Source organism: Parabacteroides sp. PH5-46, assembly GCF_029892785.1.
In the GTDB taxonomy this organism is placed as follows: domain Bacteria; phylum Bacteroidota; class Bacteroidia; order Bacteroidales; family Tannerellaceae; genus DFXE01.
In genome coordinates, this window is the sequence record NZ_JARXXA010000003.1 from 173,014 (window position 1) to 230,684 (window position 57,671).

The window sequence follows — 57,671 nt, forward strand, 5'->3', positions numbered from 1 at the left end:
AGTCACCCGGCAGCATAAACTTATAAACAGACTCAAATAACTGAGGTTCATTTTCCTTTACCCAGGCCAGCTTGGCAGCTGTAAAGTTACCGGGCGAATTCAGCAGATGCGACAGGCATTTCTCAGAGCCGATCGCCTGAAAGGCTCGTTCGCCATAAGGAACAGCCCGGCTATCACACCAGATAATAGAAGGACGTAATACTTCCATTGCCTTGTTCACCAGAACCAATCCGTGCATCTGGTACGAAATACCAATTGCACCGATATCTTCCCCTTGTATATTTACTTTCCTGATAGCGCTTTGAATCGCTAATTTCAGGTACTCCCACCAGTCGTCCGGATTTTGTTCCGCCCATCCGGGTTTAACAGCTTTAATAGGAGCTTCCTCTTTCGGATAGAAGTCCGAACTGATCGTTAGACCACTTTCTTGGTCTACAATAGAAGCCTTTACTGAAGAACTTCCGATATCACACCCTAACAGATACATGCTAATTTGTTTTTAGGTTTTATTTAATTTAGATCGCAATTTGTTGTATTTCACTTTATCAAACCGGTAATAACGTGCTGAACGATGGGCTACTCCCTGTTCTGTTTCATCGGTTTGTACTATATAAGAGAGAGAGTTCATTTTCTTGTGAAAATTTCTCACATCCAGCTCTTTATCGTATATGACTTCATAGGTTTTTCTCAACTGTAAAGCGGTAAATAAAGAAGGGAGATGACTGAATATAATAGCCGGTTCAATCTCTGTCCAGACGCGTATCTCCCTTATAGCGGCACGAATGATCTCGAGATGGTCGAAAGGCAGTTCCGGTAATTGGTTTACCGGTATCCATTGAACAACGCCAAACTTAGCATCTGGTTTTGTTTTGCGAACCTTGCATAAGGCCAGATAAGCGATGGTTACAATTCGGTCTATCTTCATGTTTGAAGACTTTTCGAGCCATTCTACATCTTTTTTGTTGGCTGTACGTAAGGGTGAACCAAATGCCTGAAATTGTTTGAGGGGGACACGTTTTAGTCCGGAAGTCTCACTTAATACCCTATGGGCAGCCTCGTCCAGATCTTCCGATTCATAAATCAAGCTTCCGGGTAACTTGAATTCCGTTTTCCCGGTTCCGGCATCTTTTCGTTCTACCAGTAATACATTCAACTGCTCATTGTCTATACCCAAAAGGACACAGTCTACAGAAACGTGAGGATACAACGTTTCCTTTTTCTCTCCATTCGAATTCATGGTATTTCAAGAATTAAGTTCTGTGCAAATATAAGAATTATTCAATATAAACAATAGGAAAGTCTATTTTTTTACGGATTATAACATTCTAACAATCTGATTATTCATTATCTTACTTTATACAATATGATGTTGCATCTATAATGTATGCCAGACAATATAAGAAAGATTAACAAAAGCAGAGGTGAAAGATATACGAAACAGGCTGTAGATTCTCGTTAGGGAAGGTTTTGTATTTGTTCTGTAGTATATAAAAAAGGATTCAATAAAGAGTAAAACAAACTCTTTATTGAATCCTGTCGTATATGAAGCTTAATTAATGGTGTTTGCCGTTCTGCGAACCGTGTGAATGACCCTTTTTGCCATGTGATTCATGATTGCTTCCATTGTGATGTGTGCCATCATGCTTTTTACCCGAATGTTCGAAATACGGGCAGGCTTCATGTGTGCCATCTTCGCAGATATCGCAATTTTCGTGATTTCCTGCAGCACATTGTTCTGCTACACATGCTTTATAAGCAGCAACATCTTCAAAGCCTAAGGCTGCGGCTCTTGTTTCAATATCCTCCTTTTCCAATGTGTCGATGTCATCCTGATTTTCATTGTTGCATGAAACGAATGCTACTGCAAGTAAAACTACTGCTAACGAATAAAATAACTTTTTCATATCTCTTTCTGATTTTATAGATTTGTAATCTGTTTTTTTCTCTGAAATGCTTTCATAGTAGTAACCGCACGAGATAGGTTTTACCCTACCACAGATTACAAAATTATTTCAAGAAATACAGTCGGAGTAAAGGGAGTCGCTTTCGTGAAGATGTTTGTTGCACTGTTCTGATCGGAAACCTGATAATTGTATTTTATATTCTTTGTGTCGAATAGATTCAATAGTGATACGCCTGCTTGCAGCCTTACTTTCTTTATTTGTGTCCGGTATGTAGCGCTTATATCAAAACGACTATACGATGCATCAGAAGAGTCCGTATGCTTGTGTTTAGAGCCATGCTGTTGTCCTTGCCCGTTGCCTTGCCCATGCCCGTGTCCTCCGGTAGAGATATAGGCAAAGCCGCTACCGTAAACGTAACTCAACGAAAAATAGAATGGGTCGAATGCCCCGATACCTCCTACTTTTATCTCATGCGATAGCTCGTTTTGAGGTTTGCTAAGCCTGTTAATAGAATACGAGCCATACAATGTATGGTTTCTGATCTGCTTTTTGAGAAACAGGTCTGCTCCTATAATCGTATTGTCTATTTTATAGAGTGTATTCTCCAAAAAATACTGGCTGTTGTTTGTCTTTTTATAATATCCTTCCAGGCTGACCAACAAACTGTTTTTACTATATGCAATACCTACAGTGGTGTGCATCGCCTTTGTAAAGGTACTGTCTGCCATAGTCCACACCGTCTGAAATCCGGATTCGTCATACTGGTATGCGGTACGGGTAAGGAATTGGTTGTAAAGCCCCCAGGAAGCGGTTGCTGCCACTTCTTCCGATATCTTGTAAGTGCCTGACAAACGGGGCTGCACATATACTTTTTTATTCAGAGGCATATCTACCCGTACACCTGCGTTTAAAGACAGTTTGCCTAATAATATGTTATCGTTTATATATAAGGTTGGTTTTTCCAGTTCCCCGCGCAAGTCATTCAGGCTTACCCGGTATTGTTGCCATTCTCCGCCAAGCTGTATTTTGTTCCGGCTCCCGATATAAAAGTCGTGACTGAGTTTTACTGAAAATTCCTGTACCTCATTATCCAAGTAGCTGACATCGTCTGGCGTAGGCTTTTTATTCCCAACGATTGCCAGGTTGTCTAACAGAGAGGTAAACTGTGAGAATGCAGCTACCACTTTTGTAGCCGACCCATTTTCCCATACGCGCTTATAGGAAGCCGCTCCGCCATATTGCCTGTTCTTTTCAGAAGCGTTTATGTCAAACTCGTCCGTTTGCCTCACTGAGAATTTAAAGCGATCGTCAGCCCCATACAGACTGATATAATAGGTATCATCCTTAGATGTCTTTCCTGATAGCTTGATATTGGCATCTCTGAAATGGTAGTCCGGTTTGATATATACGTTTGAAAGGCTTTGCGGATTATTGCCATTGCCGGAAAAATCAACTTTTTCGTTGCTATATAGGTTGTAGAAAGTCTGACGGTAAGCGGCAGAGATAGTCAGTTTCTTTGCCAGGGGAGCTGAAGCAAAGAGATTCATGGTATAATTACTGACTGTTGCTTTTACTGATGGAGCATCGAAATTACCGTCCATACCGCCAAGAAGCCTGTTAATCAGTTGATTGACAGGCTTTTATTTTTTTACTGTGTTGCGCTTGTGTTGCAAATTTACATTTGTCCCATTCCTTCCCCCCGTTGTGCAACACAATAAAATATTAGCAAAACAAGATGATTTAGGAAATTATTTCAGTTCTTCTTGATAATATCGTTCTAAATATCGGCGTGTAAAATGCCTCATATCTTTACTAAACATATATAACTCTTCTGATTTACCGAACATTTCCCTGTACATTGGATGTCCAAGTATCTCTAATGAGTGCTCAAAGGTTTTAAGGGATTTTCCTTTTTCTGCTTTGGATTTTGAAGATTTAAGAACTTTATAAGTTTCAAGTCCGACCTCATATATCCAAGGAAAATCTTCCTTAAATAAGCTGATCATCATCAAAAAACTTAAAGCAGGATTTTCTTCTTTCATTTCCATATGCATTATTTCATCTAACATCATTGGATGAAACTTCCTTCGCCTTCTTCTTTCAGGGTCGTATAATCTGTTCTCAATTAAAGAAGGTAATGCTTCTATCTTAGTTTTTAATTCTTCCGTTAATTTAGAAGACTGTAATCCTTTGTCTATGCCAGCAACTGCTAATCGCAAGTCGGAAATTGCTTCAACAATATCAGCCAAAGATCGCTCTTCTGCGTCTCCACTTTCTTTCAAAACCTTTAAGTCTAAGGATACGGATATAGGGTTTTGAACTTCATTACCTTCTGTTTCAATAGATTTTACTTGCGATGATATCTCCTCTTTTGCAGCTGCAACACTATCTAAGTTGTGAAGATCAAACTGTATTACCCTTGTCGCTGCGACATCAAAAGGAATAATATCTCCTTTTCTTATCATTTGGACAAGTGGTTTTCTCATTGCATGTCTAATTGCCAATTCATAAAATACATTTGGGTTATGGTCTGTCAGATCAGCGATAACGAGCTCAGCATCTACTATGTATTCTATAATTTGAGTTGTAATAATTCCCGGTTCAGAGATTTTATCAGCCCTAATAACTTCATATCCTAATTGCGATACTGGTTCTGTAATGATGTGTTTTAGTATTTGATCCGAACGGGTTCTGGTTTCAGAACCTTCCTCTCCAATGGGAGATATCACAAAACAAATTTTCTTATCTTCTTTTTTAGTCATCATATATCAGATTATTAACTTAAATTTTTTCAAACCATTCAGGATTGATAGTTACCTCTTCAATTAATTCTGTTTTAACCCCAAGACTAAATTCTTTCAATTTCTCACACAGCAAATCACCATCTATTAAATCTATTGGAGGCGCACCATCTCTTGATGCTTCTTTTATTGCTTCACGTGTGAATTTTCCAGTAGTTATAAACAATCCTTTATCAGCTCTTCCTTGCATTGCTCCTCTAAAATCTCTGATATAACTTGATGCTACTGAATCCTTAAATCTTTTACATTGAAAGAAAACATGAAAGCTTAGAAATCCATTTAGTCTGACAATGCCTTTACCATCAAGACCTCCATCCCCTGATTTTCCAGTAACTTCAACCTGAACAAATCCACTTTCTCTTAATATTCTTTGACAAAGCCTCTCGAATGCCGATGGTTCAATACTTTGAACAACCTTTAAAAGATTTTCTTTCCAATTTAATTCATCAGTTTCGTCTTCAACAACCGTATCTAATTTATCTAATGGAATAACCTCTTTTTCATCCCTCTTATCATCAGTCCTTACCTTTTTTACAATCTCATTTGATTTGAAGGCATCTGGATTTATATCATTATCAATCAATACCCAGATTCCTCTTGACGAATTTTCTATCAACCCATACTTCTTAAGATAGGTTCTTGCCCAAGCAAGTCTATAATCAACTTTGCTTTGCATTCCATCTTCTTTATGAGGAATACTTAATGTTTCTTCATCAAGATTAGCAATCTCATATACTTTCTCATTAATTTCCTCAATAGATCCGGAGCCACCTAATAGCTTCAAGGCTTTTAATGTTGGAACTAATAGTTTATCATAAGTAGGGACTCTGCCATTTGTTTTCTTCCTTCCCATATTGTTCTAATAATTTAAATCGCTGCAATTTACGAATAATTTATGGTATTTAGAGGAAACAGCATAATCCTCATGAGCAATTACTGGTAATTACACAAAAACTACTTATTTTTGTAGACTCAATTTGATATTATATGAATCGGTATCGCAAAATGTATAATGAGAATTTGTTGGGGACATCTGATGTTTCCATCCTTAAATTCTATTATGCTAGCTTTAAGGTACAGCAGCAGAAAGGCAAAGCTCTTGATGTAAATATCTTTCTGGATGATTGTGCGAAAATTTCCGAAGATAGCAACCTTATATTAAAGGTTTCCAGCGTTATTCCGTTCTTCAATTTGCTTTTTGGAACAGGAAGAGAACAAAAGCATATAGCTGAAATAATCAGAACTAAACGTGAAGAGGTCGAAAACTTATTCATTCAGGATGATATTTCAGATGAAGCTATAAAATCTATACTATATGGTATATCTCCTCTTACACAAGCCAATGACTTAACAAAAGAAGATACGATACAAGTAATAAAAGATAAAATCCTCAAATGCTATTCCATAAGAGGTCGCAAACAATTGGGTGACCGCATTTTTGGCTATTTACTGGCTTCGGAGCTCATTCCAGCCTATACTCCCGAAGACCGATTGCAAGCATGGCAAACTCTTATCGGAGAGAAAATCGTTCCGTCTGACACGAAATTACACGCCAATCCCTCGCTGAACCGAAGCAATGTTGATACTAAAACACTTCTGAAACATTTGGATACCATCCGGGAATTCTATTCAGAAATTGGACTTGCAAAGGCGGTTTTCATTATTGAAAAGGATATGAAAAGCCTATCAGTCAAAGTCTGATATTTTCGCCTTATTACTATTCATTTCCCCTTGTTTTACTCTCTGCCATAACAGGCTGACTTGTCCCATTCTGTGAAGCCTTGTCCCGTATTGTCCCGGAGACGCAAGTTGCTTATTCCCAGAGAAATTACATTATATATTTGTCTTTCGAAATTTCTAAAATTATTAGTAAAATGAGAAAGACATTCAAGAAATTCTGGTTAAAATCAGAAAATGAGGAAGCTGTTGAGAACAGCATTCCTGAAGAACAAGCGTCGCCTGTTGACAAGGCGATGAGTAACCTAATCAAGATGAAAGAGGCTACCAAACTTCTAAAAGCCTCTGCGCCCACCGTCCGTAAATACGCCCGGCTCGGTTATTACAAAGAATACCGTTTTGGGGAGAAGCTCGTCTTCTATGATAAAGAGGAGATTTTAAACTTTATCCTAAATAGATGTAGAACGACAGAAGAATCTTGATCCCGATGAAAGAGAAAACAGATTCTTCCGTCCGCCAATCCAAAAATGAGCGGATTGAGGCATACTTGCAGGAGAAATACGATTTCCGCTTCAATGTGATAAAATCCAAACCGGAGTATCGCATGAAGAACGACAATAATCCGTTTCACCCTGTTACCAAGTTTGCCCTCAATTCATTCAAACGACGGATTGATACGGAGCTGGGCATTTCTACATCGGCAGAGAATATCCGCACCATTCTCGAAAGCGACTTTTCGCCAAAGGTGCATCCGGTTAAAGACTATTTCCGGCAATTGCTACGTATAGAGCCTGCCATAAACCAATATATCCTCCAATTAGCGCAGACTGTAACCACCGCCAATCCTGAAAAATGGAACGAATACCTCACAAAATGGTTAGTGGGCGTGGGTGCCAATGCTCTGGAAGATGTGGGCTGTCAGAACCATACTTGTTTGGTATTGACTGGAGAACAGGGGCGGTTTAAGACAACATGGTTAGACCATCTTTGTCCGCAGTCGCTAAAGAGCTATCTGTTTACCGGAAAGATAGATCCACAAAATAAAGATGTATTGACGATGATTGCCGAATACCTGTTTATCAATATCGATGACCAGTTAAAAGCCCTGAATAAGCGGGATGAAAACGAATTAAAGAATCTGATAACGACTCCGGCTGTTAAATACCGTCGTCCGTATGATGTGTATATTGAAGAATATCCGCATTTAGTCAGTTTCATGGCATCGGTTAACGGCAACGACTTTCTAACTGATCCGACTGGCAGTCGTAGGTTCTTGCCATTCGAGGTTATCAGTATCGACATCAAAACAGCGGAGCAAATCAATATGGATAATGTATTCTCCGAAGTGATGTGGCTTTTGGATAATGGCTATCGCTATTGGTTTGTCGAGGAAGAAATTACGGAGCTGCACAGGCTTAGCCAACAATTCCACGTACAGACTACCGAATATGAAATGCTACTGAAAGGGTTCGAGAAGCCGGAAGCCGATGAAGAATGTTATATGACTACCTCGGAAGTATTAAGCTACTTACAGGCATACACTTTGGTAAAACTGTCCGAGAAGCGAATGGGCGAAGCTTTGCGTAAAGCTGAATTTGAACGGCTCTCCAAGCGATTGACGAAAGGAGCTAATCCGGTTCAATGCTACCGGATAAAGAAAATCAAGCCAAATCCATTCTTCGACCGTGATTTATAGAAATATAGATATGGATTATTCTTCTTACTACCTTACTACAATCATATATAATCCAGTGAAAGAAAAAGGATTAAGTCGTAGTAAGAAGCAAAATTCGCATCTTACTCTCATCCTACTACCTTACTACAGAGTAGTAGTTACTACAAAATATAATCATACTACATAAAGATAATTGATTATCAGTTCAATACATAGATTCATTTGTGTAGTAAGTAAAACAGCTAAAAAATAAGAAAATGAAAAATTCAAATTATATAAGTATAAAGCAATATCTTGAAAATAAAGGAATCAGTCCGGTAAAAGACCGGGGATATTACGGAATGTATCTCTCCCCTTTGAGGAATGACAGCAATCCTAGTTTCAAAGTTGATTATGATAAAGATTTATGGTACGACTTCGGTACTAATGAGGGCGGTTCGATTGTTGACCTCGTGATGAAGTTGGAAAATTGTTCGCTGGCAGAAGCACTCCGACAATTGGAAAATTCTTTTTCCTTTCATCGGAATGACACTTTGCCTATTTTTCCTAAACTAGAAAGCCGAGAATCGGCACTAACCATTACGGATATAAAACCGCTTGCTCACCCTGCTTTGCTTGATTACCTGAAAGAACGCAGTATAAATACCGACATAGCGAAACAATATTGTTCGGAAATTCATTATTCCATTGCGGACAAACCTTATTTCGCTGTCGGTTTTCGGAATGATGCCGGAGGATGGGAGCTTCGGAACAGGTATTTCAAAGGAAGTACTACTCCAAAGAATATAACAACCATAAACAACGGTAACAATGCAGTTATGCTATTCGAGGGTTTCATAGACTTTCTTTCTTATCTTTCATTAAAACAGAATGCTTCACCTGTAATTGATTCGGCAATATTAAACTCAATCGCCAATCTTCCGAAAGCGATTCCGTTTCTTCAAACCCATCAAACAATACACGCCTTTTTGGATAACGATGAAGCCGGAAAGCGGGCTGTTCAGTGTTTAAGCCCAGTATGTAAAGAAGTAATCGACCAGTCTGTTTTCTATCGAGACCATAAAGACCTGAACGATTACTGGCGGGATAAATCCAACCTACAAAAACAGCCTGAAAAGAATAGAGCCGCCGTCCAGATTAAGCGGCAACTACCAACAAGAAAGAAAGGGCGCAGCTTATAAGCTAACCTAATGCGCGAAGTGCATTGCAAGACGTCAGTTTGTTACCACAAACTGCGCTTGCCGCCTGAACCGCTTTCGCTGGCGGGGAAACTGCAATCGCTTCGCTCTCGACAGTTTTTTGAATCAAATAATAAAAGAAAAGATGAAAAGTACTTATATAAAATTCCGATGTACGGAATCAGAGAAAGAGAGAATAGAGGGTATGGCTGAAAGGTCGGGAGTAACCCTTTCCGAGTATTGCCGGCAACAATGTCTGACTGGCCGGATACTTGCCAGCCCGAAGCTAAGCCCAGAAGAGATTTCATACTTCCGGGAACTGAAAGAACATAATAATGCCATTGCCCGGCTCGCCAATCTTATAAGAAACAAAGACCCGCAATTAGTAATCGCCATTGCGGAATATCTGGAACAGTCCCGACAATTGTATAACCGATTCTTTTAAGCGTATGATTGGGAAAGGGAAAGCAATAGCACACGGAGGCAATGCGATTGATTACGCCTTGCGTGAAGGGAAGCTGGATAAGATAGTCGGCAGAAATATGATTGAGAATGATACACCTGCCAGCATTCTCCGGGAGTTTGAAATGGTTAATCAGCATAACTACCGATGCAAAAACAAGTATATGCGCTATGAGATAGGTATATCTCCACAGGATATAGATAAACTAAAGCCGGGAGATATGATTAAAATAGCCCGGATGTTTGCCAATAAAATGGGATTACAGAATCATCAATGGATAGCCTGTACCCATAAAGATACCGGGAAACCGCATATCCACCTGATTGCAAACCGTATCGGAGTTGATGGCAAAGTATTCGATACAACCTTTGTGAGCAATCGTTCGGCAAAAATTGCAGAAGAGATAAGCCGTGAAATGGGATTGACGATTGCCAAAGATGTTCAGAAACAAAAGGAGCATCAAGAAGCTCATACAGACCCCGCACGACAACAGACGAAAGAGAAGCTCCAACAAATTGCTTATTATGAGTTGTTTAAGAATACCAGCTTAGAGGGCTTTTTATATGGATTGGAAAAAGAAGGAGTCGGTATTGAGCCTGCTAAGAATAAACAAGGTAAAACCTATGGAATCCGATTCACTTACGAGGGACAGACGTTCAAAGCATCGGAAATCGGACGGGAGTTCGGATTCCGCTCGCTTGCGGGGAACTTTTCTTCTTCACTGGAAGAGAATCGTCCGCAACGACTTCAACAGAACTATAACCAAGATGAGAGCAATCAACAATCCTATTCAGGAGTAAGTTCCAGTATAGCTTCGCTATTAGCAGATCTGTTTACTCCAAATAGACACAATCCCGAAGAAGACAATACATTGAAACATAAAAAGAAGAAACCAAAAAAACGATATTATGGACGACAATTCTAACAAATCAACCAAGCGAAGAAATAAATTTGCTGGAAAAGAAGATATTTCCCGAGAAACAGCAGATAGCATTCTGTCCGCTCAAATAGATCAGCTTCGGGAGATATCCCGAACGAACGATAAAACTACAAATCAAGTTAGGGAGAGTATAAATATCTTATATGAGAAGAAAATTCCAATTGATACGTCAAAGTTCGAGCAGCTAAACCGGAACTTCATTAATGAAATGGAAAACAAGCTTCGGAAAGTAAAACAACCATCCAAAGGTTTGAAATGGTATATTGCGATGTGGGTAATAACGCTGATCTCTGCATTTCTTGCTGGATACTTTATTCATGAATATCGGGAGTGGAAAGAGAAAGCGGTGTTTTGGTATCAGATGTATGAAGAAGTTAAACCTAAGTAATAGATAAAAACAAGCTTCCGGCTATACTTTGACTCTTATTTAGGCTTTCTGCACTTTTGAATAGTTTTTCTTTTCTCTGTTCTGCCTAATTTTGCCCTATAAAATTGAAGATATGATAACAGATAGAGAAACTAATTTTGTGTATTTCAGTTCCTTAATAAAGGAAAAAAAACGATACTATTCGTTTTGGAAAAGATTGGAGAATATACTGATAGACAAAAGAATCGGATATGGTTTTATTGAGAATACTCGTGATATTTGGTGTAGAGACTACATGCCCATTCAAACAGGTATAAGTGATTTTGTTCAATTTGACTATTTCCCAGATTACTATCTTTCACCCAAATACATTGATAAACTAACTATTCCATCTGACATTAGAGTCAATGAAAGGATGAATGTTAAAAAGGTGAATTTAGTCATTGACGGAGGTAATGTCGTAAAATCTGCTTCTCATGTCATTTTAACAGAGAAAGTGCTAAAAGATAATCCCCAATTCAAGAGAGAGTCAATCATTGCTATGCTTAAGAGAGAGTTGAATGTTAAGAATGTTTGTCTGATGCCACAAGTGCCATACGATATGACGGGACATGCAGATGGAATGGTTCGATTCTTAAACGACACAGATTTGCTGGTTGCTGATTATTCTTATGAGAGTAAAAGTTGGCAAAGCAAGATGAATAAAGCACTTGAAAATACTGGGCTAAATATTATCAGGTTTCCATCAGAATTTGTAGATGAAAAAAATGAGAATGGAGATTATACAGCCAAAGGAGTCTATATCAACTTTGTACAAATTGGAGAGTATATATTGCTTCCCCAGTTTGGTTTAAATATGGATGAGGTCGCGTTTGACTATGCAAAAAAAATATTCTCTCATTGTAAGGTTATCCCTGTAAACTCCAATGAAATAGCCATAGATGGAGGTGTTCTTAATTGCATCACATGGAATGTAAGAGTAAAGGAGGAAATTTCTTTCTGCAAATTGCCTCTAAAGCGACCGGATCATACAGAACAAGAATATTTTGTATTTAACAAACTCGACTTTTATTTGTCAACTTTTGATTACCTGCTTATAGCAAAGGGATTTGAATCTATTTGGAATAATTCTTCTGGGATGATGGTTGGCGATGGAGATTTCAAAAATGCAATATATCGCTTTCTCGAACAATATCTTGAACGAAATTTCATACCCCAATATTATGTTGACAGAGTGATTGATTTAATCTTAGAGTATATGGAAAGTATAGGTCAGTATGGCTTTCCTATCTGTGAAAACTAATGTATAACCTCAAATAAAGTAAAGGAATGAAAGAATTAGTTATTTTTGTAGTAGTATTGGTCGTTTTATTCTGGATTGGAGTAAAGCTACAACGGTGGATAAGCGGAGCAAGTAAAATTTCAAAAAATCAGAAGAAAATATTGGAAGAAATGAAGCGGCAGAATAAGACTGAAGATAGAAAATAGTTTGCTGATTGCTAGCATTTTATTACTAATTCAAATTCTAATGAACAAATTTTTAATGTGCTAAATATCAGCGACATGAAAATGTTTTCTAAATTTGTTCAACGGCGATTGGGTAAAATCGTTTAGTGGATGTTTTTTGTAAAATATTTATAACTAAAAAAATGACATTATGATTCGCTATTTTGATGAGATCAAAAATCTTATAGATAAAAATGGGACCTTTGTAGGTGATACTGAAACTAAAAAAACTTCAATACAGGCAGTTGAGGCATTAGCTAAATCTCTATTGGGTTCTACTTTATATATCCGAGGAAATAAATATATTATTAGAATGCTAGAAATATATTATGGTGGAATTGGAGATGATGCTCATGACTGGTATAGGACTAATTTTATCTATAAAAAATCAAAATATAGAGAACAAACTACCGTTCAAAACAGCAAAGGATTTCGTATTTATTTAAGTTCTAACAACATAGATGATACATACACTCGATTTGATATTGTTGCTGGTCATGAAGGCGTTCCCGTAAGTTTTCTAATTAGGAGTGTCTGGGATTCTAACTTTGATATTATTGGAGAAAAAAACGGAAGTCCCAATACTATTTTGAAGGCAATGGGGTTAAATGCAGAAGATCACAATAAAATTGTAGAAATTGATGATCCTAATAGTGAGATCAATATACAAAATACCTCTAATGAGATAATGAATCAAAGAAAGTTGACAGTGAAACAACAGCCAAGAATTAATTTGAAATCTGGCTTTGAAGAAGGAAATGGTGTTTTATGGAATTTTTTGTTAGAGTAACTTCTTGGTTATCGGCAGCAGAATTTCGGTCAGTAAACCTTCTTCCAGAGTATCTGTTACACTATTTAGATATCGTTCTAAAATCAAACCATCACTCAAGTTATAACCATCGGGGATTTGGTGAAGAATAGCATTATAGAAAGAATCAAGTTCTTCATAAGGACCTTTGTGAATATAAACAGCATATTTTTCTTTGGGGAAATACATAGATTTTATTTCATCGGTCACTTTCATCTTAGGTAGATGATTGACGGTTAATCCTGCGTAAAATCGACATTTATTGTCAATGGTAATATCACGATCATCATAACAAACGCCCCAGTATTCTTCTTTTTCAGGAAGCCAGTCGTTTTGTTGAGCATATTGACGAAGTCTTTCCCAACTTTCTTCTTCAAAAAAATCGGTAGTATAATCATCATAACTACCGTTGTATAGAAAAAAGATAATTGGCGTCTCCGGCAATTCTATGAGGGTGTAGTCGACTTTGTCAAACTCAACATATGTATTCAATTCAAATCTTTCAGCTTTATATTTTGTTGGCGATTGTAAATTTCTCTTCTTGAAGGCGTTATAAAAAGCTGTATCATTTGCCCATCCTAAGCGTTCTGCTATTTCCTTGTTAGAATAACGGTTTTCTTTTAGTAGCAACACTCCATATTCCATACGAATACGATCTATATATTCACCAGCAGTTTCTCCTATGTATTCCTTGAAGACTAACTGAAAATTGCGTTTAGACAAACAAGCAATATCCATCAGTTTGGCAATGGATGTCGCATTATTGAATGTGTTTTCCGGTTCTTTCGACCAATCTCTCTGAATTTGTGAGTTTATATAATGAAGAACGGCATCTATTTGAGCTTTGTAATTCATAAAAAGGCAAATAAGAGTCTTTTATTCTCCAATTTCTTTCTTGATAAAATTCTCTAAGACTCTTTTATCGGGTAACTGGACTAAGTATTTGGAAACAAACAGCTGATTATCCATACCAGAGGTTGCATATTTCGCCAAAGCTTCGCCTTTGCTTCCGCAGAGGATAAGTCCGATAGGGGGATTATCTCCGTCCGACATTTCATTGTCTTTATAATAATTCAGATAGACATTCATTTGCCCAGCATCGGCATGATCGAATTTGCCTATTTTCAAATCAATCAGAATATGGCTTTTCAGAATGCGATGATAGAAAACCAAGTCAATACGATAATGGGTATTGTCGAATGTGATTCGCTTCTGGCGAGCTTCAAAACAGAACCCGGTGCCAAGTTCTATCAGAAATTTCTGTAAATGGTCTAAAATAGCTTGTTCTAACTCTGATTCGCTATATTCTGACCGTTCTTCCAATCCAAGAAATTCCAAGAAGTACGGATCGCGAATAACATCTATACTTTGAGCCGGTTTCTGATTCTTGAACTTACTGATGATGGCTTCTTTGTTTTTAGATAAGCCGGTTCGAACGTATAAAGCTGTATTGATCGCGCGTTCCAGTTCCCGTACGCTCCAGTTGTTCTTTATTGTTTCAACTTCATAGAATAGGCGTTCAAGAGGATCGTCAAATCTAATCAATTCTATAAAATGAGAGTAGGATAATCTTGACAGGAGCAATTCTGGCGACAATTCGAGGTTGTCATCCAATTCGACAGACACTGTCTGTTGAATCTCTATATTGCTATTTGACAATGATTTGATGTCTTGATTTTGAAATATAACAGACAGTGTCTGTTGAATCTTAGGATATGTTTTATAAAAGGTTCTACACGTTCTTAATGCCATAGGAGAGAACCCTTTGAGCCCTTTTGCTTTTATAGATTTAGACATTGCTTCAATTAGCTTGTCGCCATACTTTGCCCGATCTTCACCATATTGTTCGTATTCTACAATATAACATCCAACAAGCCAATTGCGTATGGTTAGGTTTTGGTTGATAGCTCTCTTTGCATTTTCTTGTAATGCGCTATGCGTTTGATAAACATTATCAATTAGTTGGTCGAAATTTTGATGTTTTACTATCATTGGAATCTGAATTATGGTATAAAGGTAATGAATTCCTGTAGATTACGATCGCTTATTCAGACTGTTTCTCAAAGCTTTCAATCTGTTTGCCGCTTGCATGTTGTCTACCTTGATATATCGCATAAACGCCGCAGGACTTTTATGCCCGGATATTCGCATAAGTTCCTCAGCAGGAAAACCGGAGAGATACATATTGGTACAGAATGACCTCCGGCAAGTATGCGAAGACATCATTTCCCATTTCTCATGAACCTCTTTGATTCGGAGATTCCCTTTCTTGCGAACAATCTCTACCTTTTGTTTTAGTTTGGCTTTCTTACCAAGTTCTTTCAGGCGTTCGTTAAACTTATAGCTGGGTATTTTTGGCAGGTCATAATCATATTTTTCCAAAATCTCTGGCACATAGTCAATCATCGGAATAATAACCGCTTTGTGAACTTTACGTTGTTTTAGGTTGATAGTTTCGTTGGCAACATCAATATGTTCCGGACTAAGTGTGGATAGGTCACTGTATCGCAATCCAGTGAAACACCCTACGATAAATACATCCCGAATCTCTTCCAGTTCTTTGTCGTCCGAAAGACAGAGCTTATAAATCTTAGCAAGTTCATTCTCGTTTAAGTAAATAGCATCGGTTTCTTCTTCAACGACCTTGAAATGAGTAAGGTCAACTGCAGGGATAGTTCCTTTGGCTATTTGGTAATTAACGAATCCCTTCAATAGCCGGATAACCTTTCCAGCAGAGTTCGTCAGTAAGCCGATTGTGCCGTCTGGCTTCTCCGCCTTGTAGAAAAGATAATCCATAAATTCATTATAGAATTTCAGATTGAGATTTCGGAACGTAACAGGTTGTGATGAATGTTCCTTGAAATTGGTGAGATGCTTTTTTAACGATTTATAGTCTTTTATTTGGTCGGCAGAAACCTTGCCTTTTTTCTCTTCAATGTAAAGCTCCAATGTATCGAACATGTTTACCCGATTAGAGCGTTGTTCGTACTCCCGGTTCTTTTCCAGTTCAAGCAACACAAAATCCACAATAGGGTCTATACCGTTGTCTTTAGCGTAGGTTAATATCTCACCCAGCTTCGATGTGATTTTCGTCAAAGCAGAATCAATCTCTTCAAATTCGGGACAAGCACGTTTTATCCAACGCTTTTTATCATCCCAATGGTCGGGCTTGATATTATATCCGGTAGATATAAGTGTACGCTTTGTGCGATTGTAATTGTAGCGCACATACAAAGGAGTCTTTCCGTCGCCGGAGACATAATTTGGTTTGATGTAGGGATAATATAAATTTGCCATACCGCTAAATTTATTGTGTTGCATTTGTGTTGCAAATCTATAAAAACTATCCGAAATAGTCAAAAAATATTAGAAATAAAATTTTGCAATATATTGATAATCAGCAATTATTAGAAACTATTGGAAATTGTGGAAAAATGAATAGAGTCCCGTCCATACCGCTTATCTCGGCAACGGCACCGATACGTCCCCCCTGGCTGGGGCCGTAGCCGCCTTTCATAATGCGTATGTCTTTTACCATATAGGGATTGACTGAGCCTATATGGTCGTTATAGTTCTTAATTCCGAACAGGGTATATCCATCGTATGTGATTTTACTTTCCCCCATACTACTGCCCCATGTGATCAGGTCTTCCGAGGGTTCGCCCGATGCCCTTACACCGGGCATCATCCGCATCTGGTTGAATACGGAATTATCGATGCTTCCGGGGATGTATTTGGCAATCTGATGGTTAATACGTATTTCGCCGGGACTGCCGCCCGACTGGATAAGCATGGTAGCGGGAGCAGGGCTGACGATTACTTCATCCATCATATAAACAGCAGGTTGTAAGCGAATTTCGTTTCCTCCGGGAAACAAGATGGTATCCTGTGCTTGATAGCCCAAATGCTGCACTTGCACACGCAAGCTACCCGTTCTGTCTGTTTTGAAAGAAAAACGGCCTGTCTCGTCTGTCGAAACGGTTTGTCCGGGAGTCCTAATATAGGCGTAAGGTAGGCTTTCTCCGTTATCCGCATCTCTTATTGTCCCAGAAAAGGTATGGTACTGCTTAACTTCAGTAAGCGGTGGCTGTTCCTTCTTTTCAGTGTATGAAGCAATAACGAAAACCCCGTTTATATTTTCATAACGAAAGGGTTTATCTTTCAGTAAATAGTCAAGCGCACTTTGCGGATTGCCGAATTTTCTATTGATTGTTACTTTGTATTGTGAAAGAGCCTTGTCATTAAAGGATATTTCTATGGGCAAACTTCGCAGTACATCGTTCAGAGGCTTATTATTAACGACCAAATGCAGCTCTTGTGAAAAAGCTGCAATCGTGCCTGTCAGGGTTATGATGAGTATCGTTATAAATCTCTTCAATTACTTTATCTTAAATTCGATTCCGAACGGAGTACCTACTATTTTAAGTACGTCATGCGGATCAATTGCTTTTGTGAAATTACCTGAATATGAGTAATCCGGAATAGAGTGGGGTAGTACCTCAATGTTGTACTGCCTTTCAATTTCCTGAATTACTTCCTGCAAAGGTACGCCGACAAAAACAAATTTGTCCTGTTTCCAGTTGATCGATTCCTGTGCATCGCCAATCTCTCTTGCCATCAGTTTCCCATTACTCCATAATGCTTGCATATTGGGGGTAAGTGTAAGCGATTCCGATTGATCCGAAACATTCACTTTCCCGCTAAGACAGGTTACATTGAACTTGCCGGCACGGGAAAATACATTGAAACTTGTTCCAAGTACGCTAACGGTATACCCTTCGGAACGCACATCAAAGGTACTTCCTTTTTCAACTTCAAAATAGGCCTCTCCCTTCAGTTTCACATCACGGGATATGAACCACCAAAGAGGTTTGTAGCTGATTTCACTTTCAGCATTCAGCTCTACTTTCGAGCCATCGGGCAAAACCACAGCCAGATGCGTACCTCTTTCCGCTATTTCGCTTTGGGTATAGAAAAATGCGATACTGGGCAATATAAGAGCTACTACAGCAATAGATGCGGCAACATAAAACCAAACAGGCCTTTTTCGGGGAGCTATTTGAAGCACCTTAGGGCTATCTTCCAGTTTCTCGAAAGCAGTAGCCCATACTTCTTCTTTGCTTTTACTCCATTCAGGGGTTATTTTTATATTATCTGTTTTCATATCTTACTTGAATTATAACAGTTTAGCCCTTAGGAATTGTAAAGCAGCACTCATACGTTTTTCTACAGTTTTGATGCTTATATCCAGACATTCAGAAATTTCATGGTATTTCAGTTCATCGTTTCGGTTCATCAGGAAAACAACCCTTTGTGTTTCAGGCATCTTTTCCAATGCTTTAGCATAAGAAGAAGCCAGTTCTTCAACGTTTAATTCTTCTTCTGGTGATAAAGGGCTTTCATTTTGGATCGTCAGGCTTTTTTCATAATCCATACGGGTTGAGCTTTTTCTGTAATTGCTTATAACCATATCGTTGGCCATTTTGTAAAGCAATGGCTTTATGCTAAAACTGTCCAGGTTTTCTCGCTTCTCCCATACCTTCATAAAGATATCCTGCGCCATATCCGATGCTGTATCCGTATCGCCGCAACGATAAAAGATAAAGCTCCGGATCGTATCGAAGTAATTGTCGAATAACTGTTTGAACGCTGCTTTGTTTATCATCCTGTCGGACTTTATTTACTATTATACCGCATGAAGATACAAATACCCTATGTGATTTAATGTAAAAGGGGTCAGTCAGGCTGTTTTTCTACCAAAACTTTGTCTATACGTGCTCCGTCCATGTCTACGATTTCAAAGTCGAAGCTGAGCCAGGAGAACTTTTCGCCTGTCTGGGGGATATGCTCTAGTATGTCCAAGATTAGTCCGCTGAGTGTGTTGTATTCGTATTCGCTGTAGAGGTCTTCCATGTCAAAATGCTCCAGGAAGTCATAGAAGGGGTACTGACCGTCCAGTAGTACGCTACCGTCTTCTCTTTCTACCAGCTCCAGGTCGTCGCCTATTTCCGGCATTTGTCCTACCAGGGCTTCCATGATGTCTTTCAGGGTTACGATTCCTTCTATTCCTCCAAACTCGTCGGAGATGATTCCGTACTTTTCGCGTGCATTCTTAAATTGCTCCAATGCGCTGTATACACTTAGATTTTCCGGCAGATAATTGGCATGCCGCAGGATGTTTTTCAGTGAGAAATCAGGGGTGTCTATTGTCAGGAACAGGTCTTTCAGGCTTACCACTCCCTGGATGTTGTCTAAGGTTTCCGATACAACGGGATATATGTTGTACAGATTTTGCTGTACCACGCTTTTGATGGTTTTTACATCATCGTTGATATCCAGCCAAATCATATCGCTGCGGTGTGTCATAATAGAGCCTACGTTCCTGTCTCCCAGGTTGAATACCCTGTCTACAATATCTTGTTCTACTTCTTGCACTTCGCCTACATCGTAACCTTCTTTTACGATGGCTTTTATTTCTTCTTCCGTTATTTTGCTTTCTTCTATGGCATCGATACCCAGTATTCTGACAATCAGAGAGGTGCTCTTAGATAGTAGCCACACAAAGGGGGTGGCAATACATGACAGGAAGTTCATTGGGCGGGCGATGATTTTCGATATATTTTCTGCCATATTCATACCAATACGCTTGGGTACAAGTTCTCCCAATACAAGCGTAAAGTAGGTTACGATAATTACAATCGTAGTCTTTGCTATGGTGATAGAATAAGGAGCCATGGAGGGTATTACATTCCGGATCACTTCTGCAAAGTCAGCAGCAAATGCCTCTCCCGAATACAAACCGGTAAGGATACCGATCAAGGTTATACCAATCTGGATAGTAGATAAAAACTTGTCGGGCTCATTAGACAGATCTAAAGCCGTTTGAGCCGATTTATTCCCCTTTTTAGCATCAATTTCCAACCTGGATTTACGTGCCGAGACTAACGCAATCTCCGACATAGAAAAAACACCATTCAATAAAATAAGTCCAATAATAATCAGAATTTCCATTCGTACTAATAGCCTTTGATTAAGTAAGGAACAAATATAATGAATAATAGTTCATAAAAAAGCGAACCGTGCGAACAATCCCTGTCCACACGGCTCTAACCAAAAACATTAATATGTAAAAAAAGTATATGTTATCGTTAATCTTTAACGATTAATCTTGTACGCAACGGATGGAATAACCATCTGCACGACGGCCTGTATTCACAAGCAGCTTGGTTGAAGAGAAATGTAAACGCACACCGTTTACACCACCAGTTTCTGACGACCAATAGTAGCTGGCCACGCTTTGACCATTCGAGAAACCACTACCGATGTCTCTAAACCCGACGGTAGGGAAGTAGAGGGTATCCACTCCATTATCACCTTGAACTTCCAACCGCTTTTCAATATTATTCCAGGCTACAACCCCGTCATTGTCGGTATAACTACTTCTGTAAGCTCCAATCAGTTCAAATTCCGCCTTGGTTGGGACGTGCCAACCATTAGGGCATGGACCCTGTCGTTTGTCACCACTCCACAAGTTGTCATTCGAAGGAGTTACCCAGTCGTTTGTTGTGCCTTCCACACCCTTGATGAACTTGTCTTTGGCAGAACCTGTAGTAGCTGTTTCCCAATCTAAAGGTCCTTGAATGGTGTCAGAAACCGTTCCTAGTCCGGCAGCATAGCTAAAGCCTATATTACGTCCCCATTGGAAAAGCAATCCATGATGTTTTACTTCGGTTGTGGTGCCAACTTCTGTGGCTCCTACATTTACCGGAGCCCAGTAGATATCTCCGAATAGGACAGGTTTCTCGTTTGTAGTGTCATAGTTTGGCACACCGTTGATGTAGAGGGTGTCTCTTTCTTCCGGCTTGGAGTTGTTGACTATCTCTATCCGTGCATGAAGAGGGGTTTTCTGTACCGGGATCTCAATCTTGTGTTCTTGCATGTAGCCTGCGGCGTATGTAAGAGTGGGTTCGGGAGAGGTGACGATAATTCTGTCTGTTCCGTTGCCTGTTCCGTGTAGGTAAGTAACATCTACGTGTGTACCGGATTTGTTGAATGTCGTTACCGGAACCTTGATTGTGCCTGTGGTAGTGGCATTAGTGATATCATAGGTCTTGTCCGTTTCCTGGATACCTGCACCACCTGTCAGGACAGCTGCGCCTACTGTCATATCATCTGTTTCGGGTTTGGCTTCATGGGTGCCTCCGTCGTCGGCCCAGTCGTCTACTAGTATATTGAGCTCCGGCTCTTTCTTTTCTACCTTCTGCACTCTTAGCGTATAGCGTTTATTGGCTTCAATCTGTTGAGTGTTTTTTAAGCTATAGATGCGGCGTTCGCCCAGGAAGGTACCTTCAACAGAGATGATGGACTTATCTGCTCCTATCTCTGTGGGGTAGAGGTAAAACAGGCTCTCGATAGTGGTAGCGGTGTTGGCGTTGGCTTCCTTGCTGTACTCTATTAAAGGCAGTGTGCCTTTTGCTAAGGTTGGTTCAGGGATACCCGTTGCATCGCCGAAGGCATGGCCTTGCAGCTTCACGTTCTCAATGATGATGTTTTCTATCGTGAAGTTGGTTTCAGAAGCATCGTTTATTACGTCGAAACGGGCTACACGGCGCAGTAATTTCACCTTCAGATCGTCATCTTTGGCATCTTCTACATCATTGATTATTTTGCGGGCTGTCATCAGGAGCGGGGTCCCAAGGAGTCCGCTTTGTACGTCAGAGAGGCGTTCCAGGAAGTCCTCTTCCGTTGTTGCACCTGCATTTACATTGCCTAAAGCCGAAGCATTGTCTTTGCCATTGGCTACAAAATAGAAGGTGTGTTTGCCTGTACGACCGGTTACGTCTACTGTTGCTTTCAGGTCTGTATCCTGTTGTTCCAGGTCGTCACTGCTTACGCGGAATACCTTTTGCAATAAGTTGGGTAGGCTTTCTGCCGAGCGGTCGTTAAACATATAGATTTCAAGAGAATCTACTGCATTTTCATTGGCAGTAGCTATTGTTGCATAGCTCACAGGTTGTCTTTTTCCCTGAAGGCGGAAGGTGATAAAGCCTTCACGAGCCGGAGTGGAAGGAGTATCCACATACTCTTCCTCGTTGCTGCAGGAAGGCGCCAACATCAGCACCAGAGCAGCCAGTATCATTGTTAGTTTTGTATATTTTGTTTTCATTTTTCTTTTAAAGTTTAATGTTTTTATTTTCTTTCTCAAGAGGGGCGAAAATCACCAATCCTGTACGCAACGGAGAGAGCGACCAGAAGCCCGGTTGTTCATACCCATTGCGAGACCTGACAACTGAAAATTCAGACCACTAACAGCCGTGGCTCCAACACCTGATGACCAATAACCACCATACGCAGTACGGTTCTTAGACGAACCATTACTACTAAGTCGATATCCTGAGGCAGGAAGATAGAGTATATCTGTTTCATTGTCACCCTTGACTTCTAAACGTTTTTCTGTGTCATTCCATATAACCTTTTCACCGTTGGAAGAGTAATTATTTCCATAAGCAGTATTGATTATCTTAAGTTCTTCTTCTGTAGGTACACGCCAACCATTTGGACAAGGACCTTGACGGTCATCACCCGACCAAAGATCATGATTTTGAGGCGCCAACCAATCACCTTTTGATGCATTTGAACCAGTAATAAATTTATCTTTTGAAGAGCCTGTTGTAGCCACTTCCCAATCCAAAGGACCCTTAATCGTATCAGTAACAGGTGCCAATCCGGCTTCATACGTAAATCCAACATTACGTCCCCATTGATATATCAATCCATGATCAGTCACCTTGGCATCCGGACCACTTACCCCTGCATTTACAGGAGCCCAATAGATATCACCGACCAACACCGGATACAACTTTGTATCTGTGTAGCGATTAGCATATAGTGTGATCACTTTCTTCTGATCCAGGTTGGCTTCGTTGCGGATCGTGATCTCTACTTCTACAGGGACTTTGCTACCGTTTATGTTCGGGATGTCTATTTCGTATTCCTGAACGTATGAGGCGCCGCTGTAGGTTAATACAGGGATTGGGGTGTTGACTACAAAATCTCCGTACGAAGAGGCGCTGCCCCAGTTGTATTTTACTTCTGCCTTCGTTCCTTTTTCGTTGAAGGAGGAGGTTGTAAAGGTCAACTTGCCTTCCTTGATGACTTTTGTCAGGTTGTAGGTATCATTCGCCTCTACTACTATGCCTGTGGCGTCTGTGCGTTTAATGGCAGAGAAGGTTACCAGGTCGGTTTCAGGGTTGGCTGGTCCTATGACTTCGTCTACCCAGTCTTCTACCTTTATCTCCATCTCGGCCTTGTTCAGGTCTACCGTCTTTACCTTCAGGATGTAGCGTTTATTCGGCTGGGCTTCGAGGTCTGCGATATTAAGGTTGTAGACCTTTGTTTCACCATTGAAGATACCTTCCAGGGCTATTTCTGTCTTGCCTGTTCCTACTCCTATGGTTGTGGGATACAGGTAGAAGACGCTGTCCAGACGTTCAGGAGCTTGAAGGTCTTTGGGTTCAATCTCTATAGGCTTATAGTTGGCTTCTTCTATGGATTTTAAAGGAGTAGCTGTTTTATCTTCAAATATATAGCCGCGTAGTTTAGCTTTGGAAACCAGGATCTTCTTTATGTCAAAGTTCGTCTCTTTCGGGTTGTTGTCTATATCCAGACGTACCACACGACGTTTTAAGTCTACTTTTAGTTCCAAAGGTTTATCGTCCGGAGTACTTACTTCCGTAATGATCGTTTTACCGGACATCAGCAAGGGTGTAACCAGCGTGTCAGTATGCATATCCGTTATCGCCTCGACAAAGTCGGTTTCAGATGTTGCACCTACATTCAGGTTAGCCAGGTCTGCAGATCGGTTTTCGCCATTGCCGACAAAATAGAAGGTTTTCTTGCCCGATTTGCCTGTTACATTAATCTTGGCAGTCCGGTTTGTTCCCGATGTACCCAACTCGATATCAGCCATCCGGAATACCTTTTCCAGCTTTTTCGAGTTATCATTAAACATATAAATGGTGATATCAGAGAGCTCATTCTCACTTGCTCCCGCTATAGAATAAGACACTGCCCCACGGGTCATCAGAGGCAATGTAAATGTCACACTTCCTTCACCCTCGTATTCGGGGGGAGAAGTCAATACGGTTTCTTCGTTGCAAGCCGCCAAGAATAATAAGGCGGCAAACAACAAACACTGAAAAACGGTTTGTTTTATCATACGCGCTAACGTTAATGGTTAATAATAATTCAATAAAATCCTCCATCACTTGCTAAGTGATGGCAGGGGATGGGAGAATGTCTCCTAATCTGTTGCAAACGTACTCTTTTCCTTTCTACCGATTGTTAACAAAAACGTCCGATTGTTTAAGCAGGTAGAGAAAAAGGAAAACTGAATATAAACCAAGTCAACCTTTTCTACATATAAGATATAAAGTAGTCAACTGAAAACGTCAACAGAAAAACCCAAGGTGTTAATATACAGCACCCTGCGAGTTTCACTATTTTTCATAGGGTGAAACTCAAAGTTTCACCTGGGTGAGAATTTATTCTCATGGCGTTGAGAAAAAGTTCTCATGCAGGTGAGAAAAAATTCTCATCGGCATGAAACTTTTTCTTCATCAGGATAATTTGCAGGAAAAGTCCTGAAGGACTTATAGATGGATAACCCCTTGCAAGCGCAGCGTAGCTCGGGGTAAAGGAGCAGCCCTCTCCACCATCTCCGGAACTCCGACAGGAGTTCTACCATCCATCCAGAGTCTCCCTGAAAAGACGCATTGAACTCCTACGGAGCTCAGGTGATTAGTAGTATCTCGTTTCTACCCCGAGCTGCGCTGTTCCCCCCCGAGCTGCGCTACGCTTGCAAGGGGTTATCCACTTATAAGTCCTTTCGGACTTTCATCCCTTGTTTACAATGTTTGTGTTTTTGTCTACACGGAAAGCTCTTTTAGGGATATCTAAATTGCTGTTATTCAATCATAATATACTTTATCCACTTTCCCCTGCCATCACTTAGCAAGTGATGGCATTTTTTTTATCCGGCTCGGCGGATGGCGGCGGAAACTTTGTCTACGGCCTTGTCCATGACTGAGCGGTCGAAAGAGGCTAGGTAGGTGTAGGTTACCTTCTCGTTGGCATGGCCCAGTCCTTCGCTGATGACCCATAGGGGCAGGCGTTCGCCTTTGGCGATGGTAGCCCAAGAGTGGCGGGTGACATGGGTAGTCAGCTTCTTTTTCCAGCCCAGCCGACACTCGATACGGTGGAGGCGATTGTTCTGAACCTTCAGAGCGGCAAGGTATTGGGGGCGATGGGGTTTATCCGGCTCACGGATCAGCGGGAATAGGAAGGGGCTGTCCTTCGTTGTTTCTTCGTAGTACTCTATTATTGACTGCATCGCAGGGGTGATACGTAGTTCGAGCAGTTGACCTGTCTTGCGCCTCAGGTAAGAGATTACGCCGTCTCTTACATCTGTTTTCTTCAGGTAGGCTACATCAACAAACGACATTCCCCTGGCATGGAAGCAGAACAGGAAGATATCCAGGGCTTGGCAAAGTCCTATATCTTTTGTTTTCATATCGTTACGTGTGAGGTCCAGTTTGTCTAATATCCTTACTTCTTCTTTGCTTAAGGCTCGTTTGCGGGTTGGCTGTACGCCGGTGTAGACTTGTGAGAATGGGTTTGCATGTGGACTTTCGATCAGTCCTTCGCTGACGGCCCGATTCAAGAGTGCGCGTAGGTTACGCATATAGAAGGAGATGGTGTTGAGTGAGAGCGTGCTGCTTTTCAGCCAGGCTTCATACCGGCGCATCAAAGGAGCATCTAGCTTTTCCAATGGGATATCCCGTCCATCATTAAACCGAATTAGCGAGCGGGTAGCAGAGAGGTAAGCCTCGGCGGTTCGTTCCCGGCTTTGTAAGCGAAGTTCGACTGCTTTGCCGTAAGCATAGCCTTTCAATAGCTTGCTTCCCCGGCGACAGCGTAGGATATTTAGTACATCATGTACCGTATAAGTGGGTTTATAGGCTTCCAGACTGGCGAGGTGTGCTTTCAGGCAATGTATATCATCCCGGATAGCACGCTCTGTTTCAAGCAGGTAATCCCGGCGTTCGGTATTCAAAGGTACGGGATATACGATGCATCGGCTTTCCGCATTCCACTCTGATAGATAGAGGCGATAGGTAAGTACTTCCCGGTGATGTACCGCGCGGATAAATAAGCTGCCCGGAGACTCCAGCCCCTTACTGGAAGGGCGCAGGTTAACTGTAATTGTACACATAAGGCTTTTGTTTTTGATGTTTCAACTCATAGTATTCTCATGTAAACAAAGGTAAGGAATGATTTTTCAACAGGCTGTATAGAATCGGATAGAAATGGCTACCTTTGCTTTCCGAAAAGAGATACTTGTGGAAGAATATTTGAACCAACTGAATGAAAGCCAGCGCGAAGCGGTGTTGTACACGGAGGGACCGGAGCTGGTAATAGCCGGAGCCGGATCGGGGAAAACACGTGTACTTACGTATAAAATTGCTTATTTGATGCAACAGGGATTGCCGCCCTGGAGTATTCTGGCTCTGACATTTACCAATAAAGCTGCCCGGGAAATGAAGGAGCGTATTGCTGCTTTGACAGAACCGGACAAGGCACGCCGTCTTTGGATGGGAACTTTTCACTCGATCTTTTCGCGTATCCTGCGTTCGGAAGCCGAGCGTCTCGGTTATACCTCCAATTTTACCATTTATGACTCGGCGGACTCTAAGAATCTTTTGAAATCGATTATCAAGGAAATGCATCTGGATGATAAAATGTATCGTCCCGGCATGATACAAGCGCGTATTTCTAATGCGAAGAATGCGTTGGTTACCTGGCGCATGTATGAGCAGAACAAAGACTTGGTAGAGAGTGATATGAATGCAAAAGTGCCTATGATACGCGAGATATACAAGCGCTATCAGAGCCGTTGTTTCCAGGCCGGAGCGATGGATTTTGACGATTTGCTATTGCAGACCAATATCCTATTCCGCGATCACCCGGATGTGCTGGATAAATATCGGAGCCATTTTCAATACATCCTGGTAGATGAGTATCAGGATACGAATTTTGCCCAACACCAGATTGTACAAAGGCTTTCGGAGCTGCACGGACGTATCTGTGTGGTAGGAGACGATGCGCAAAGCATCTACTCGTTTCGAGGTGCAAATATAGAGAATGTATTGCAACTGCAGAAGGTGTATCCGAACCTGCGCCTGTTCAAACTGGAACAGAATTACCGTTCGACACAAAACATAGTAGATGCAGCGAATAGCTTGATTCATAAGAATAAAGAACAGATACATAAAACCGTTTTCTCCGAAAAGGAAAAGGGGAGTAAAGTGTCTTTGATTTCTTCTTATTCGGATTATGAAGAGGCCTATGTAGTAGCCTCTAAGATCACGGAAATGAGGATGGCGGCAGCTGATGCTTCCTTTGCCTCTTTTGCCGTACTATACCGCACCAATGCCCAGTCGCGTACGCTTGAAGAAGCCCTCCGGAAGCGGAATATCCCCTATAAGATATACGGCGGACTTTCGTTTTACCAACGAAAAGAGATTAAAGATGTAATCGCTTACCTGCGGGTAATCATCAACCCGCACGATGAAGAGGCTTTGAAGCGTATCATCAATTATCCGATACGCGGCATTGGCGATACAACGGTAGGCAAACTGCTGGCTGCTGCTACGGAGTACAATGTAAGTCTCTGGAAAGTGCTGGAAGAACCGGAAACCTATGCCGTACCCCTGAATAATGGCACGCTGAAGAAGCTGGCGGCTTTCCGGGAAATGATGGACGAATTTATGCAGAAGAATAAAGAACTTCCGGCTGATGAAATGACGTCTATGGTAGTGAAAAAGAGCGGTATCGCTACCGAATTGTTCCGCGACCGTTCGGTAGAAGGTATTAGCAAACAAGAAAATCTGGAAGAGTTGCTGAAAGGTATCTCCGAATATATAGATATCAGGCGTGAAGAGGGGCTGGAGCAGATTTCACTGGAAGATTTCCTGTCGGAAGTAGCCCTGCTTACCGACCAGGACAATGACAAAGAGGAAAACGTAAATAAGGTAACATTGATGACTATTCATGCCGCCAAGGGTTTGGAATTCAGAAATGTATTTGTCGTAGGGCTAGAGGAAGACCTGTTCCCTTCGCTGATGTCAAAAGATAATCCACGAGCGATAGAGGAGGAGAGACGTTTGTTTTATGTAGCCATTACCCGGGCAGAGGAAAACTGTATCTTGACCTATGCTAAAAGCCGTTTCCGCAACGGCAAGAGTAATTTATGTTCTCCCAGCCGCTTCCTGAAAGATATAGACCCGCAATACCTGCATGTAGTAGGTGGTGAAGCACCTCAGCAGGCTACTCCAACGCTTCAACGTCCGGCTTTTGCTTCCCCGTTCCAGCAACCCAAAGCGGTAGAACCTCGTATGACAACCGTTGCTTCGGCTGCCGCAAGTACAACTTCGGAACCACCGGCTGATGTGTCGGCTATCCGGGTAGGAGCCAAGGTGAAACATGATCGTTTCGGATCGGGCGAAGTATTGGCTATAGAAGGGGAAGGTGGCAATATGAAAGCAACTGTACAATTTGCCAATTTCGGGCAAAAACAACTCTTGCTGAAGTTTGCCCGCCTGAGTATTATTGAATAGAAAGTCCGTACAGAGATTCTCCCCAGCTGGATACAGTAGGCGTATTATTGCTGAAGCTGCTGACGTAATGCAGATTGATGTATAAGCTGTCTTTCCCTAAGGATTTTTCCTTGTCGGCTATCTCTTGAAGGTCGAATGTATTAATGAAAAGACTCTCCGGATTACTGACTCTCTCTTCTGTGACAGATGTGTTCTTGAATACGCGCAGATACAGGTTGTATATGCGGCGATTAGACTCGTCTACCTTCGGTTCGTTGGGCTTGTTATACGTTAGCTCAAAGAAGTTTTGCAACTGAAAGGAATCCACTTTGTGCTTGGTGTACAGGAATAAGCGGTTATAGATGAAAGCATGCCTTTGTTCGAGTGTAAGCATCCGTTCGTTTTGATAGGCCTGAGCCGTATCCAATCCTGCTTCCAGCGGATACAAGGGACTGATAGGCTGAGCTTGTTTTATGGTTACAGTATAATATCCCTTTTGTTTGCCCGAATCGCTGTTTTCCGGTGTGTTGTAATCAAGATCGTATGTAAAGATGAAGCAATCGCCATTATCATATCCGGACGCAAAAGAGCTTGAATAGATGAATGTGCTGTCTTTCAGCTGGATTTTTGTTTCATTATTAGACACTATAACTACTCCCGGTTGATTAGCTACAGTAATCGAGTGTCCGCTATCTCCCAAGCAGGAAGTGATAAGTATCACAGACAAGAGGCTATATATACAGAATAGAGTGTACTTCTTCATATTTTATTCATTAACAACGCAAAGATAGTAAAAAGCTCCCGATACAAAAAAGGAGAATGGATTTGTGTGCCATTCTCCTTTCGATTTAATATTATTTATCGAAATGTATTAACTTACGATTCCTTCGGTATTGTATTATACTGAACTTCAGAGCTGGTCCAAGTAGGAACCGAGTCTTTGTCGAAGGATTTAATATAGTTGATTCTAAAGTAATACTTGTCTTTACCTTTTGCTTTTTCGACATTAGAGATATTATCGAAGAAACGTTTTACATTGTAGGCATTCGGAATAATCAGATTGCTCGTTACAGATGTACCGTCTTGTACTTTTCTGACACGCAGGTATAGCTGATATACATCATTTCCTCCTGATGTGATAGTCGGCAGTTCAGAATCGTATGAAAATTCGAATTCGTTTTTCTGGCTTCCGCCCACTGCTTCGTGGTATGAATTCACGAATAAATACCCTTTCACATAGTTTACGAGTTCGACATTGGTAGTTGCCATTTCATTTTGTTTGGCGACAGCCGTATCTGACTTTATAGGAATCACCTGCCCTTTGTTGATTATATCAAAAGCGGTAGGGATTGCGTTGTAATATCCTGTGGTGGCTACGTCCGGATTGTCATCGCTTTTTATCGTGGCTGTTACATAGTAGCATTCTCCTTCATTCAACTGAAGAGCCAATGTAGAAGAATATAGCGGATAATCCGCATCGCTGAAATGTAGGACAGTTTTACCAGTTGTCAGACTGTAATCGGCAACTCCGTAATACGTGTATGTGTATTCATTACTTCCTCCGTCGCCCAAACAGGAACTCATCAACATAGCGCCAACAGCTAACATGCTGCAAAAAAATAATTTCTTCATTTTACTTTCGTGTTTTTTTTAATGTATTGTTTATTATTTATCTATACTTAAAAGTTTAGCCTTAATCCTATTTGCGGACTGACATTGAATGGCTTATCCGAATAAATCGTCTCGATACTGCTTCCATTGTCAAAGTAGTATGTGGCACCAACTTCGGCGAATGCACTTACAAAACGGAGAAGCGGATAACTAACTCCTGCACGGGCATTCACAGACCATTGCCATTCTTTCATTCGTACGCTTTTTGTATCGACACCTGTTTGCTGATCAACAAAGAATGTCTTTGTTCTTTCTTGTCCGGATACGTTTATTTCTGCCTGCGCACCCGCCGACGCATAAAAACGGAAGCGGTTCCAATCGGCTATACGATACGACAAAGATAATGGAATACCGATAAAGTGTAATCGTTGACGTATCTCTTTATTATATGTACTTGCCTGGGTTTCCCAATCGGAAGTAAGGAATGAATACGTTAGCCCGCTTTGGAGCGAGAAACGGTCGTTCAACTGCCGGCTGACGGATATTCCGAAAGAAATCGGCGTACGATGTTTGATATTTGTTTTAGGCTCTTTGCCTTCTGCCTGGTCGGAAAGGGCATTCATGGACAGCAAGCGTTCGTCTTCGGCATACGAGTTACTTCTCAGTACATATGTATTTACTACATTACCGGAGCTTTCGGTAAAACCTCCGGCACCCATACCGAATCCCCATCTGGAGGACGATTTGGCTTTTGTTTTTACTTCCGGAGCTTCCTTTTGTGTTTCTTTTCTTTCCGGTACGACATCATCTATAATAAGTGGTTGGTCTTTACGGATAGGAATAACTTCTCTATCGTTTGTCTTTTCTTTTACATCCTCTTTGACTCCTTCTTTTTCTTTTTTCTCGGGAATAGAAACGTTAACAGATATGGCAGTAGTATTAGCGGGTACTATTCGTTTGGCAACAGCCAGTAGAGGCGTTTCTTCTTTGGCCGGAGGAGTTACAAGGGTTGGGCGTTCTTTTGTCTGAGGTTCAATAGGAGTTTCTTTCTTCTCTGCCTGTTTGGCTATTGTAGTATTTAATTGATCATTTCTGAGTAAATAAACTCCGCCGCTTACAATCATCAGAAGGGTGATAACGGCAGCTGCCGCTCTATACATCCATCGTCTGCGTAAGGGCTGGTTTGAGGTAACCGATAAGCGTTCGGATATCGCTTCCCAGTCTCCGGGGTTTGTATCTGCTTCAAAATCCTGGAATTTCGAGCGGATCAGGTCATCAAATATGTCTCTTTCTTTTTCTTTCATGTTACTGATACAAATCCGTAATTTTACGTTGTAATAACTGCTTAGCTCGTGTATACTGCGAACGGGAAGTGCTTTCCGTTATGTTCATCAGTTCTCCGATCTCTTTATGCGAAAAACCTTCGATAGCGAACAGGTTGAAGACGGTTCGGAAGCCAGTTGGTAAAGCCTGGATAAGTTCCATTAGCTCATTGGCTGACATTGTTGACAAAGCCGAGCTTTCCGGGGCATACAGTTCCGCTGTATTATCCAGATCTACCGCTTCTTTCATCACATCTGATTTACGCAGATATTCCAACGCACAATTTACAAAGATCTTTCGCATCCAACCTTCAAATGAGCCAGAGCCTGTGTAAGAGTCAATGCTGGTAAATATTTTTACGAAACCATCCTGCAAAATATCCCGTGCAGTTTCCCTGTCGTTAATATAACGCAGGCAAACTCCCATCATCTTGCGGGAATATGTGTCGTAAAGCTCCTTTTGAGCCAGTCTATTTCCCTTCCTACAACCCTCTATAAGTTGTTGCTCATTCATCCAGCCGTGCTTGTGTTGCTTCCTGTGAAGCCTTACTATTTCTTAGATGCAACGACACCGATAAACGCTGCATTCCGTATACGCATTTTTTTATAGAAAGAAAGCCTCTTTCATAAGAGGCTTTACAAAGATAAAATGTTTTATGAATAAACAGGAGCGCAACATTTATTTTTGCGGCTCTTCTGTTTTTTCATCATCTATCACAACAGCTGTCATACCGATCTTTTTAAATGCGGTAGCCAGTTTATCCGTATCTGTTTTATCTGTCCTGTATGTTACTTCGGCAGTACGGGTATCCAGGTCACATTTCAAATCGGTTACTCCTTTCTCGAAAGAAATGTTCTTTTCGATTTTTTTTACGCAGTTGTTACAGTCCATTCCTTCTACCTTAAAGGATACTGTTTCTTTCTTTTTCGCATCTTGTGCAAAGGCTGTAGACATAGCTACGAAGAAACAAATCATAAATACCAGAAAACGTTTCATAATGTTTAGTATTAAAGTGTGAATAATTTTCTTTATTAATCGCGGCTGATATTAAAGCGAATACCAGCGTATAATGTTCTTCCGTGTATCGGCCCCCAAACCATTGAAGCGTCGAAGTTATCTCCACGTGGATTCCCGGCGTCAATAATCGGATGATCCTGGGTGTAATCAAACAAATTCTCTGCTCCAACATAAATAGACCAGGTACGGAAGTACTTTGTAATTTGTGCATTTACGATTGTGTAGGCTCCGTAGGTTGGTTTCCAGAGGGGATTTGTTTTGTCAGGCTCGGGCATTCTGCCGCCTCCGTTGAACTGTCCGGTTAAGTCGAACTGCCATTTTTTCAAGGGCGTTTGGTATGATGCCGTTAGCAGGCCTTTATAGTCGTTCAGTAACGGTTTCTTCAGGCGACGGGTGATGCCTTCTTCGTTTCGGTAGTCTGTTTTTGCATCTGTATAACGATAGGCTGCCGTAAGGGTAAATCCTCTGAAGAAGGGATAACTGGCTTCTACCTGATAGCTACTTGAGTAGGATTTACCGTCCAGGTTATAGAAGCGAACGGCATGCGGATTGCTATCCATATCAACCACTACCTGTTTCCTGAAATCGGTGTAATACCATTCTCCGTTTATCGTTAATTCTTTTCCGAAGAGTGGGATGTAGAACGAGAGGTTCAGTCCGGTATTCCAGGCTTCTTCCTGATCCAGCTTGTCTGCGATCACCATCTTCCGGCTACTGGAGAGCAGATAATTGTTCTCGGCCAGAATGTTAGGCGTACGGAATCCTTTACCTGCTGATACACGCACGTGGAACCAGTCGGTAGGGTTGTATTTCAGGTGGATACGTGGGGTAACAAAGAAGTCGTACTGGTTGCTGTAGTCTGCACGCAGTCCGGCCAGCAGGATAAACTTGTCATGTAAGTTATAGGTATACTGAACGTAAGCACCCGGCACTACCTCGTCTCTGTTGAATATCTTCCTGTCTCCGGCCTGTCCCAGGTTTTCGTTGAATCCGTCGTAGTTCATGCTCAGTCCCGTGCTTAGGCTGTGCATCGGCGTGAATTCTTTTTCGTACATCAAGCTGGCGTACACATTGTTCTGGTATATGTTATATGGCGTGCGGTCATACATGGATAATTGCTCGTGATACGAACCGGACAAGATCAGCGCCACACTCTCTACCTTTTCCTTGTCAATGATGTAGGCTTGTTTGGTATATACTTCCGCCCGGTTGGTATTGAACTTTATCTTGTACGGATCGGCAAAATCATGATGTTTGGTTGATTGCCCGCTCTTGCGGTTTTCATGCAAATATCGTACACCATACTGAGCCACATATTGATCAGATTTATGATACCAGCGGTTCATCAGGTTTACCTGCTCTTTCAGCGGCAAATCCAGGAAACCGTCATCATTCCCGTCGTGTTGTTTGTTGTCATTGGAGTAATGCACCAACAAGCCGGTCGAGAGGTTTTCATTGATATGCCAGGAGGCGTCGGCATTTCCTTCGTAGCGTCCGGCATCGCTTGCAAATACGTTTGCCGAGAAGATGTCTGCCGTAGGAGGCTTCTTAAACTCTACGTTTATTTGTCCGGCAATGGCTTCGTAACCATTCTTAACAGAGGACGTACCTTTGGAAACCTGAATACTTTCCATCCAGGGCCCCGGCACATAATCCAGTCCGTATAAGGAAGCAGCCCCTCTGAAATTAGGATAGTTTTCGGTCAGCATTTGAACATACGTGCCCGAAAGCCCCAGCAGTTTAATCTGGCGGGCTCCGGTAGCTGCATCGGCATAGGATACGTCTACAGAGGGGTTGGTTTCAAAACTCTCCGCCAGGTTACAGCAAGCGGCCCGGCATAGCTCGTCATAGGTGATCTTCTGGGTTTGCAGTACGCTTACACGAGAGGAGATGGTTCCCATTTTCCGCTCGCTTACTACTACTTCCTCCAGCTCTATTTCTCCCTTTAACACGATGTGAAGTTCTTCGCTGCTATTCGTTACCGGTGTAACGGTAGTAGCGTATCCTATATAGCTGACCACCAGGTTTTGGCCACCATCTGTTTGTTCGATTTCAAAGTAGCCGTTTACATCGGAAGTTGTACCCTTTTGGGTGCCTTCCCAATAGATGTTGGCTCCGATGATCGCTTGTTTGCTTTCATCTACAACCTGACCTTTGATTCGTTTACCGTCATTTGCCCATGACAGGACGGTACAAAAAAGTAATATAGATATAATGTATAATTGCTTTAACATAGTTCTTTTAATTAATTTATACTGATAAACATAATGTTCCTCCTGCGCAATACGCAGAGGTGCCAGTATAAATTAAATCAAAAGAGTAGTAAGTAAGGAAAGGTAGGCGCGGGGACAGACTATCAAGGGTGGGGCGTTCTGATCCGCATATAAAATATCTGTTTGATTGATGGCAGGTACAAGAGATACGACCTGACAATTAAAAATATCGAAATTAAGTGGTTCCAACTGGAAGTCGGGCATATTCACCTGGTTCCATTCAAAACTGATCCGCTCAAGGCTACAGCAATCGGCCTCCTGCGTGTGATCTGCACAGGATGCAGTATGAGTCTCCGTAGCATGCTCGCAAGTGTGATTGTGATGATGAATATCGCAGCAAATGTCGCTTTTTACAACCTCTACTCCATACGAGTGACAGTCGTCACAGCAGTATGAAATAAGATTGACACCGCAACCACCATAAAAGACAAGGGCAGCTAAGACGGTAACAAGCAGATATTTTACATATTCTTTCATCCGACGCAAAGATAGAAAAAAGAATGAAATATAGGATAAATTACCCTTTATTTCTTGCTCATTACCTAATAAATATGGCTCGTTTGCAAATAAAAACCGGACGTGAGCCGTTTTTTTTCGCTCGTAAGCTATTATCTATTCATTTGGAGTAACGGGAAAAATAATAATATATCTCACGGGATGGCTTGCTTTCTATGTGATAGCGACTGGATGCCGTAACCCTGAAGGAGTATTCCTGTTCCTTTTCCGAGTTGACCGTTAAATATACTTCCGTATCGCGTATGCCTGTAGCCAGGATGTTTTCTGCCCGGTTGGGGTTTACGGTGCCGTTGGTAGAGTAATAGATCGTATAGGTCAGGGGCTGAGTAGTATCTGTTGGTTTCCGCCAGGAGATCTTCAGGTCTTTTCCAGCTCTTTCTACTCTCACATTCAGCGGAGCTTCCGGCCTTTCTTTACTTAGCCAAGTAAGGGGAGGAAGCAATGCGGGATATTTGAAGTATTTGCTTTTTAGCATTTTATAAAGCCCTTTGGTGTCACCAAATACCTGTGAGGCACGAAAGAAAGCCACTCCGTTAGCATTCGACTTCCGGAGGTATTCCATCTGTTCTGCAATGTCATATAAAGACCAGTCGCCGTCTTTGGTTCTCATACGATAGGTTCCCAAACCGGAGATAAACAGTCGCCCGTTTGTATTTTCCGTCCAGTTATCTACAAAGGGATAAAAGTTGTCGTATTTATAATACATCATAGGAGCTATCATGTCGTGCTTGCCCTGTTTTAGCCAGAGCTGCGGGTCTTGATGGACTGTTTCATAGGATGTCCAGCCGGCGTTCGGAACCCTTGGGATACGGTTGTATTTTCCCAGGGGAGAGCTACTAACCTGTACCCAGGGCTTTGCCTGCTTTACCCAATCGTAGATGCGGGTTACGGTGCGGTTTATATTGTCTCGCCGCCAGGCTGCCAAGCCTAAAGAGTTCCCGTATCTTGCGTACGTGTCTTTGTCCGGGAATGTTTCGGCTTTTTCGGGATAACGAATATAATCAAACTGAATGCCATCTATGTCGTAGTTCGTTACTACTTCTTTCACCAGTGAGAGTAAATAGTCGGTGGTTCCGGGCATTCCGGGATCCAGGTACCATTCTTTTTCGTGTAACTTGCAGAGTTCCGGCCTTTTTTTGACGGCTGTTTTCTTCCCTTGCCCGAGAGGATATGTCACAAACCAGGCATGACATTCCAGTCCCCGTTTATGACACTCTTCAATAGCAAATGCCAAAGGGTCGTATCCCGGGCTAACATCATATTTGCCCGAAAAAACCTTATTCATCGGTTCAATAGCCGAAGGATAGATCACATCGCCACGGAGTCGTACCTGAAGGAAAACGGTATTAAAGTTGGCTGCCTGTAGCATGTCCAGCTTGTCGCATAGCTCCTGTTGTTGTCGTTTGCGGCTAATTTCGTTGGTGGCAGTTGTTTTCGGCCAATCTTCGCCATAAAAGGTCATAATCCATACCGCCCGTATTTCTCTTTTCGGGTGATCGGCTGCGTAAAACGGTTGTAGTAATAGGGTAGTGAGTAGTAAGAGTAGATATTTCCTCATGTCATTTATCCGGTTGCGATACTATGCTTTGTGCTTCCAAAGGAACGTCTGTTGTAATAAAATCGGCCCCCTTGTCTGCCATTTCACGTATTAAATCCGGTGTGTTTACAGTCCACACATTAATTGTTAGCCCCAGCTTTTTGGCTTCCGAGAACCAATCCGGATTTTTTCTCATGACATCGAAATGATAATCAAGTCCTGTAAAACCGGCTTCCTTTAGTTGCGCCGGAGACAGATCACCGTTCAGATAAGATACTTGGGCATCGGGTGCCAGGCGGATGATTTCTGTTCCTGCATCCAGGTTAAATGTAATATATTCTGTTCGCTCCTGCAAACCCATATCCTGCACCATCTTGACACAGATTCGGGCGGCTTCGCGATTTCGTTCGGGAGTAGCGTGTGTTTTTAGCTCAAAGATTAATTTTGTCTTGAGAAGTTTTCCTTTATTCAGGTAAGCCTCCAGCGTTGGGATCTTTTCTTTGTTCGGCAAGCTGTAACTTACAATATCTTCGTAGTTGGAAGTCTGAATCGGAATACCTAAAAACTTATCGTCATGGAAAACTACCGGAATGTTATCTGCCGTGATATGTACGTCAAATTCCGATCCGTAAACATTTATATCATTAGCCAAATCCAATGCCCGGATAGAGTTTTGAGCCGAACCACTGGTTTTCCAGAATCCCCGGTGCGCAATGATTTGTGTCCGGTTTTCAGCAGAAAGCGGAATAACGACCAACAGCGCCAGCAGAAGAATATAAAATGTTTTTGTTTTCATAAATATCTTTTTTCAAAGTTTACTGTTCATTCCCCTCTTGAGAGGGGAGATGTCACTCTTTAATTATCGTTCATTGTTAATAAGTAACGTTCCGCTTCGATGGCTGCCATACAACCTGTACCGGCGGCTGTTACGGCCTGGCGGTAGTGTGGGTCTGCCACGTCGCCGGCGGCAAATACTCCGGGCATATTGGTTTTTGGCGTACCGGGGATCGTTTTGATATATCCTGTTTCGTCTGTTTCCAGCCACTTTTGGAATAGTTTGGAGTTAGGCGTGTGTCCGATTGCCAGGAAGAAGCCGTCAATCTCAAGGCTTACCTTTTCTTCATTCGGCTCTCCTTTGCGCTTGATCAGATGAACACCTTCCACACCCTGTTCGCCATATAGCCCCAGTGTGTTGTGCTCAAATAAAACGGTGATGTTCGGGGTATTCATTACCCGCTTTTGCATCACGTTTGAGGCACGTAGAAATGGTTTGCGGACAATCATGTATACCTGAGAAGCTAGTGACGAAAGGTATAATGCCTCTTCACAGGCTGTATCGCCGCCGCCTACTACGGCTACTTTCTTCTTGCGGTAAAAGAAACCGTCGCAAGTGGCACAGGCAGAAACACCCATCCCGGCATACTTTTGTTCGTCTGCTAATCCTAAGTACTTGGCAGTCGCACCTGTTGCTATAATAATGGTGTCGGTTTCAACCGTCTTTTCTCCGTCAATCGTTACCGTGTAAGGTTTATTGTCCAGGTCTACGGATGTAACAACACCTATGCGGATATCGGCTCCGAAGCGGGTAGCCTGTTTTTTCAGGTCTTCCATCATATCAAATCCCGCTATGCCTTCCGGATATCCCGGGAAGTTTTCTATATCGGTAGTTGTAGTCAACTGTCCGCCAGGTTGGATACCTTCGTAAAGTACAGGAGACAAATTAGCGCGTGAAGCATAAATAGCAGCTGTATACCCTGCCGGTCCTGAACCTATAATGAGGCAACGAATCTTTTCTCTTGTTGTATTACTCATAATATCATGTTTTGATGTTTATCGTAAGTCTATAATCTCGGCATCTGGATAGTCTGATTCTTTAAAGGTAAAGAAGCTGTCCGCTTGGTTGACGCCCGTTTTTATATTACTTACATGTATTGTGTTTTTTATTCCGTTCTTGGTTTGAATGGTGATACCTGCCGGCAAACTTGTAAACTTCTCAATCTGCAGGCTGATCTTTGTGATATCACTTTTCTTTTTAGGAGTTAGTTCTACATCGTAAGTAGCTTTCCCGTTAAGAGCGGTACTTTCTCCTTTGTAAACTGCCGTGAACCCTTTTTTATACGAATTGAGTAATATTACCGGATTGGTAAATTGCAGTTCTTCTCCTTCCGGATTGCTTATGTTTACTTCTTCCGAACGTGGCATGTAGGTCCATTGCGTGCTGCCGTCGTACCAGGTAATCAGGTCGGGAGTTGTAAATGTAAACTTGTCTCCTTTCATATTGATTGCACCTTCAAAACTTTCCGTTGCATTATTCTGTGCCGAATGGATACGAATCGTATAGGTGGCAGATATTCCGTTTGCATTATTATAAACGGAGGCTGCTTTATCTATTATCTCATTTGCATTTTGTGCTACGATCGTTGTTGCGCAGAACAATAGCAATAGGAGAGTAAATAAGCTGTTCTTTTTCATTACTTCAAATTGTTTAACAGTTGCTCCAGACTATAATCGTCTTGTATGAGTACCTGCCGGGCTTTGCTGCCTTCGGAAGCTCCTACAACACCGGCGGCTTCCAGTTGGTCCATTAAGCGTCCGGCGCGATTATAGCCGATAGAGAATTTGCGTTGTATCAATGAGGTAGAGCCTTGTTGCTGAATAACAATCAGGCGGGCTGCCTCGTCAAATAGCGGGTCGCGATCCGCCAAGTCTACCGCACCTGGAGAAGATCCATCGCCTTCGCCGTGGTATTCCGGCAGTTCAAAAGCTGTAGGATAACCTACCTGCTGACCTATAAATTTAGAGATATTTTCTACCTCCGGTGTATCTACAAAGGCGCATTGCACACGCGTCATATCATTTCCCTGTGAGAAGAGTAAGTCTCCCCGTCCAATCAACTGGTTGGCACCGGGTGAATCCAGAATGGTCCGTGAGTCCACCATCGAGGATACGCGGAACGCCACACGCGCAGGGAAGTTAGCTTTAATGATACCTGTAATGATATTGGCCGAAGGACGTTGCGTAGCAATAATCATGTGAATACCTACGGCACGGGCCTTTTGAGCGATACGTGCGATAGGCATCTCAATTTCTTTTCCTGCCGTCATGATCAGATCGCCAAACTCGTCGATGATCACTACAATATAGGGCATGAATTTATGTCCGTTGTTCGGATTGAGGTTGCGGCTGATAAACTTCGCATTGTACTCCTTGATATTCCGGGTATGTGCTTTCATCAGCAGATCGTACCTGTCGTCCATCTCTTTACAAAGCGAGTTAAGCGTCATGATAACTTTGGTAAAGTCTGTGATGATCGGCTTATCTTCGTCCGGCAGCTTGGCCAGATAATGTCTTTCTATATCCGAATAGATACTGAATTCTACCATCTTCGGGTCGATGAGTACGAATTTCAGCTCAGACGGATGCTTTTTATATAACAAAGAAGTGATAATTGCATTCAGTCCTACGGACTTACCTTGTCCGGTGGCACCGGCTACCAATAAGTGAGGCATTTTGCAAAGGTCGAACATGTATATTTCGTTCGTGATTGTTTTCCCCAATGCTACAGGCAGGTCGTATTTACATTCCTGAAACTTGCGCGACGCAATGATAGACTGCATAGACACCATTTGCGGGTCTTTGTTGGGTACTTCAATACCGATGGTTCCTTTTCCCGGCATAGGCGCTATGATACGGATGCCTAAGGCAGAAAGGCTCAGTGCAATATCATCTTCCAGGTTACGTATTTTTGAGATTCGTACACCGGCATCAGGGATTACTTCATACAAGGTAATGGTAGGGCCTACGGTTGCTTTAATGGAGGCAATGTTGATACCAAAGTTCTCAAGCGTTTGCTTGATACGCTTCTGGTTGGCCGTTTGCTCTTCCATGTCTACCTGATGGTCGCTGTTTTCGTATTTCTTCAATAGGTCTACTGTGGGATATTTATAGTTGGATAAGTCCAGTTTCGGGTCGTATTCTCCCAAGTCTGAGCCATCGTACACTTCGTCATCGCCAACGGGTACTTCTACCTTGAAGATTTCCGGCTGCTCCGGTTCAGGTGTCTGAACGGGAGGTACATACCTTTCTTCCTCTTGCGCTACCGTAATAACGAAGGGGTTCTCGCTTTCTTCCTCTTCCTCCTCTTCTTTCTCGGGCAGATCGTTGGTTTCTTCTTCTTCGTCCTCCTCTTCGTCAAAATCCTTGTATACAGGTTTCTCTTTCTTTTTAATGGGGTTTTTCATCCATTTAAAGGCAAACAATTTCTGTAGGAAGGGAATGGTATGCTTGCTGGAGAGTATCGCAATGATCAGGAAGGTACCCAGTAAAAACAAGAGCATACCCGGTATACCTATATTACTAACCAGCATTTCGGAGAGGTAATACCCATGTTGTCCGCCCAGGTAAATAAACGTATCTTCGTATCCTGTGATAAATATAAAGGCAAAAAACAGCGATCCCCAAACCAGAATAGCGGCTGAGAACAGGAAGCGTTTGATCAATGAAATACCTTTGAAATTCATCAGCTTTGCACCGATAGAGCCCAAGAAGAACAGTAAAACAAAAGAGGACACGCCAAACCAATGATTCATCAGTAAGTTAGCGAGGAAAGCTCCCCTTACACCTGTCCAGTTCTTAACAGAGCCTTTAGAGAGAACGAGATCTCTCACCGGCAGGTTCTCTATGCTGCTTTGATCGGCTGCTCCCGTGAAGAAAAAGGAGATAAGCGCCAGTCCGATATAGATGGTTAAAAAAGAAACTATCAGCCCCAGAATAAACCGTGTCCGTTCATTCGTTAAAAAACTTCTGGAAAGCGTGAACACTCCCTCTTCTTTGTTATACTTCTTTGAACTGCTGCCTTTTTTTGCCATAAATCTGATAAAGATGTCACCGGAAGTTAAATACAATATATGCCGGCTAAACCTTGCAAAGGTAGTCAGAAGAATTGAAAGATAAAAGATGATGCCGGAAAATAAAGGTGTGCGAGCGTTCAAAAAATAGCATGCATGCATTTTTGAAAAGGCATGCGTACGTTTTGCAAAACGCATGCATGCGATTTTTAGCCCGCAAAAATGCCGTTAAACAGTGGGTTTAAACGGATAGTTTTTTCCTCCATTCGTTTTCTATGTTTAACAGTTCTTTTTCGGCCGAAAGGCGCTTTTGTCTTCCTTCCTGCTGAATGGCCAATACGTCGTCTATCGTAGCAAAAAGTTCGGTATTTACCTTTTGTAAGGTCTCTACATCTACGATACTTCGTTCGTTTTCTTTGGCTATTTGCACACTTGAGGTATGGAGTATCTCGCTGTTGCGGCGCAACATCTGGTTCGTGGCATCTGTTACAGCCCGTTGTGCTTCCAGCGCTTGTTGCGAATGAACGAGCCCTAAGGCCAGTACCATTTGGTTTCGCCAGAGAGGTAGTGTGTTTACGATGCTTGACTGTATCTTTTCCATCAGTACGGTACTGTTGCTTTGCACTAATCGTATCTGTGGGGCCAGTTGGAATGAAATCATGCGGCTTAGTTTTAAGTCGTGCAATTTCTTCTCTAGCTGGTGTAACTGATCCTTTTCCATGTCGGACAGGTTCTCCGGATTTGTTTCTGCCACCTTATCTTCTCCGGCGTAGATGTGAAGTGACAAGTCTTTGTAACATTGCTCGTTTTGTTCGTATAGTTTATCAAACAGATGGATGTCTTTCAGTAATGTCTGATAATGTTTCTCCAGTTGCCGCTCTACCTGTACAACATTCTTTTCAATCTTTGAGTATTCTGCCTTGATACGTAATATTTTCTTCTTCAGGCTTTGGAAGAAAGATAAGATGCCCGGCTTGTTGATGGATTTGTCAAATGTTTTCAAATCGGTAACCAGTCCGGATAGGATATCGCCCACTTCGCCTATATCCTTGTTCCTTACCTGTGTTAATACTGTCTCGGAAAAAGAAACCATCCTGTGTTGGGATTCGGCGCCATACTGGATGATATTGCTTTTATTTGTCAAATCTATTTTTGCTTTATACAGGCTTATCTTTTCGTTGTCGGCAGGTGTTAGCTTGTTTCTTTCGATGGATAATTCGGGAGAATCGACAGGTAATATGGGATGTTCCATGATCTTTATTTGTTAGTTTATTAATCCTCTGTTCTTTAAACTCTGCATGTACGCCATTGATTCGGCATCGATATCCAGCATATCCGATTCGAAGATACGGCTTAACTCTTGTTCAAACGCTTTATATGTAAGTTCAATGGCTTCTGCAACCCGCTGGCGGGAGGCCTCTATTTCCGGGGTATCTATGCCGGAAACTTCCAGTGCTTTGTACTGCCGCAGCAGTTTAACTACTGTATCTGTATGTCGCATGGAGAATACCTCTCCGGCTGTATGATCTTTTTCCTGGATGATATGTGCTATTTTGCTCATCTGTTCCAACTGAGACTTTATAGATACATTTTGAATCTCTTTCTGCCAGTATTTTAATTCGGCAGAGAGGGTCTTGCGTTCTAGGATGTCTATTTGTGCCTCCAGCAGGTGAATAAGGGGTTTGATCTGGCTGTTGGGAATAAAATCTATGTTCAATTTTTCGTTTCCGAGCAGTATATGTAAAACGCTGTACTGAGGCCCACTCTTATAACTCATCTCATTGATCTGTCCGTATGGGAACGACTTGATTTTCTTTTGCTTGCTGATAAACAACAAACGCTTCTCCGTAGCAATCAGTGTCCCGGCCTCATTATTAAAAGAGCCGACAATCGATTTCAAAACATTCTCATCATCCAGTAGTGCATGTGATAGCTCTTCTATGATCTCTTGTGGGAGCAATACGTTCTTGAACTGTTTTTCGATCCGCTTGATCTTTTTCTGTTTTATTTCATCTTCCATTTCAAAGGTTTCTTCTCTTTCGTCGATGATCTTTATTTCGTCTACCAGTTTCTTTTTATCTACATTAGGATTCTGGCGGATAATATTCAGTATGTTAAGGAAATCACGGATCACCTCCCGAGGGGTAAGGAAGTCCGAAGCTCCCGGTTTGTTGTATATCTCTTCCATGAAGCTGTGGATATCTTCATTGCTAAAGCCGATCTCTACCTGATAGTTAAAGTTAAAGATATCTCTCAGGTTATAAAGCAACACAAATATTTCATCATGGCTTAGCGGCATCAGACGGATCACCGGCTGGGCATAATCGCGCAGCTCTGCCGTTTCAAACTTATTTACTTTCAGGCGTGTTTTCAACGCATCGTAACTATAGAAGCCTTTCTGCTTATCTTCCAACACATCAGTGGTTCCGGCTATATTGAAGAACAAATATTCTACTTTCCCTTGAAAACAATCATTGTACATGCTCAACAAGGTTTCATAATTCTTCTGACGCATACCGGGATGTGCTATTTTGTATAGATTGACTGCCTCGTCCAGATTGATAAGCAAGCCGCTGTATCCGATATTGACAAACAAACGGCAGAAGTTTTTAAGCATATCGTAGTAGTTTCTGTCGTTTACAATTTCGCTTACTCCCAGATCCGAGCGGGCTTCTGTTTTCGTGGTGTATTCGCCTTTCAACCATCTGAGTGCATTTTTGCGTAAGAAATCGTCTCCGGAAATAAATCCCTCATAATATTTAACGATAGCCAGTCCGAAATCAAAACCGCCTACTTCGGTTATCTGATTGACTGTTTGTATGATGCTATTCTGTATCAGGCTAAAGTACTTAGCATCCCTGATCTCTGCTAATGGAATTTGGTGTTCGGTAGCTGTTTGCACTATTACTTGTTCGATCCATTTCTCAAGCAGGATATGCAAAGCACCCCCTTCCGGCTTGGTCTGGATAGCTATATTATCCATTAATGCGGTATATAAGGCTTGGGCTTTCCCGTCATTGGAATATAAACGTCTGTGTGGAGTAAAATCGGCTGTAGCAGTAACGAATTTCTGTTTTAAAGCTACCGTATTCAGCAAATGCAGCATGAATGATTTTCCGGAGCCAAAATCTCCTATCCAGTATTTCATCATGCTATGTCCGTTCTTCACTTCTTCCAGCGCTTTTAATACCATTTCTATTTCATTGCTACGGCCTACGGTAATATGCTGTACGCCTATTTTGGGTACTACGCCACTGATCAACGAATTTATGATAGCTGTTGCTTCCTTGGGTTTTACTTTTATCGTCATCCTCTTAGTTGTTCATAATATGTTTCATTCAACATATAATACTCCTCTTCTTCTTCAATTAAAACGTCGTCGAGTTCGTCAAAATGTTCTTCATTGATGCTTTGAATCAATTGATTCATAAATAGCCCTTTCGATCGTGCAAATATATCAACTTCTTCTTTATTTAGCTTATAATCTTTATTTATAAATAGCTGTAGTAACCCCTCCTTGTTGTCTGTAACCTCTGTTAGCGGTTGTTGTGGGATGGTTACAGACTCCGGTTCGTCGGCCAGAATATCACTTAAGATACCTGCTACTTTAGCCTGTTTTCCAGCTGCTTCCCGTATCGCAGTAATATCTAATCTGACTTTTTTTCGTTGCGAGATCTCCAAATTATCAAACTGTTTGAGAGCTGTATTCAGGTTCTTACTTGTTAAAAGTTTGCTGCATACCTGATTGAATTGTTGTTCTTCTTTTGTATTCCGGAAGAGTAGTTTTGCGTTCGGTTTACTTATCTTTTTGTGTTTAAATGTATCCGAAAGTGTTTTTACATGCAGATAATGCATGTAAAATTTTAGGGAATATTCTTTGTCTTTGTGAACCAGAAACTGATGAGCCAGGAGGTAGATTTCGCGCTCAGTAGTTACACGTTTATCAGACATTGTTGCCAGTTGGCAGATATCGTTATAAAACTGCTGGACATTATCTGTGTCAAAGCTGTTTATAAGGTTTTGATATCGCACTTTCCATGCATCTCCACTATTATAGAAACGCCTGTCGCTCTCTCTTGTTAAAGGCCTGACTACGACAGTTGCCCGTTCCTGTATTAAACGGGTTGTTGCTGTGTCTATCTTTTCTTTAGCCGGGCTTTCTATGGTATCCTGGAAGCTTAATAGGTCGAGAGTCGTTTTTTTACATGTTTGAAGGATAGCTTCACTAAAAGCGAAACTATCCTTCCAGCATTTATCAGCGATAAGGGTTCTTCTTACGTCAATGAATAATGTAACTATTTCTCTTTTACAATATTCGTTGGAACAGAGATTACGCCCCATCAATTGAAGGGCATCTTCAAATTCGGTACGTGTTAACTTATATCCATCCCGAAAGCTATAGTCTTTGGATTGCTCTCTTTTTTTCTTTGTAAGTTGGAAGTATATATTTGTAGCAATAGCAATACCGATCAACAATAAGATAAGCCCCATCACTAAAAATCCTTATTTCATTTTAATTAGTAACTGACGCTTATTTATGTCTGCCCATTCCACCATCAGGTTGCGGAAAGCTGCATAGTCGGCAGGAGTTATCAGTTGCTTTTTCATCTCCAGATTGCGTTTTACTTCTACTGAGTTGCCGTTTTGTGTAATAGTATAGCTTGCTTTGCCCGCTGCATTATCTGTTGTTTTAGTTGTTGCAGGAGTACTCAGTTCCATACCTGCCGGTAGTTGGATTGTGTAGCTAATGCTTTCTGTTGCTTTATATGGTACCAGCAGATGCTGATTTCGTTTGCTGTTATAGTTCTTGTAAGCAGCATTGGAAATACTGTTCGGAGCCTCCGGTAAGCTGAGAAGGATATATCCGTTATTGTTCTTCAGTTTTTGTTCTGTTTTCTCGCTAACGGTTGCTTTTCCTTTATTTGTGTAAGGGATAAAGGCCTCTCCGATAGTCGCATTTGCCTGTATGTCAGCTTTATCTGGGGATAATGTGATGGTATACGTATAATCCAGCTTGGTAGAAGGAGTTTGGAAGTTTACCTTTTTTCCAGGATTAGTCAGGCTTATATACTGGGCATATTCACTATACCAGCCGGCATCCGACATCTTCATCTGTTTGGGAGTCAGCAGGAATTGTTTACCGTCTGCAGAAGCCAGGATAAACCAGTCGGCAACAGCGCTTAATCCGTAACAATTCTGGTCGGCAGGGGTGTAGTATGCGGCTACTGTTTCTGCTTTTATTCCGCTAGCGTTCAACAGAGCAGCCAGCATGTTCAGTTTTTCTACTTCCGTACCGTAAGCAGTGGTAACAACATCGTCTGTAGAACGGATACGAAAAGCTGTTTCCTGCAAAGACAAACGGCTGAATCCTACATTATCTGTTACATGTTTCAGCAACGCATATATCTTTTCCGTATCTGATGTAAGGCCTTCTGTTAGTGTTTCCGACAAAGACAACATCGGCATATCCCGTTCCGGAGCAAACTGCGCATTCAGGGTTTCGAGTGCCTTTTGATTGGAAGCATAGGTAGAGGCCAACAAGATTTGCCTGTCTCCTCCCAAAGCCGTAACCTGCGGAGCCATAGAAGCAGCCGGTAGGTTGCGGATCTTCCAACTTACTTGTTTTACACCGTTTGCTGTACTTTCCGAGGGCTTAACGTTTGAATTAACTAATGAGTAAAACAGTGGTTTACTTTCTGGAACAGAGATTGTAAGAGTATAATCCTTTACCGGAGAGGTCTGTTCTATCGGCTCACATAGATCCAGCTCGGGAAGGTATCCCGCTTTGGAAACAATGGAGTAATCCAGGTAGATGGTAGCGCCTAGCTCCAATCCGGTATGTACAACAACCATCTCTTTCAGGTGATTATAAGCCGGAGCGTTAGCTGCCTGACGGGGAAGCACTTCCACAAAGGCATTTTCCGGGGTCTTTATAATGGTACCGTCTTTCTGCTTGGTGTACGATGTATGTATCTTTAATTCCTGAAACTTTGGATTGTAGACAATGAAGCTCTCGCCATAGGTACGGTTCATAGCTGTATGTGTGAAGATCGTCAGCTCCATATTATAACGAAACTCCTGGATACCGTCCGAATGCAGCGTATATGTCTTGGACAATACCCCATACTCCGCCTCCGATGCAGCAAACAAAGAAACCGAAGCAATTAATAACAAAAACAGAATATATATCTTTTTCATAAGTTCTTTTTTATTTTGTTAATATCACGTATTCTCCGAAGCTCTTGTAGTTGTTTACGGCAGTACGGAAACCGTCCCAGTCGGAGGCATCGTATACACGTTTCTTTAGTGTCAGCTTCTGATAGAGATTAAGTTCGTTTCCCTCTTGACGTAAATAGCCTTCAAAGTCGGCTGCTCCGCTTTGACTGGATTCTCTTTGGGCTGCTGTTGCCAATTTATACCCTTTGGGTAGTTGGGTGATTTCCTTTAATTCTACCAGGCGTGAGCAGGCATCTTTAAAGCCGTATTCCCGCTTTTCCATGTTTGTATTGATACGAAGGAAGGATTGTACGGAAGTATACAAATTATTCATCACCATTGGTTTGAATAACATTTCTTCTTTACCCATAATGGCATAATCCGGTATTTCGTAGTGGAAGGTTATCTTGATAGGCGCTGCCTGATAGTCTTTGGGGTTCTTGCCATAGTCTACACTGATTAACTTAGCTTTAGGCGAAACAGCTAATAATTGCTGCTCCATTGTATTTTGCCATTCAGTCTGCCAGCCTTGTGTAAAGATGCGGCGGATATTACTGTCCGACTGTCCTTCGGCGGTAATGGTGAATTGTCCGCTTAATGTACCTTTTGTATCTAACTTATTGGTAGCTATGATGCGGACAAAGTGGTTTTCGGGAGGTGAAAGAGGTGTTTCAAGTAAGTCAGATCCCTCAGGAACGCCTGGTAAATAGTTTTGTTGCTGTTCGGCACTGCTCCACAATTCGCGTACGAAAGGAACCCAGGTCGGGTCGAGTGGCATATAGGTTCCGTTTGATAGCTTAACAACTGCTACGCAATGGTTGAAGTGGTCTGCCGGAATCTTTTCCACCCGGCTACCAGCCATCGTCATAGCGGGGTAAGACTCAAAGCCAGCCATGCGCAGGAAAGAAACCAATGTTCCGGCAATATCTTTGCACACGCCGCAGCGGTCTGTATAATTCATCTTTGTATTGTGCAGGGTATAGCCTTCACCTTTGCCCATGGAGATACCGGAATAGCGGATATTATCAGCCACCCAGTGGGTGAGCACTTCAATCTTCTCCATTTCGGTTTTCTTTCCTTTGATCAGCTCGTCTACCTTTTTCTGTGCCTCGGGTAGTGCGGCGAAGCTGTCGTAGTCTTCGTTTACTTTGTAGAACCACAGCGATTTATCCTGCCACTTGGGAGTAGATGACATAAACAATTTGGGAGCCGCATCGAACAGGTCTACCATATTGGCTTCCCGCTTGAACGGTAGCATATCCCTCATGGCAAAAGTATATGTTTTGCGATTATTGTCTTCAAAACGTACGGAAGAAGAACATTCGCCCTGATAGAACTGGAATTGAAGTTCTTTTTCCATCGGGACAGATACCTCATATACTTTACGAACGGTAGGTTCAGATGCCCAGAATGGAACAATGTCATAAAATTGGCCGCGCATGGGTGGTATGAAGCGCGATTCGTCATCGTCTCCACTCAGCAAAGCGTATGTAAATCCTTTTTTAGCTATTTCGTATTCCACGATGTCACCGGGTTCCAACCAGCCGATTTCCAACATGATCTGTCGAGCTCCCCAAAAGATAGCACGTGCAGGAGCCGCATAGTCACAAGCCTTGCTAACATCAAGACCTACCACATCTCCGTTGGCACGATAGACAACCGCATAGCGAAACTCAGCAAAAGCTGTCAGCGGATCATAATCATATATTACCGTACGATTGTTAACTGCACCATTAGGCGTCAGCACTTTAAATGCTTTATAAATAGCAAAAGAGCCCGACCCGGTTGGCTGAACCGTAACCGATATACTGTCGAGCAAGGTCACACTATCAAAGCCTTTATACGCTTCCGGCTTTTCCAGAGTAGGATCTTGTGGAAATTGGCATACTTCTCCGTTCTGTGCATATGCAGATACACTGAAAAGAATACCTAAACAAATAATTATCAAGTGTTTCATCCGTATTATGTGTTTAAGTTACTATATCTACCCGCTAAGATACACTTTTTTGGTAAAAAATATCTAACCTTATGCTATTGCTATTTCTTTGCAGGCGGCACGATCTATTTTACCGCTTGGAGTGAGGGGGATGCTTTTAACAGCTATGATATGTTTGGGGTATTCGTATGAGGGGAGCAGCTCCTTGATTTGTTGCTCTGTTTCTTTATTAATGATGTCTGTTTCTATCAGTAAGACAATGGCTTCTCCGAATTTGGGGTCAGGAGCGGAGGTAATGGCAAAGGGGAATGATAGGATAGTAGATAGCTTCTCTTCCAACACTTCTGCCTGTACTTTGATACCTCCTGTGTTGATGGTATTGTCTTTCCTTCCCAGGATGCGGAAGCTTCCGTTGAGGTATATCTTGGCTATATCATTCGTTTCCAAAGGTTCATCGCATATTTGGAGCGCTTCTATTATAAGGGTGTTTTCGTTAGACAGACGGAGTGTGACAGCCGGGAATGGGGTATAGGCTGATGAAGCCTCTTGGCCATTCAAACGTCGCATGGCGATATGAGACAAGGTTTCCGTCATGCCGTAAGTAGCATATATTTCGTTTGTGAAGGATTGTAAGGCTTTTTCCAGAGCCGGATCAATCATTCCTCCTCCTATAATCAGCTTCTTAATCCTACCCAGTCGTTCTTTTTCTTCCGGGATTTGCAATGAGTTGTAGACTTGCTGAGGCGTCATTGCTGCGAAATCAAGCGGTGTATCCACATCCTTTAATGGATGTCCGGAGGCTTTCCTGACTATTAATTGAAGCTCCTGTACAAGCGCACGTACAACCATCATCTTGGCTCCGATATATTGCAGAGGCATACACAGTAAGGCGGTATCTCCCTTTTGCAAATCAAGGAAAGAACACGTTTGTCGCGCACTGTAAATCATCTTTTCTTTCTCAACAGAAAGTGCCTTAGGACAGCCCGTAGAGCCGGATGTCTGCACTGTTACAAAAGGTGACTCATCAAACCATTCCCCCAAAAAAGCAAAGTATTCCTTATACCCCTCCGTATAGTCCTGATCAGGCGAATAACAAAGAAAGTCTTTCCGTATAGCAAGCGGCATCTCAATATTATTGATGAAAAGCCCCCCGGTACCCAGCCCTTGATAAATAGCCCCGTGCTGCGTTCTGCGTGTTCCGTTCTGCGTCAGCTTCGCTGACCACTGAGCAATCGCATTCAGCCCAATATTGGATTCTAAGGCAGAGGTAATCCACCAACCAATCCCTTGTTTTTCAGCTTCCGCAATCCACTCTTCACAGCCCGACATACCTCCATGCAGAGAGGGTTTTAGTATAATGTATTGAGGCTGGATCGTTGTTAGGAGGCGGTGTTTCTCTTCTAATTGGTTACAGCCGATCAGTTCTTCGTCTAATGCAATGGGGATGGGCGTTTGGCGGCATAGTTGAGCCATGTCCTCCCATTGTCCGGCATGGATGGGTTGCTCTATTGAGTGGATATCCAACTCTGCCAGCCGTTTCAGTTTATCCAAGGCCGTATCAGGGGTAAAGGCGCCGTTGGCATCTACGCGGAGTTCAATCTCTTTTACGCTAAAGTGCTGTCGGATATAGCGAAGCAAGTCCAGTTCCTCTTCAAAGTTAATGGCTCCGATCTTTAATTTGATACAGCGGAAACCGGCCTTTAACTTCGCCTCAATCTGCTCCAGCATCCTTTGGTGACTTCCCATCCAGATCAGCCCATTGATAGGAATACCAGCTTCTCCGCGCGAGAAAGGAGTATCCCACAAAGCAAAGCTATCTGTTTCAAAATGCCGGAAAGCCGTTTCCAGCCCAAAGAGCATCGAAGGGTAGGGGCGAAGCACCTCCTTGTCTAAAACACCCGTCCGTTCAATCTGCCGACAAATATCCTGCAAGATATGCCCATAGTCCGGCAGATCATCACAACTCAGATTCGGCAGAGGGGCACATTCTCCAATTCCCCACTTCTGATGTTCCGCTGACTTTATTAGTACGTACCAGGTTTTACGCGTTGTATAGATGCCTCTTGATGTTCCAGCAGGTTGGCGGAACATCAATTGAAAATTGAAAATTGAAAATTGAAAGCGGGTCACGGGAATTTAGGGTATTGCTTGAAATTGGGTTTGCGCTTTTCTAAGAAGGCTTGTTTGCCTTCTTGGGCTTCTTCCGTGAGGTAGTATAGTAGGGTGGCGTCTCCGGCCAGTTCTTGTATGCCGGCTTGTCCGTCGAGTTCGGCATTCAGTCCGGCTTTGATCATGCGGAGAGCCAAGGGGCTGTGCATCATTATGGTTTCGGCCCAGTCTACTACTTCGTCTTCCAACTTATCAAAGGGGACTACCTTGTTCACCAATCCCATATCCAGTGCTTCCTGTGCGTTGTATTGGCGGCAGAGGAACCATATTTCCCTGGCTTTCTTTTGTCCTACGATACGTGCCAGGTAGGCAGAACCGAAACCGGCATCAAAGCTGCCTACGCGAGGACCTGTTTGTCCGAAGATGGCATTTTCGGAAGCAATGGAGAGGTCGCACACTACGTGCAATACGTGCCCGCCTCCGATGGCGTATCCGTTTACCATAGCGATAACCGGCTTGGGCAGAGAGCGGATTTGCTTTTGTACGTCCAGTACATTCAGACGTGGAACGCCGTCTTTGCCTATGTAGCCGCCTTTGCCTTTTACGTTTTGATCACCACCTGAGCAGAAAGCCTTATCGCCTGCTCCTGTGAGGACTACTACACATATATCCTGCTCTTCCCGGCAGATACGCAAAGCATCGCTCATCTCTGTTGTAGTGGTAGGAGTGAAGGCATTACGATAGCGGGGACGGTTGATCGTGATCCGTGCGATTCCATTATAAAAATCAAACAGAATATCTTCATACTCTTTGATAGTTGTCCATTCTCTTGCCATATTTATTTTCTTTTAAGTTCGTGATAGTAATTGCGCAGTATTTCCGTATTCTTGTCCATAGAGGTAAACACCTCCATCAGTATGGGTTTGTTGCTTCTGTTGTCTATAAATAGAGGCATTTTCTCTGTCAGTTCTTCTTCATTGGAAACTGATAAGTAAGCGACTCCTGCCGATTCAGCCCAGGCTTTTGCACTTGTCTGGTGCGATGCGGAAATATAGGTGTCCAGGGCTTCGGACTTATTCAAGCCGGGAAGCGCGTAGAATATCTCGCCTCCTCCATTATTGTTCAATAGGATACGCAGGTTTCTGTTCAGTTGCTTGTTCCACAGGGCGTTCATGTCATAGAAGAAGGCCAGGTCGCCAATCAATAGAAAGGTTGGCTGGTTGCTTACCGAGGCATATCCTACAGCAGTAGACATACAGCCGTCTATACCGCTTGTCCCGCGATTACAGTAAAAGCGGATCTTTTTCCGGACAGGGAATAGCTGAGCCAGACGAACAGACGAACTATTGGCCAGATGCAATACGGAATCAGCCGGTACCGTTTCCATAAAAAACTGAATAGCCCGCAAGTCGGAAAAGTCTTTAATTTCAGGTGCCGGAAGACGGTTTACTGCATTTCCCCATTGCGAACCGTAGGGTTTGTTATTGTCTGGAGTGTCGTAGGATGCCAGATAATCGAGTACCGCTGCCGGGTCTGCTTCTATCAGGTGAGTCAGGCATTGGAATAGGTCTACTATTTCGCCTGAGGGTGAAATGTGCCAATGCTCTTCCGGTGGATAGCTTTGCAAGAATTGTTTGACTCTTTTGGAAACAAGATGTCCTCCGAAAGTAATCAATAGATCCGGCGCGTAGACTGCCTTTTCTTCTTTGGCTAATGTATATAGAAACTCGTCGAAATGGGCTGTGATATAAGGCGATTGGATATTGGAAAGCTGTTCGGCCAGGATTACGCAATCATAATCTTCGGCCAGTACTTCCAGTACTTTGCGGATGGTATCTGTCTCCCAAAGCAGTTGTCCTACAACGATCATCCGCCTGCCGAAGCGTTTGAAGCGTTCGCCAAAGCCTCCTTTTTCTAATTGTTCGTCTATTTCCCGTTGAGGCATACAGCGGTTTATTTTCCGGACTTCGGGAAGCCTTATTTCCGTATATTCAAACAAAGGTTCAGACAGGGGGACGTTGATTTGAACCGGTCCGCATGTATAATGGTTTAGCTCTTGCAAGGCTTCGTTTATCAGACGGTTGCAGTACCATTCGTCTGCTGCGGTTGCTATTTCAGGCAGTTGAACGGACTTCCGCACCAAGGTATTGAAGATACCGGGCTGGGGAAGGGTTTGTCCCGCCATTTGTCCGATCCAGGCAGCGGGACGGTCGGCTGTTATCAGCAACATCGGCAGTTGCATATAATAGGCCTCGGCAACAGCAGAACCCAGGTTCAGGACTGCCGTACCCGATGTACAGCAAACGGCTGCTGGTTTCCCGGTTTGCAAGATAATACCAAGGGTATAGAAACCGGCGCTTCTTTCGTCTACTACCGTATGGCAGATGAAGTAAGGATCTGCTACAAGTGAATGAGTAATAGGTGAATTACGCGAGCCGGGAGAGAGAACGACCTGTTGTATTTCGTATGCTTTTAATAGAGCAAGTAGTTGTAAGACATTTTTATGATTAGAATACATAATTATCTGCTTTTGTTAAGTATAACATTGTTTGCAGTTTATCTTCCGTTTCTTTCCATTCTTGTTCAAGTACGGAAGACGGTAGCAAACCGCCACCGGCATACAAAGTAAACGAATTACTGTGAATGTTCATACATCGCAGATTCACATAAAGATCACTTTTCTTTTCGGGATCCAATTGTCCGATAAATCCGGAGTAGTAGCGGCGGTTATAGCCTTCATGATCCAGGATAAAGCGGTACGCCTCTTCTTTGGGCAGGCCCGAAACAGCAGGTGTAGGATGCAATAATTTCAACAAGTTACCCAATAGGTTGGTATCGGGAAGTGAAAAATGGAAATCAGTCCGCAGATGAGCCAGTTCCCCGGCTCGTACGGTATAAGGTCCGTTCTCTGCCGGATGGATTCCAAACGAAGATAGTTGTGTTCGTATATAGAAAGATACGAGCATTTGCTCGATCAGGTTTTTATCGTCCCATGATTTGGGAAGGGCTCCTTCCAGAAGGGGTTGGGTACCGGCTATGGCAACCGTATTCCATACGTTTCCTTCGCCACAGAGTAGCATTTCCGGCGTACTTCCGAGCCAGGTTCCGGTTTGGGGAGTATGGCACAGGTAGACATACGAACGGGTATATTTGCTACAGGCATGAAGAAAGGCGCGAACGGGCGAAAAACCTTCTTCGCGCGGAATATCTATACTGCGCGAAAGGACTAATTTCCTAAACTGTTTCTCACGTATCGGATGGATAAAAGAGGCGAAACGTTCGGCATAGTCCTCTCCGGTTTCCGTATCTTTTCTCTTTTCTCCTTTTTTCCCTTTTTCTGCAAAGCCTTGAAAAGGAATTTCTTTCTCTATGGAAGGCCGCATCAAAACGATGGGGGAGTTGTCTGATACGGCAAAGGGGGCAATTACAAAGCCTTTTTGTCCGTTCAGCTCATTGATGGTATTTAATAGGGTAGGAGGTTCTTCTCCCTGCATAAGGAAATGCAAGGTCTTTTCCTCCGGGTTGCGGTAAATGGCAAAGCTCCGGTTTTCACCGATGTACGTATCTAAGATATGTAGTTCTTCTGAACTCATCTCTTTTTCAGAACGCTGTTTACTACCCGTACAGAAGAAACCAGTTTACCGGTAGAGGTAAATACATCTACATTCCATACATGCGAAGAGCGCCCTTTATGGATAATGGTGCCTACGGCGCGTACGGAATCTCCTTCTTTGGCAGACGATACATGATTCCCGCTTACCTGCATACCTACTATCACTTCGTCCGGCTGGCATAGTACCATTGAGCCCAGTCCGGCTACCGTTTCGGCCAGTGCCAATGTAGCTCCGCCGTGCAGGATGCCGAAGGGCTGGCGGGTACGTTCGTCTACAGGCATGGTAGCTTCTACGCGGTCTTCCGAGGCGTAGGTATATTGTATGCCCAGGTTGCCCATCAGGGCGTGGCGGGCTCGTTTGTTTAGTTCGTCCAGAGGAATGTCGGCCGGGCGTATCTTGGCTATGATGTGCTCTTCTACGGCCTTGGCCACTCCGTCTTCGTCGTTGGAGGCTGTTGTATAGTCCGTACATCTTTTTACAGAGTCGAGAGCATTCTCCATCGCAATGCCCAGACCGGCTGTTTGTATCATGGTGATGTCGGCCTCTCCATCGCCTATGGCCATCATCTGTTCCGGCTGTATGGATAGATGTCCCATCAAAACGCCCAATGTGTCGGCTTTGTTGATCGAAGGGGGAACTACCTCCAGGAAATAAGGCTCCGAGCGGAATACATCAAGTGACCCGTCGAGCTTCTTTTTCCAATGGTTTTCCAGTCCTACCAGCGCTTCTATATCATCGCTTACCAGCATACACTTGCAGGGAGAGAAATTTACAGAGTCGGCAAAGTGTGCCGTTTCCTTTATTTTCATCTTGTTGCGCTCTGCTTCTTCCTTTACGTGTATATCTTCTGCATTGTTGGTCAGGATGGTATCCTGATGATAGGTAAGTATGGTGAAGTTGTTTTTAATGGCTTTCTTCTCCAGATAGGGTATGAGTTCCGGGTTGATGCGCCGTTCAAACAACAGCTCATTGGTACTCATATTGAAGATCTGGCCTCCGTTGTAAGAGAGGATAAAGCCGTTATATTTATCAAGTTCCAGTTGGAGTGCTAATGGACGAAGCCCAAAGGTAGAGCGGCCCGACGCCAACACAATCCGTACCCCCATTTGCTGTATCTTCAGTAGGGTAGATAAGGTGGCAGGAGTAATTTCTTTCTTACTGTTTAAAAGCGTTCCATCTACATCAAGAACTAATAATCTGTATTTCATATTGCTTCGTTTTGCGAGAGGACAAAGGTACGATTATTTTTCCTTTGAGGGGATAATAAGCCCATATTTCCTGACATATTGATAGAATTCGCGATAGAAGGCATGACGGGATAAAGTGGAGCTGTCTCCTATGATAATCAGCTTCATACGCGCTCTGGTAATGGCTACATTCATACGCCTGAGATCGTTTAGAAAACCAATTTGCCCGGAATCATTGGCACGTACCAGACTGATCATAATCACATCCCGCTCCTGTCCCTGAAAACCATCTACGGTATGAATGGTAATCCGCTTTCTGAGCGGCTTATAGAAGGCGTCTTGCCGGATTAGTTTCCGTATGTATTGCACCTGTGCCCGATACGGAGAAATGAGGCCGAAGTCTATTTGCTCTTCCAGGATGCGTTCTTTGCCGATCCGCTCGATGTATAAATGAAGTTGGGAAACCAATAGTTGGGCTTCCTGCGGATTGATACGGCTCATGCTCTCGTC

General features: G+C 42.5%; 50 protein-coding genes and 1 pseudogene (2 of these 51 only partly in view). 11 read left to right on the plus strand and 40 right to left on the minus strand.

Translation table 11 applies throughout. The features are described 5' to 3' along the window. From M2470_RS04195 to M2470_RS04220, 6 genes are all read right to left on the minus strand, one after another. Positions 1–487 carry the beginning of an FGGY family carbohydrate kinase gene (locus tag M2470_RS04195; protein WP_280743808.1) on the minus strand. 1,004 nt of this gene lie to the left of the window's left edge, so the window shows 487 of its 1,491 coding nt (coding positions 1–487); its start codon is at positions 485–487; its stop codon lies off the left edge, out of view. 12 nt (positions 488–499) lie between these two features. After that, on the minus strand, positions 500–1,237 hold the full coding sequence (locus tag M2470_RS04200; protein WP_280743807.1) for an NUDIX domain-containing protein: 738 nt from the start codon (positions 1,235–1,237) through the stop codon (positions 500–502). 316 nt (positions 1,238–1,553) lie between these two features. Beyond that, entirely contained in the window at positions 1,554–1,904 is a 351-nt protein-coding gene (locus tag M2470_RS04205) for a hypothetical protein (RefSeq protein WP_280743806.1), read from the minus strand. A 95-nt stretch (positions 1,905–1,999) separates the two neighbouring features. Next, positions 2,000–3,505 (minus strand): TonB-dependent receptor, encoded by a 1,506-nt coding sequence (locus M2470_RS04210; RefSeq protein WP_280743805.1) that lies wholly within the window; start codon positions 3,503–3,505, stop codon positions 2,000–2,002. Between the two features lie 147 nt (positions 3,506–3,652). Then, positions 3,653–4,669 (minus strand): hypothetical protein, encoded by a 1,017-nt coding sequence (locus M2470_RS04215; protein ID WP_280743804.1) that lies wholly within the window; start codon positions 4,667–4,669, stop codon positions 3,653–3,655. Between the two features lie 16 nt (positions 4,670–4,685). Then, a complete protein-coding gene (locus M2470_RS04220) occupies positions 4,686–5,558 on the minus strand; it encodes a restriction endonuclease (protein ID WP_280743803.1) in 873 nt (290 codons plus the stop codon). A 134-nt stretch (positions 5,559–5,692) separates the two neighbouring features. Here M2470_RS04220 and M2470_RS04225 point away from each other — a divergent pair, with 134 nt between their 5' ends. The 10 genes from M2470_RS04225 (at position 5,693) to M2470_RS04270 (ending at position 13,301) form a co-directional block, all read left to right on the plus strand. Beyond that, on the plus strand, positions 5,693–6,406 hold the full coding sequence (locus M2470_RS04225; RefSeq protein WP_280746460.1) for a hypothetical protein: 714 nt from the start codon (positions 5,693–5,695) through the stop codon (positions 6,404–6,406). A gap of 173 nt (positions 6,407–6,579) precedes the next feature. Further along, the gene (locus M2470_RS04230) at positions 6,580–6,864 is read left to right on the plus strand and encodes a hypothetical protein (protein ID WP_280743801.1); all 285 of its coding nucleotides are present in this window, start codon (positions 6,580–6,582) and stop codon (positions 6,862–6,864) included. A 5-nt stretch (positions 6,865–6,869) separates the two neighbouring features. Beyond that, positions 6,870–8,078: a VapE domain-containing protein gene (locus M2470_RS04235; protein WP_280743800.1), complete on the plus strand. Its 1,209-nt coding sequence runs from the start codon at positions 6,870–6,872 to the stop codon at positions 8,076–8,078. Positions 8,079–8,314: 236 nt separating this feature from the next. Continuing rightward, positions 8,315–9,238 carry a toprim domain-containing protein gene (locus M2470_RS04240; protein WP_280743799.1) on the plus strand — a complete coding sequence of 308 codons (924 nt, stop codon included), beginning with the start codon at positions 8,315–8,317 and terminating at the stop codon, positions 9,236–9,238. Between the two features lie 142 nt (positions 9,239–9,380). Further along, on the plus strand, positions 9,381–9,680 hold the full coding sequence (locus M2470_RS04245; RefSeq protein WP_280743798.1) for a hypothetical protein: 300 nt from the start codon (positions 9,381–9,383) through the stop codon (positions 9,678–9,680). A 4-nt stretch (positions 9,681–9,684) separates the two neighbouring features. Continuing rightward, a complete protein-coding gene (locus M2470_RS04250) occupies positions 9,685–10,623 on the plus strand; it encodes a relaxase/mobilization nuclease domain-containing protein (RefSeq protein WP_280743797.1) in 939 nt (312 codons plus the stop codon). Next, a complete protein-coding gene (locus M2470_RS04255) occupies positions 10,607–11,026 on the plus strand; it encodes a hypothetical protein (protein ID WP_280743796.1) in 420 nt (139 codons plus the stop codon). Before M2470_RS04250 ends, M2470_RS04255 begins: the two co-directional genes overlap by 17 nt. Positions 11,027–11,138: 112 nt before the next feature. Continuing rightward, positions 11,139–12,308, plus strand: coding sequence for an agmatine deiminase family protein (locus M2470_RS04260; RefSeq protein WP_280743795.1), 1,170 nt, complete (start codon positions 11,139–11,141; stop codon positions 12,306–12,308). A 26-nt stretch (positions 12,309–12,334) separates the two neighbouring features. Continuing rightward, the gene (locus M2470_RS04265) at positions 12,335–12,493 is read left to right on the plus strand and encodes a hypothetical protein (RefSeq protein WP_280743794.1); all 159 of its coding nucleotides are present in this window, start codon (positions 12,335–12,337) and stop codon (positions 12,491–12,493) included. Between the two features lie 169 nt (positions 12,494–12,662). Next, positions 12,663–13,301 (plus strand): DNA-3-methyladenine glycosylase, encoded by a 639-nt coding sequence (locus M2470_RS04270; protein ID WP_280743793.1) that lies wholly within the window; start codon positions 12,663–12,665, stop codon positions 13,299–13,301. Here M2470_RS04270 and M2470_RS04275 read toward each other — a convergent pair. The 10 genes from M2470_RS04275 to M2470_RS04320 form a co-directional block, all read right to left on the minus strand. Continuing rightward, a complete protein-coding gene (locus M2470_RS04275; RefSeq protein ID WP_280743792.1) occupies positions 13,293–14,174 on the minus strand; it encodes a GyrI-like domain-containing protein in 882 nt (293 codons plus the stop codon). The genes M2470_RS04270 and M2470_RS04275 overlap by 9 nt on opposite strands. A gap of 21 nt (positions 14,175–14,195) precedes the next feature. After that, positions 14,196–15,311, minus strand: a complete 1,116-nt coding sequence (locus tag M2470_RS04280) for a PDDEXK nuclease domain-containing protein (protein ID WP_280743791.1) — start codon at positions 15,309–15,311, stop codon at positions 14,196–14,198. A 42-nt stretch (positions 15,312–15,353) separates the two neighbouring features. Then, positions 15,354–16,640, minus strand: a complete 1,287-nt coding sequence (locus M2470_RS04285) for a tyrosine-type recombinase/integrase (RefSeq protein WP_348524208.1) — start codon at positions 16,638–16,640, stop codon at positions 15,354–15,356. 76 nt (positions 16,641–16,716) lie between these two features. After that, positions 16,717–17,697 carry a carboxypeptidase-like regulatory domain-containing protein gene (locus M2470_RS04290; RefSeq protein WP_280743789.1) on the minus strand — a complete coding sequence of 327 codons (981 nt, stop codon included), beginning with the start codon at positions 17,695–17,697 and terminating at the stop codon, positions 16,717–16,719. Further along, positions 17,698–18,483 carry a FecR domain-containing protein gene (locus tag M2470_RS04295; protein ID WP_280743788.1) on the minus strand — a complete coding sequence of 262 codons (786 nt, stop codon included), beginning with the start codon at positions 18,481–18,483 and terminating at the stop codon, positions 17,698–17,700. 12 nt (positions 18,484–18,495) lie between these two features. Further along, a complete protein-coding gene (locus tag M2470_RS04300) occupies positions 18,496–18,984 on the minus strand; it encodes an RNA polymerase sigma-70 factor (protein ID WP_280743787.1) in 489 nt (162 codons plus the stop codon). A gap of 71 nt (positions 18,985–19,055) precedes the next feature. Then, the gene (locus M2470_RS04305; protein ID WP_280743786.1) at positions 19,056–20,330 is read right to left on the minus strand and encodes a hemolysin family protein; all 1,275 of its coding nucleotides are present in this window, start codon (positions 20,328–20,330) and stop codon (positions 19,056–19,058) included. A gap of 151 nt (positions 20,331–20,481) precedes the next feature. After that, positions 20,482–22,485 carry an FISUMP domain-containing protein gene (locus M2470_RS04310; protein ID WP_280743785.1) on the minus strand — a complete coding sequence of 668 codons (2,004 nt, stop codon included), beginning with the start codon at positions 22,483–22,485 and terminating at the stop codon, positions 20,482–20,484. A 51-nt stretch (positions 22,486–22,536) separates the two neighbouring features. Then, positions 22,537–24,537: an FISUMP domain-containing protein gene (locus M2470_RS04315; RefSeq protein WP_280743784.1), complete on the minus strand. Its 2,001-nt coding sequence runs from the start codon at positions 24,535–24,537 to the stop codon at positions 22,537–22,539. An 813-nt stretch (positions 24,538–25,350) separates the two neighbouring features. Further along, complete coding sequence (locus M2470_RS04320) at positions 25,351–26,592, minus strand: site-specific integrase (protein ID WP_280743783.1); 1,242 nt, start codon at positions 26,590–26,592, stop codon at positions 25,351–25,353. Between the two features lie 94 nt (positions 26,593–26,686). Here M2470_RS04320 and M2470_RS04325 point away from each other — a divergent pair, with 94 nt between their 5' ends. Further along, the gene (locus M2470_RS04325) at positions 26,687–28,996 is read left to right on the plus strand and encodes a UvrD-helicase domain-containing protein (protein ID WP_280743782.1); all 2,310 of its coding nucleotides are present in this window, start codon (positions 26,687–26,689) and stop codon (positions 28,994–28,996) included. Here the strand turns inward: M2470_RS04325 and M2470_RS04330 are convergent. The 24 genes and pseudogenes from M2470_RS04330 to M2470_RS04440 form a co-directional block, all read right to left on the minus strand. Continuing rightward, positions 28,986–29,738 (minus strand): hypothetical protein, encoded by a 753-nt coding sequence (locus tag M2470_RS04330; protein WP_280743781.1) that lies wholly within the window; start codon positions 29,736–29,738, stop codon positions 28,986–28,988. The genes M2470_RS04325 and M2470_RS04330 overlap by 11 nt on opposite strands. A gap of 113 nt (positions 29,739–29,851) precedes the next feature. Further along, positions 29,852–30,607 carry a hypothetical protein gene (locus tag M2470_RS04335; protein ID WP_280743780.1) on the minus strand — a complete coding sequence of 252 codons (756 nt, stop codon included), beginning with the start codon at positions 30,605–30,607 and terminating at the stop codon, positions 29,852–29,854. Positions 30,608–30,654: 47 nt separating this feature from the next. Then, a complete protein-coding gene (locus tag M2470_RS04340; protein WP_280743779.1) occupies positions 30,655–31,890 on the minus strand; it encodes a porin family protein in 1,236 nt (411 codons plus the stop codon). A 1-nt stretch (position 31,891) separates the two neighbouring features. After that, entirely contained in the window at positions 31,892–32,422 is a 531-nt protein-coding gene (locus tag M2470_RS04345) for a sigma-70 family RNA polymerase sigma factor (protein WP_280743778.1), read from the minus strand. Between the two features lie 165 nt (positions 32,423–32,587). Next, a complete protein-coding gene (locus tag M2470_RS04350; RefSeq protein ID WP_280743777.1) occupies positions 32,588–32,905 on the minus strand; it encodes a heavy-metal-associated domain-containing protein in 318 nt (105 codons plus the stop codon). 35 nt (positions 32,906–32,940) lie between these two features. After that, positions 32,941–35,160, minus strand: coding sequence for a TonB-dependent receptor (locus tag M2470_RS04355; RefSeq protein WP_280743776.1), 2,220 nt, complete (start codon positions 35,158–35,160; stop codon positions 32,941–32,943). Between the two features lie 72 nt (positions 35,161–35,232). Then, on the minus strand, positions 35,233–35,676 hold the full coding sequence (locus tag M2470_RS04360) for a hypothetical protein (RefSeq protein WP_280743775.1): 444 nt from the start codon (positions 35,674–35,676) through the stop codon (positions 35,233–35,235). Between the two features lie 139 nt (positions 35,677–35,815). Next, positions 35,816–37,273: a family 10 glycosylhydrolase gene (locus M2470_RS04365; RefSeq protein ID WP_280743774.1), complete on the minus strand. Its 1,458-nt coding sequence runs from the start codon at positions 37,271–37,273 to the stop codon at positions 35,816–35,818. 1 nt (position 37,274) lies between these two features. Further along, on the minus strand, positions 37,275–38,048 hold the full coding sequence (locus tag M2470_RS04370) for a glycerophosphodiester phosphodiesterase family protein (RefSeq protein ID WP_280743773.1): 774 nt from the start codon (positions 38,046–38,048) through the stop codon (positions 37,275–37,277). A 59-nt stretch (positions 38,049–38,107) separates the two neighbouring features. Beyond that, positions 38,108–39,064, minus strand: coding sequence for a thioredoxin-disulfide reductase (gene trxB / locus M2470_RS04375; protein WP_280743772.1), 957 nt, complete (start codon positions 39,062–39,064; stop codon positions 38,108–38,110). 18 nt (positions 39,065–39,082) lie between these two features. Further along, entirely contained in the window at positions 39,083–39,724 is a 642-nt protein-coding gene (locus tag M2470_RS04380; RefSeq protein WP_280743771.1) for a LolA-like putative outer membrane lipoprotein chaperone, read from the minus strand. Beyond that, complete coding sequence (locus M2470_RS04385; RefSeq protein WP_280743770.1) at positions 39,724–42,120, minus strand: DNA translocase FtsK; 2,397 nt, start codon at positions 42,118–42,120, stop codon at positions 39,724–39,726. Before M2470_RS04385 ends, M2470_RS04380 begins: the two co-directional genes overlap by 1 nt. 220 nt (positions 42,121–42,340) lie before the next feature. Continuing rightward, on the minus strand, positions 42,341–43,351 hold the full coding sequence (locus tag M2470_RS04390; protein WP_280743768.1) for a toxic anion resistance protein: 1,011 nt from the start codon (positions 43,349–43,351) through the stop codon (positions 42,341–42,343). 12 nt (positions 43,352–43,363) lie between these two features. Next, the gene (locus M2470_RS04395) at positions 43,364–45,409 is read right to left on the minus strand and encodes a BREX system ATP-binding domain-containing protein (RefSeq protein ID WP_280743767.1); all 2,046 of its coding nucleotides are present in this window, start codon (positions 45,407–45,409) and stop codon (positions 43,364–43,366) included. After that, positions 45,406–46,590 (minus strand): tellurite resistance TerB C-terminal domain-containing protein, encoded by a 1,185-nt coding sequence (locus M2470_RS04400; RefSeq protein ID WP_280743766.1) that lies wholly within the window; start codon positions 46,588–46,590, stop codon positions 45,406–45,408. The genes M2470_RS04395 and M2470_RS04400 overlap by 4 nt, the downstream gene beginning before the upstream one ends. Before the next feature lie 12 nt (positions 46,591–46,602). Continuing rightward, positions 46,603–48,297, minus strand: coding sequence for a DUF3857 domain-containing protein (locus M2470_RS04405; protein WP_280743765.1), 1,695 nt, complete (start codon positions 48,295–48,297; stop codon positions 46,603–46,605). 10 nt (positions 48,298–48,307) lie between these two features. Next, the gene (locus M2470_RS04410) at positions 48,308–50,272 is read right to left on the minus strand and encodes a DUF3857 and transglutaminase domain-containing protein (protein ID WP_280743764.1); all 1,965 of its coding nucleotides are present in this window, start codon (positions 50,270–50,272) and stop codon (positions 48,308–48,310) included. A gap of 69 nt (positions 50,273–50,341) precedes the next feature. Further along, on the minus strand, positions 50,342–51,256 hold the full coding sequence (locus M2470_RS18430; RefSeq protein ID WP_348524210.1) for an AMP-binding protein: 915 nt from the start codon (positions 51,254–51,256) through the stop codon (positions 50,342–50,344). 84 nt (positions 51,257–51,340) lie between these two features. After that, positions 51,341–52,360: pseudogene (locus M2470_RS18435) on the minus strand (o-succinylbenzoate synthase); the annotation flags it as partial. 17 nt (positions 52,361–52,377) lie between these two features. Then, positions 52,378–53,202: a 1,4-dihydroxy-2-naphthoyl-CoA synthase gene (gene menB, locus M2470_RS04420; RefSeq protein ID WP_280743942.1), complete on the minus strand. Its 825-nt coding sequence runs from the start codon at positions 53,200–53,202 to the stop codon at positions 52,378–52,380. After that, entirely contained in the window at positions 53,199–54,878 is a 1,680-nt protein-coding gene (menD, locus tag M2470_RS04425) for a 2-succinyl-5-enolpyruvyl-6-hydroxy-3-cyclohexene-1-carboxylic-acid synthase (RefSeq protein ID WP_280743762.1), read from the minus strand. The genes menB and menD overlap by 4 nt, the downstream gene beginning before the upstream one ends. Beyond that, complete coding sequence (locus tag M2470_RS04430; RefSeq protein WP_280743761.1) at positions 54,868–55,953, minus strand: isochorismate synthase; 1,086 nt, start codon at positions 55,951–55,953, stop codon at positions 54,868–54,870. The genes menD and M2470_RS04430 overlap by 11 nt, the downstream gene beginning before the upstream one ends. Continuing rightward, positions 55,950–57,182, minus strand: coding sequence for a Cof-type HAD-IIB family hydrolase (locus tag M2470_RS04435; protein ID WP_280743760.1), 1,233 nt, complete (start codon positions 57,180–57,182; stop codon positions 55,950–55,952). Before M2470_RS04435 ends, M2470_RS04430 begins: the two co-directional genes overlap by 4 nt. Positions 57,183–57,215: 33 nt before the next feature. Continuing rightward, positions 57,216–57,671 carry the final stretch of an AAA domain-containing protein gene (locus M2470_RS04440; protein ID WP_280743759.1) on the minus strand. 1,458 nt of this gene lie beyond the right edge of the window, so the window shows 456 of its 1,914 coding nt (coding positions 1,459–1,914); its start codon lies off the right edge, out of view — the gene reads right to left on this strand; it ends in the stop codon at positions 57,216–57,218.

Bases quoted from the DNA above. Each gene is read 5' to 3' on its own strand.
- M2470_RS04315 (WP_280743784.1), bottom strand. From the start codon at position 24,537: ATGATAAAACAAACCGTTTTTCAGTGTTTGTTGTTTGCCGCCTTATTA.
- M2470_RS04225 (WP_280746460.1), top strand. From the start codon at position 5,693: ATGAATCGGTATCGCAAAATGTATAATGAGAATTTGTTGGGGACATCT.
- M2470_RS04390 (WP_280743768.1), bottom strand. From the start codon at position 43,351: ATGGAACATCCCATATTACCTGTCGATTCTCCCGAATTATCCATCGAA.
- M2470_RS04320 (WP_280743783.1), bottom strand. From the start codon at position 26,592: ATGTGTACAATTACAGTTAACCTGCGCCCTTCCAGTAAGGGGCTGGAG.
- M2470_RS04410 (WP_280743764.1), bottom strand. From the start codon at position 50,272: ATGAAACACTTGATAATTATTTGTTTAGGTATTCTTTTCAGTGTATCT.
- M2470_RS04345 (WP_280743778.1), bottom strand. From the start codon at position 32,422: ATGAATGAGCAACAACTTATAGAGGGTTGTAGGAAGGGAAATAGACTG.
- M2470_RS04270 (WP_280743793.1), top strand. From the start codon at position 12,663: ATGATTCGCTATTTTGATGAGATCAAAAATCTTATAGATAAAAATGGG.
- M2470_RS04285 (WP_348524208.1), bottom strand. From the start codon at position 16,640: ATGCAACACAATAAATTTAGCGGTATGGCAAATTTATATTATCCCTAC.
- M2470_RS04325 (WP_280743782.1), top strand. From the start codon at position 26,687: ATGGCTACCTTTGCTTTCCGAAAAGAGATACTTGTGGAAGAATATTTG.
- M2470_RS04340 (WP_280743779.1), bottom strand. From the start codon at position 31,890: ATGAAAGAAAAAGAAAGAGACATATTTGATGACCTGATCCGCTCGAAA.
- M2470_RS04360 (WP_280743775.1), bottom strand. From the start codon at position 35,676: ATGAAAGAATATGTAAAATATCTGCTTGTTACCGTCTTAGCTGCCCTT.
- M2470_RS04280 (WP_280743791.1), bottom strand. From the start codon at position 15,311: ATGATAGTAAAACATCAAAATTTCGACCAACTAATTGATAATGTTTAT.
- M2470_RS04365 (WP_280743774.1), bottom strand. From the start codon at position 37,273: ATGAGGAAATATCTACTCTTACTACTCACTACCCTATTACTACAACCG.
- M2470_RS04205 (WP_280743806.1), bottom strand. From the start codon at position 1,904: ATGAAAAAGTTATTTTATTCGTTAGCAGTAGTTTTACTTGCAGTAGCA.
- M2470_RS04370 (WP_280743773.1), bottom strand. From the start codon at position 38,048: ATGAAAACAAAAACATTTTATATTCTTCTGCTGGCGCTGTTGGTCGTT.
- trxB (WP_280743772.1), bottom strand. From the start codon at position 39,064: ATGAGTAATACAACAAGAGAAAAGATTCGTTGCCTCATTATAGGTTCA.
- M2470_RS04220 (WP_280743803.1), bottom strand. From the start codon at position 5,558: ATGGGAAGGAAGAAAACAAATGGCAGAGTCCCTACTTATGATAAACTA.
- M2470_RS04255 (WP_280743796.1), top strand. From the start codon at position 10,607: ATGGACGACAATTCTAACAAATCAACCAAGCGAAGAAATAAATTTGCT.
- M2470_RS04250 (WP_280743797.1), top strand. From the start codon at position 9,685: ATGATTGGGAAAGGGAAAGCAATAGCACACGGAGGCAATGCGATTGAT.
- M2470_RS04355 (WP_280743776.1), bottom strand. From the start codon at position 35,160: ATGTTAAAGCAATTATACATTATATCTATATTACTTTTTTGTACCGTC.
- M2470_RS04245 (WP_280743798.1), top strand. From the start codon at position 9,381: ATGAAAAGTACTTATATAAAATTCCGATGTACGGAATCAGAGAAAGAG.
- M2470_RS04210 (WP_280743805.1), bottom strand. From the start codon at position 3,505: ATGGACGGTAATTTCGATGCTCCATCAGTAAAAGCAACAGTCAGTAAT.
- M2470_RS04200 (WP_280743807.1), bottom strand. From the start codon at position 1,237: ATGAATTCGAATGGAGAGAAAAAGGAAACGTTGTATCCTCACGTTTCT.
- M2470_RS04385 (WP_280743770.1), bottom strand. From the start codon at position 42,120: ATGGCAAAAAAAGGCAGCAGTTCAAAGAAGTATAACAAAGAAGAGGGA.
- M2470_RS04260 (WP_280743795.1), top strand. From the start codon at position 11,139: ATGATAACAGATAGAGAAACTAATTTTGTGTATTTCAGTTCCTTAATA.
- M2470_RS04405 (WP_280743765.1), bottom strand. From the start codon at position 48,297: ATGAAAAAGATATATATTCTGTTTTTGTTATTAATTGCTTCGGTTTCT.
- M2470_RS04400 (WP_280743766.1), bottom strand. From the start codon at position 46,590: ATGGGGCTTATCTTATTGTTGATCGGTATTGCTATTGCTACAAATATA.
- M2470_RS04430 (WP_280743761.1), bottom strand. From the start codon at position 55,953: ATGAGTTCAGAAGAACTACATATCTTAGATACGTACATCGGTGAAAAC.
- M2470_RS04380 (WP_280743771.1), bottom strand. From the start codon at position 39,724: ATGAAAAAGAACAGCTTATTTACTCTCCTATTGCTATTGTTCTGCGCA.
- M2470_RS04335 (WP_280743780.1), bottom strand. From the start codon at position 30,607: ATGAAGAAATTATTTTTTTGCAGCATGTTAGCTGTTGGCGCTATGTTG.
- M2470_RS04435 (WP_280743760.1), bottom strand. From the start codon at position 57,182: ATGAAATACAGATTATTAGTTCTTGATGTAGATGGAACGCTTTTAAAC.
- M2470_RS04235 (WP_280743800.1), top strand. From the start codon at position 6,870: ATGAAAGAGAAAACAGATTCTTCCGTCCGCCAATCCAAAAATGAGCGG.
- M2470_RS04300 (WP_280743787.1), bottom strand. From the start codon at position 18,984: ATGATAAACAAAGCAGCGTTCAAACAGTTATTCGACAATTACTTCGAT.
- M2470_RS04275 (WP_280743792.1), bottom strand. From the start codon at position 14,174: ATGAATTACAAAGCTCAAATAGATGCCGTTCTTCATTATATAAACTCA.
- M2470_RS04310 (WP_280743785.1), bottom strand. From the start codon at position 22,485: ATGAAAACAAAATATACAAAACTAACAATGATACTGGCTGCTCTGGTG.
- M2470_RS04215 (WP_280743804.1), bottom strand. From the start codon at position 4,669: ATGATGACTAAAAAAGAAGATAAGAAAATTTGTTTTGTGATATCTCCC.
- M2470_RS04240 (WP_280743799.1), top strand. From the start codon at position 8,315: ATGAAAAATTCAAATTATATAAGTATAAAGCAATATCTTGAAAATAAA.
- M2470_RS04395 (WP_280743767.1), bottom strand. From the start codon at position 45,409: ATGACGATAAAAGTAAAACCCAAGGAAGCAACAGCTATCATAAATTCG.
- M2470_RS04305 (WP_280743786.1), bottom strand. From the start codon at position 20,330: ATGGAAATTCTGATTATTATTGGACTTATTTTATTGAATGGTGTTTTT.
- M2470_RS04350 (WP_280743777.1), bottom strand. From the start codon at position 32,905: ATGAAACGTTTTCTGGTATTTATGATTTGTTTCTTCGTAGCTATGTCT.
- M2470_RS04230 (WP_280743801.1), top strand. From the start codon at position 6,580: ATGAGAAAGACATTCAAGAAATTCTGGTTAAAATCAGAAAATGAGGAA.
- menD (WP_280743762.1), bottom strand. From the start codon at position 54,878: ATGTATTCTAATCATAAAAATGTCTTACAACTACTTGCTCTATTAAAA.
- M2470_RS04265 (WP_280743794.1), top strand. From the start codon at position 12,335: ATGAAAGAATTAGTTATTTTTGTAGTAGTATTGGTCGTTTTATTCTGG.
- M2470_RS04330 (WP_280743781.1), bottom strand. From the start codon at position 29,738: ATGAAGAAGTACACTCTATTCTGTATATATAGCCTCTTGTCTGTGATA.
- M2470_RS04295 (WP_280743788.1), bottom strand. From the start codon at position 18,483: ATGAAAACAGATAATATAAAAATAACCCCTGAATGGAGTAAAAGCAAA.